The organism is Exiguobacterium sp. s36 (assembly GCF_018618345.1).
GTDB classification, from domain to species: Bacteria; Bacillota; Bacilli; order Exiguobacteriales; family Exiguobacteriaceae; genus Exiguobacterium; species Exiguobacterium chiriqhucha.
On sequence record NZ_JACSLW010000003.1, the window covers coordinates 285,060 to 341,826 of the forward strand.

General features: G+C 52.7%; 59 protein-coding genes, 1 riboswitch and 1 other annotated feature (2 of these 61 only partly in view). Of the genes, 39 read left to right on the top strand and 20 right to left on the bottom strand.

Going from position 1 to position 56,767, the window contains the following annotated elements:
- Positions 1-106, top strand: partial view of a TrkH family potassium uptake protein gene (locus tag KNP95_RS09365; RefSeq protein ID WP_214836777.1) — the final stretch only. It extends 1,274 nt beyond the left edge of the window; 106 of the gene's 1,380 nt are visible here — the last part of the coding sequence; its start codon lies beyond the left edge, outside the window; it ends in the stop codon at positions 104-106.
- A 17-nt stretch (positions 107-123) separates the two neighbouring features.
- Here KNP95_RS09365 and KNP95_RS09370 read toward each other — a convergent pair whose 3' ends face one another.
- Both KNP95_RS09370 and KNP95_RS09375 read right to left on the bottom strand, forming a co-directional pair.
- Entirely contained in the window at positions 124-1,194 is a 1,071-nt protein-coding gene (locus tag KNP95_RS09370; RefSeq protein ID WP_214836780.1) for an SDR family oxidoreductase, read from the bottom strand.
- Positions 1,191-3,365 carry a PAS domain-containing sensor histidine kinase gene (locus tag KNP95_RS09375; protein ID WP_214836783.1) on the bottom strand — a complete coding sequence of 725 codons (2,175 nt, stop codon included), beginning with the start codon at positions 3,363-3,365 and terminating at the stop codon, positions 1,191-1,193. The genes KNP95_RS09370 and KNP95_RS09375 overlap by 4 nt, the downstream gene beginning before the upstream one ends.
- A 134-nt stretch (positions 3,366-3,499) precedes the next feature.
- Between KNP95_RS09375 and KNP95_RS09380 the strand changes: the two genes are divergently transcribed.
- A complete protein-coding gene (locus KNP95_RS09380) occupies positions 3,500-3,985 on the top strand; it encodes a restriction endonuclease (RefSeq protein WP_021068132.1) in 486 nt (161 codons plus the stop codon).
- Positions 3,986-4,201: 216 nt separating this feature from the next.
- Positions 4,202-4,681: an LURP-one-related family protein gene (locus KNP95_RS09385; RefSeq protein WP_021068133.1), complete on the top strand. Its 480-nt coding sequence runs from the start codon at positions 4,202-4,204 to the stop codon at positions 4,679-4,681.
- 69 nt (positions 4,682-4,750) lie between these two features.
- On the opposite strand, the gene KNP95_RS09390 is transcribed toward KNP95_RS09385, so the two are convergent.
- Positions 4,751-5,374: a DUF1836 domain-containing protein gene (locus KNP95_RS09390; protein WP_029596252.1), complete on the bottom strand. Its 624-nt coding sequence runs from the start codon at positions 5,372-5,374 to the stop codon at positions 4,751-4,753.
- A gap of 149 nt (positions 5,375-5,523) precedes the next feature.
- On the opposite strand from KNP95_RS09390, the gene KNP95_RS09395 reads away from it, so the two are divergent.
- A complete protein-coding gene (locus tag KNP95_RS09395) occupies positions 5,524-6,174 on the top strand; it encodes a diacylglycerol/polyprenol kinase family protein (protein WP_021068135.1) in 651 nt (216 codons plus the stop codon).
- Between the two features lie 155 nt (positions 6,175-6,329).
- Entirely contained in the window at positions 6,330-7,250 is a 921-nt protein-coding gene (gene murB, locus KNP95_RS09400) for a UDP-N-acetylmuramate dehydrogenase (RefSeq protein WP_021068136.1), read from the top strand.
- A 93-nt stretch (positions 7,251-7,343) separates the two neighbouring features.
- Here murB and ald read toward each other — a convergent pair whose 3' ends face one another.
- From ald to trhO, 4 genes are all read right to left on the bottom strand, one after another.
- Positions 7,344-8,474, bottom strand: a complete 1,131-nt coding sequence (gene ald / locus KNP95_RS09405) for an alanine dehydrogenase (protein ID WP_214836785.1) — start codon at positions 8,472-8,474, stop codon at positions 7,344-7,346.
- 129 nt (positions 8,475-8,603) lie between these two features.
- The gene (locus KNP95_RS09410) at positions 8,604-9,827 is read right to left on the bottom strand and encodes a PucR family transcriptional regulator (RefSeq protein WP_034804315.1); all 1,224 of its coding nucleotides are present in this window, start codon (positions 9,825-9,827) and stop codon (positions 8,604-8,606) included.
- Between the two features lie 101 nt (positions 9,828-9,928).
- On the bottom strand, positions 9,929-10,354 hold the full coding sequence (locus tag KNP95_RS09415; protein WP_029596250.1) for a divergent PAP2 family protein: 426 nt from the start codon (positions 10,352-10,354) through the stop codon (positions 9,929-9,931).
- A gap of 116 nt (positions 10,355-10,470) precedes the next feature.
- On the bottom strand, positions 10,471-11,412 hold the full coding sequence (gene trhO / locus KNP95_RS09420) for an oxygen-dependent tRNA uridine(34) hydroxylase TrhO (protein ID WP_034804313.1): 942 nt from the start codon (positions 11,410-11,412) through the stop codon (positions 10,471-10,473).
- 224 nt (positions 11,413-11,636) lie between these two features.
- Here trhO and KNP95_RS09425 point away from each other — a divergent pair, with 224 nt between their 5' ends.
- On the top strand, positions 11,637-12,281 hold the full coding sequence (locus tag KNP95_RS09425; protein ID WP_214718447.1) for a TVP38/TMEM64 family protein: 645 nt from the start codon (positions 11,637-11,639) through the stop codon (positions 12,279-12,281).
- A gap of 27 nt (positions 12,282-12,308) precedes the next feature.
- Here KNP95_RS09425 and KNP95_RS09430 read toward each other — a convergent pair whose 3' ends face one another.
- Both KNP95_RS09430 and KNP95_RS09435 read right to left on the bottom strand, forming a co-directional pair.
- A complete protein-coding gene (locus KNP95_RS09430) occupies positions 12,309-13,610 on the bottom strand; it encodes a Na+/H+ antiporter NhaC family protein (RefSeq protein WP_214836788.1) in 1,302 nt (433 codons plus the stop codon).
- 52 nt (positions 13,611-13,662) lie between these two features.
- Positions 13,663-13,758, bottom strand: a riboswitch (SAM riboswitch).
- A gap of 96 nt (positions 13,759-13,854) precedes the next feature.
- Positions 13,855-15,534: a GGDEF domain-containing protein gene (locus KNP95_RS09435; RefSeq protein WP_034804305.1), complete on the bottom strand. Its 1,680-nt coding sequence runs from the start codon at positions 15,532-15,534 to the stop codon at positions 13,855-13,857.
- Positions 15,535-15,688: 154 nt separating this feature from the next.
- Positions 15,689-15,901: a binding site (T-box leader), on the top strand.
- Positions 15,902-15,953: 52 nt separating this feature from the next.
- Between KNP95_RS09435 and argS the strand changes: the two genes are divergently transcribed.
- On the top strand, positions 15,954-17,636 hold the full coding sequence (gene argS / locus KNP95_RS09440) for an arginine--tRNA ligase (RefSeq protein ID WP_214836791.1): 1,683 nt from the start codon (positions 15,954-15,956) through the stop codon (positions 17,634-17,636).
- A gap of 37 nt (positions 17,637-17,673) precedes the next feature.
- Here argS and KNP95_RS09445 read toward each other — a convergent pair whose 3' ends face one another.
- Together KNP95_RS09445 and KNP95_RS09450 are read right to left on the bottom strand one after the other, a co-directional pair.
- A complete protein-coding gene (locus KNP95_RS09445; RefSeq protein ID WP_214836795.1) occupies positions 17,674-18,252 on the bottom strand; it encodes a metallophosphoesterase family protein in 579 nt (192 codons plus the stop codon).
- Positions 18,249-18,740, bottom strand: a complete 492-nt coding sequence (locus KNP95_RS09450; RefSeq protein WP_214836798.1) for a YajQ family cyclic di-GMP-binding protein — start codon at positions 18,738-18,740, stop codon at positions 18,249-18,251. Before KNP95_RS09450 ends, KNP95_RS09445 begins: the two co-directional genes overlap by 4 nt.
- A gap of 70 nt (positions 18,741-18,810) precedes the next feature.
- On the opposite strand from KNP95_RS09450, the gene pulA reads away from it, so the two are divergent.
- Positions 18,811-20,805 carry a type I pullulanase gene (gene pulA / locus KNP95_RS09455; RefSeq protein ID WP_214714998.1) on the top strand — a complete coding sequence of 665 codons (1,995 nt, stop codon included), beginning with the start codon at positions 18,811-18,813 and terminating at the stop codon, positions 20,803-20,805.
- 18 nt (positions 20,806-20,823) lie between these two features.
- On the opposite strand, the gene KNP95_RS09460 is transcribed toward pulA, so the two are convergent.
- Positions 20,824-20,988 (bottom strand): YycC family protein, encoded by a 165-nt coding sequence (locus KNP95_RS09460; RefSeq protein ID WP_021068148.1) that lies wholly within the window; start codon positions 20,986-20,988, stop codon positions 20,824-20,826.
- 139 nt (positions 20,989-21,127) lie between these two features.
- Between KNP95_RS09460 and KNP95_RS09465 the strand changes: the two genes are divergently transcribed.
- The 4 genes from KNP95_RS09465 (at position 21,128) to KNP95_RS09480 (ending at position 25,837) form a co-directional block, all read left to right on the top strand.
- Entirely contained in the window at positions 21,128-21,919 is a 792-nt protein-coding gene (locus KNP95_RS09465) for a hypothetical protein (protein ID WP_021068149.1), read from the top strand.
- Between the two features lie 102 nt (positions 21,920-22,021).
- Complete coding sequence (locus tag KNP95_RS09470; RefSeq protein WP_214836801.1) at positions 22,022-24,145, top strand: MMPL family transporter; 2,124 nt, start codon at positions 22,022-22,024, stop codon at positions 24,143-24,145.
- A 253-nt stretch (positions 24,146-24,398) separates the two neighbouring features.
- Positions 24,399-25,034, top strand: coding sequence for a YitT family protein (locus KNP95_RS09475; RefSeq protein ID WP_034780845.1), 636 nt, complete (start codon positions 24,399-24,401; stop codon positions 25,032-25,034).
- An 80-nt stretch (positions 25,035-25,114) separates the two neighbouring features.
- Positions 25,115-25,837: a YwiC-like family protein gene (locus KNP95_RS09480; RefSeq protein ID WP_058765494.1), complete on the top strand. Its 723-nt coding sequence runs from the start codon at positions 25,115-25,117 to the stop codon at positions 25,835-25,837.
- Between the two features lie 20 nt (positions 25,838-25,857).
- On the opposite strand, the gene KNP95_RS09485 is transcribed toward KNP95_RS09480, so the two are convergent.
- From KNP95_RS09485 to KNP95_RS09495, 3 genes are all read right to left on the bottom strand, one after another.
- Positions 25,858-26,802, bottom strand: coding sequence for a DUF4003 family protein (locus KNP95_RS09485; protein WP_021068153.1), 945 nt, complete (start codon positions 26,800-26,802; stop codon positions 25,858-25,860).
- A gap of 90 nt (positions 26,803-26,892) precedes the next feature.
- Positions 26,893-27,324 (bottom strand): type III secretion system chaperone family protein, encoded by a 432-nt coding sequence (locus KNP95_RS09490; RefSeq protein ID WP_016509669.1) that lies wholly within the window; start codon positions 27,322-27,324, stop codon positions 26,893-26,895.
- 66 nt (positions 27,325-27,390) lie between these two features.
- On the bottom strand, positions 27,391-27,657 hold the full coding sequence (locus KNP95_RS09495) for a metal-sensitive transcriptional regulator (protein ID WP_021068154.1): 267 nt from the start codon (positions 27,655-27,657) through the stop codon (positions 27,391-27,393).
- Between the two features lie 286 nt (positions 27,658-27,943).
- Here KNP95_RS09495 and KNP95_RS09500 point away from each other — a divergent pair, with 286 nt between their 5' ends.
- The 5 genes from KNP95_RS09500 to KNP95_RS09520 all read left to right on the top strand — a co-directional run bounded on the left by KNP95_RS09500 (position 27,944) and on the right by KNP95_RS09520 (position 33,396).
- Positions 27,944-28,249, top strand: coding sequence for a rhodanese-like domain-containing protein (locus KNP95_RS09500; RefSeq protein ID WP_021068155.1), 306 nt, complete (start codon positions 27,944-27,946; stop codon positions 28,247-28,249).
- Positions 28,246-30,714 (top strand): CoA-disulfide reductase, encoded by a 2,469-nt coding sequence (locus KNP95_RS09505; RefSeq protein WP_214836804.1) that lies wholly within the window; start codon positions 28,246-28,248, stop codon positions 30,712-30,714. Before KNP95_RS09500 ends, KNP95_RS09505 begins: the two co-directional genes overlap by 4 nt.
- Before the next feature lie 181 nt (positions 30,715-30,895).
- The gene (locus KNP95_RS09510) at positions 30,896-32,338 is read left to right on the top strand and encodes an alanine/glycine:cation symporter family protein (RefSeq protein WP_021068157.1); all 1,443 of its coding nucleotides are present in this window, start codon (positions 30,896-30,898) and stop codon (positions 32,336-32,338) included.
- Positions 32,339-32,422: 84 nt separating this feature from the next.
- Positions 32,423-32,878 carry a DUF1877 family protein gene (locus tag KNP95_RS09515; protein ID WP_029596237.1) on the top strand — a complete coding sequence of 152 codons (456 nt, stop codon included), beginning with the start codon at positions 32,423-32,425 and terminating at the stop codon, positions 32,876-32,878.
- Positions 32,879-32,943: 65 nt separating this feature from the next.
- Positions 32,944-33,396 (top strand): hypothetical protein, encoded by a 453-nt coding sequence (locus tag KNP95_RS09520; RefSeq protein WP_214801489.1) that lies wholly within the window; start codon positions 32,944-32,946, stop codon positions 33,394-33,396.
- Between the two features lie 42 nt (positions 33,397-33,438).
- Here KNP95_RS09520 and KNP95_RS09525 read toward each other — a convergent pair whose 3' ends face one another.
- The gene (locus KNP95_RS09525; protein WP_214836807.1) at positions 33,439-34,449 is read right to left on the bottom strand and encodes a metal ABC transporter solute-binding protein, Zn/Mn family; all 1,011 of its coding nucleotides are present in this window, start codon (positions 34,447-34,449) and stop codon (positions 33,439-33,441) included.
- 172 nt (positions 34,450-34,621) lie between these two features.
- Between KNP95_RS09525 and KNP95_RS09530 the strand changes: the two genes are divergently transcribed.
- The 3 genes from KNP95_RS09530 (at position 34,622) to KNP95_RS09540 (ending at position 36,710) form a co-directional block, all read left to right on the top strand.
- Positions 34,622-35,557: an alpha/beta hydrolase gene (locus tag KNP95_RS09530; protein WP_214714980.1), complete on the top strand. Its 936-nt coding sequence runs from the start codon at positions 34,622-34,624 to the stop codon at positions 35,555-35,557.
- A 66-nt stretch (positions 35,558-35,623) separates the two neighbouring features.
- On the top strand, positions 35,624-36,223 hold the full coding sequence (locus KNP95_RS09535) for a histidine phosphatase family protein (protein ID WP_214836810.1): 600 nt from the start codon (positions 35,624-35,626) through the stop codon (positions 36,221-36,223).
- A gap of 10 nt (positions 36,224-36,233) precedes the next feature.
- The gene (locus KNP95_RS09540; protein ID WP_021068163.1) at positions 36,234-36,710 is read left to right on the top strand and encodes a DUF456 domain-containing protein; all 477 of its coding nucleotides are present in this window, start codon (positions 36,234-36,236) and stop codon (positions 36,708-36,710) included.
- Positions 36,711-36,784: 74 nt separating this feature from the next.
- On the opposite strand, the gene KNP95_RS09545 is transcribed toward KNP95_RS09540, so the two are convergent.
- On the bottom strand, positions 36,785-37,258 hold the full coding sequence (locus KNP95_RS09545; RefSeq protein ID WP_021068164.1) for a YwpF family protein: 474 nt from the start codon (positions 37,256-37,258) through the stop codon (positions 36,785-36,787).
- 114 nt (positions 37,259-37,372) lie between these two features.
- Between KNP95_RS09545 and KNP95_RS09550 the strand changes: the two genes are divergently transcribed.
- Positions 37,373-37,675: a hypothetical protein gene (locus tag KNP95_RS09550; protein ID WP_021068165.1), complete on the top strand. Its 303-nt coding sequence runs from the start codon at positions 37,373-37,375 to the stop codon at positions 37,673-37,675.
- Positions 37,676-37,714: 39 nt separating this feature from the next.
- Here KNP95_RS09550 and KNP95_RS09555 read toward each other — a convergent pair whose 3' ends face one another.
- Positions 37,715-39,160, bottom strand: a complete 1,446-nt coding sequence (locus tag KNP95_RS09555; RefSeq protein WP_214836812.1) for a nicotinate phosphoribosyltransferase — start codon at positions 39,158-39,160, stop codon at positions 37,715-37,717.
- A 22-nt stretch (positions 39,161-39,182) separates the two neighbouring features.
- The gene (locus tag KNP95_RS09560) at positions 39,183-39,716 is read right to left on the bottom strand and encodes a cysteine hydrolase family protein (RefSeq protein ID WP_021068167.1); all 534 of its coding nucleotides are present in this window, start codon (positions 39,714-39,716) and stop codon (positions 39,183-39,185) included.
- Positions 39,717-39,858: 142 nt separating this feature from the next.
- On the opposite strand from KNP95_RS09560, the gene KNP95_RS09565 reads away from it, so the two are divergent.
- The 10 genes from KNP95_RS09565 (at position 39,859) to argF (ending at position 50,227) form a co-directional block, all read left to right on the top strand.
- Entirely contained in the window at positions 39,859-40,134 is a 276-nt protein-coding gene (locus KNP95_RS09565; RefSeq protein ID WP_214836815.1) for a 4a-hydroxytetrahydrobiopterin dehydratase, read from the top strand.
- Positions 40,127-40,609, top strand: coding sequence for a hypothetical protein (locus KNP95_RS09570; protein ID WP_236355776.1), 483 nt, complete (start codon positions 40,127-40,129; stop codon positions 40,607-40,609). The genes KNP95_RS09565 and KNP95_RS09570 overlap by 8 nt, the downstream gene beginning before the upstream one ends.
- A gap of 33 nt (positions 40,610-40,642) precedes the next feature.
- Complete coding sequence (locus tag KNP95_RS09575) at positions 40,643-40,960, top strand: hypothetical protein (RefSeq protein WP_021068170.1); 318 nt, start codon at positions 40,643-40,645, stop codon at positions 40,958-40,960.
- Positions 40,961-41,107: 147 nt separating this feature from the next.
- A complete protein-coding gene (gene argC / locus KNP95_RS09580) occupies positions 41,108-42,133 on the top strand; it encodes an N-acetyl-gamma-glutamyl-phosphate reductase (RefSeq protein ID WP_214836818.1) in 1,026 nt (341 codons plus the stop codon).
- Positions 42,134-42,146: 13 nt separating this feature from the next.
- Positions 42,147-43,364 carry a bifunctional glutamate N-acetyltransferase/amino-acid acetyltransferase ArgJ gene (argJ, locus tag KNP95_RS09585; protein ID WP_021068172.1) on the top strand — a complete coding sequence of 406 codons (1,218 nt, stop codon included), beginning with the start codon at positions 42,147-42,149 and terminating at the stop codon, positions 43,362-43,364.
- Positions 43,361-44,140 (top strand): acetylglutamate kinase, encoded by a 780-nt coding sequence (gene argB, locus KNP95_RS09590; protein ID WP_214836821.1) that lies wholly within the window; start codon positions 43,361-43,363, stop codon positions 44,138-44,140. Before argJ ends, argB begins: the two co-directional genes overlap by 4 nt.
- Positions 44,100-45,245: an aspartate aminotransferase family protein gene (locus KNP95_RS09595; protein WP_214836824.1), complete on the top strand. Its 1,146-nt coding sequence runs from the start codon at positions 44,100-44,102 to the stop codon at positions 45,243-45,245. The genes argB and KNP95_RS09595 overlap by 41 nt, the downstream gene beginning before the upstream one ends.
- The gene (locus KNP95_RS09600) at positions 45,242-46,291 is read left to right on the top strand and encodes a carbamoyl phosphate synthase small subunit (protein WP_214836825.1); all 1,050 of its coding nucleotides are present in this window, start codon (positions 45,242-45,244) and stop codon (positions 46,289-46,291) included. The genes KNP95_RS09595 and KNP95_RS09600 overlap by 4 nt, the downstream gene beginning before the upstream one ends.
- Positions 46,284-49,304, top strand: a complete 3,021-nt coding sequence (carB, locus tag KNP95_RS09605) for a carbamoyl-phosphate synthase (glutamine-hydrolyzing) large subunit (protein WP_214836828.1) — start codon at positions 46,284-46,286, stop codon at positions 49,302-49,304. The genes KNP95_RS09600 and carB overlap by 8 nt, the downstream gene beginning before the upstream one ends.
- Positions 49,301-50,227, top strand: a complete 927-nt coding sequence (gene argF, locus KNP95_RS09610; RefSeq protein ID WP_214836831.1) for an ornithine carbamoyltransferase — start codon at positions 49,301-49,303, stop codon at positions 50,225-50,227. Before carB ends, argF begins: the two co-directional genes overlap by 4 nt.
- A gap of 47 nt (positions 50,228-50,274) precedes the next feature.
- Here argF and KNP95_RS09615 read toward each other — a convergent pair whose 3' ends face one another.
- Entirely contained in the window at positions 50,275-51,000 is a 726-nt protein-coding gene (locus tag KNP95_RS09615; protein WP_214836834.1) for a rhomboid family intramembrane serine protease, read from the bottom strand.
- Between the two features lie 63 nt (positions 51,001-51,063).
- Between KNP95_RS09615 and acpS the strand changes: the two genes are divergently transcribed.
- The 8 genes from acpS to KNP95_RS09655 all read left to right on the top strand — a co-directional run.
- Complete coding sequence (acpS, locus tag KNP95_RS09620; RefSeq protein WP_214836837.1) at positions 51,064-51,441, top strand: holo-ACP synthase; 378 nt, start codon at positions 51,064-51,066, stop codon at positions 51,439-51,441.
- Entirely contained in the window at positions 51,419-52,495 is a 1,077-nt protein-coding gene (gene alr, locus KNP95_RS09625; protein WP_214836840.1) for an alanine racemase, read from the top strand. Before acpS ends, alr begins: the two co-directional genes overlap by 23 nt.
- A 129-nt stretch (positions 52,496-52,624) precedes the next feature.
- Entirely contained in the window at positions 52,625-52,903 is a 279-nt protein-coding gene (locus tag KNP95_RS09630) for a hypothetical protein (protein ID WP_021068181.1), read from the top strand.
- A 5-nt stretch (positions 52,904-52,908) separates the two neighbouring features.
- A complete protein-coding gene (locus KNP95_RS09635; protein ID WP_029596222.1) occupies positions 52,909-53,259 on the top strand; it encodes a type II toxin-antitoxin system PemK/MazF family toxin in 351 nt (116 codons plus the stop codon).
- 139 nt (positions 53,260-53,398) lie between these two features.
- Positions 53,399-53,725 (top strand): STAS domain-containing protein, encoded by a 327-nt coding sequence (locus KNP95_RS09640; protein WP_021068183.1) that lies wholly within the window; start codon positions 53,399-53,401, stop codon positions 53,723-53,725.
- A complete protein-coding gene (gene rsbW / locus KNP95_RS09645) occupies positions 53,722-54,198 on the top strand; it encodes an anti-sigma B factor RsbW (protein ID WP_021068184.1) in 477 nt (158 codons plus the stop codon). The genes KNP95_RS09640 and rsbW overlap by 4 nt, the downstream gene beginning before the upstream one ends.
- Positions 54,164-54,964 (top strand): RNA polymerase sigma factor SigB, encoded by an 801-nt coding sequence (gene sigB, locus KNP95_RS09650; RefSeq protein ID WP_021068185.1) that lies wholly within the window; start codon positions 54,164-54,166, stop codon positions 54,962-54,964. Before rsbW ends, sigB begins: the two co-directional genes overlap by 35 nt.
- 75 nt (positions 54,965-55,039) lie before the next feature.
- On the top strand, positions 55,040-56,767 hold the 5' portion of the coding sequence (locus tag KNP95_RS09655; protein ID WP_214836855.1) for a Tex family protein. The gene runs 399 nt beyond the window's last position; the window shows 1,728 of its 2,127 coding nt (coding positions 1-1,728); it begins with the start codon at positions 55,040-55,042; its stop codon lies off the right edge, out of view.

Below are 56,767 nucleotides of genomic sequence, written 5' to 3' on the forward strand. Positions count from 1 at the left end.
CATGATGTTACTCGGTCGTGTCGGTTCGTTGACGATCCTCTTCACGGTCGCACGCCAGATGGACCGGAAGATTCGCTATCCAAAAGAGAAGTTGCTAATCGGATGACACACAAAAAGCCCTAATTAGGGCTTTTTGTGTGTCTCGTAATAGGCAACGACTTTTGGCAGATAGTCCTTTAAATCCGGACAGACGATATCAGTGCCGCTGAGTGCGCGGAGCGTCTGTGTCGTATCGAAATGGACTTGATGCTTAAAGTAGGCGAGTAGCTCACGCGGAACGCCGTAACGTTCCGACAGATGTAGCGCCGAGAATCCGGTCTCCGCGACCGCATGCGGGATGGTCCCGCGTGGAGGGCGACCGAACATCTCTTCGTGAATCATACGGTACACTTCGCGGGCCCCGTGTGGAAACGGATCGGTCAAATGAAACGTCCGCTTCAAACCGACCGGAGCGTGAGCGAGATAAGCGGTCGCCTCGACGACGTAATCATAAGGAACGAGGTTTACTTCGATATTCTGTCGTCCAATGTAAGGCAGCGGGGCAGCTTGACGAAGTTGGTCCATTAACTTTAAGACGAAATAGACCCCGTCAAACTTCTTCGTCTCGCCGGTCTCGCTATGGCCAATGACGATGCCCGGACGGATGATGGTCACCGGCATCGAGCCGAGCTCGCGCGAGACGATGGCCTCGGCCTCATACTTCGTCGCCTCGTAATGGTTTTTAAAACGAGCGCGGTGCCATAACTCGTTCTCATAAACGGTCCCTTGACGGCGTCCAGACACATAGGCGGTGCTGAAGTAGACGTACCGCTTTAAATAGGGTGCCCGTTTCGCCAATGAGGTGATGTGTTTCGTCCCGAGCAAGTTGATGCGATATCCGACATCATAAGGGATGCTCAAATCGTAAGCGGCTGCCAAATGGAACACGTAATTCACTTCACGCTCGATGACGGAGCGCATGATTGGATCAAGCACGACTTCAGGTAGCGTGATATCGGCCTCGACGAGCACGAGCTGATTATCTTGTAACGACGTCGCTTCCAACAGCTCCTGTTTTAAAGCATGTGCGCCGGAACGTTCGGTCGGGAGGTGGAGTGCGTAAATCGTCCCAATCTGATTCGGCAATGACGCGAGGTGCGTAATCATCTTTCCGGCTAAAAAGCCGGGGAAACCGGTGAAAGCGTAATGGTTCATAGTGTCTCCTCCGCTAAGTCCAACGTGAACGTGAATGTCGAGCCAACGCCAACGCTCGATTCGACCTCGATACTTCCGCCGTGCGATTCGATGATTTCCTTACAAATGGATAGCCCGAGACCCGTCCCGCCGATTTGGCGTGTATCCGAGTTGTCGACGCGATAAAACTTCTTGAACAGCTCTTCGAACGCATGCTCCGGAATCCCGATGCCAAAGTCTTGAATCGAGACGTGGGCTTGATTTCGTTCTTTGCGCACCCGCACCTCGATTTCGTGATGGTTCGGCGAATATTTGATGGCGTTCGATAGCAGGTTGATGATGACCTGCTCGATGCGGTCCTGATCGGCGATGAGGTGGAGCACTTCATCGGCGTCATCAAAATGGATCGAATGGTTGCTCGTCTCGCGGAAGCGTTCGACGACGTCACGGACGAGTTCGTTCAAGACGAAATGGTCTTTCTTATACTCTTGATTGCCGTCTTCCATGCGCTGAATGTCGAGAAAGTCGTTCAACAGGTCAGTCAAACGCTTCGCTTCTTTCGCCATCGTCTTTAAGTAACGCTCGCGTTTCTCGGGATTCAAGTCGCGGCTAAGCATCAGCTCGATATATCCCGACAGCGACGAGAGCGGGGTGCGAAGTTCGTGTGAGACGGTGCTGACCAGTTCGTTTTTGATTTGGTCCATCCGCTCTTCCTCGGTCCGGTTGCGGAACACGAATAAGAAGCCGCTGTCCATTCCGATTTGGCGTTTTGTATCCATACCGGTCCCGTACATCTCGTAATACTGTTCATCCCGGTCGTTCGGTTGCGGGATGGAGAAACGCATCGACACTTCGCGGGCCGACCCGTCGAGTAATAAGTCGATTTTTTTCAACATCTCAGTGCGGTCGCGCGTACGGAACGTCGACAGGAGCGGAATCCGCTCTTGCATCTTGTTCGGGGCGATTCCTGGCAAATCGAGCAGGCGACGGGCGTGCACGTTCATGAACAGGACGCTTCCATTCGATTCGGTCAAGACGAACGCTTCATTGGAGGCCTGTAAAATCGATTGGATGATATCTCGTTGCCGGGCGATGGCATTCTTCTCCCGCTCGAGCATCCGCTCGACTTTCTTCCGATCGCTAATGTCGCGCATGACGGCGACCCGGAGCGTCTGGCCTTGGAACGTCACTTCTTTCGGATACACTTCCATCTCGAGAAACGTCCCGTCCTCACGACGGCCGATGACCTCGTAAGGTGTCTGGATATGGTTCCGGATCCGGCGCAACACGTCGGCCCGATAGCCTTCAGCGATAAATTCAATCGTTTGGCGACCGACCATCTGTTCGGCCGGAATTCGGAAAATCGATTCGGCCGCCTTGTTCGCGTCTAAGATGGTCCCACCTTCGTGAAACAGCACGGCTTCGATAACTGATTCGGCGAACATGCGATACCGTTGTTCTTTGTGTAGCAATTCGCCTTTCAAGGCGATTTCGGGACTGACATCGAACACGAAAAAGAAGAAGCCGATGACGCGAGCTTGTTCGTACACCGGATGCATGAACAGCTTTCCAACGAAATGGGTCCGGTCTTTTCGTTGGAACTTCCATTCACGGTCGCCGCGGTCTAACGCCACACGCAGCATCTGTTCGAATGACAACAATCGCTCAGTCTCGTCTTGATAATGGGTCCGCTTCTCGCTCAGCTCGCGCGACTCGAATAGACCGAACGGGGTCATTTCGTAAAGTACTTCATGCGGATCGTAACCGAACAGCTCGGTCGCCCCTTTATTGAAGCGATTGATTAACAGATTTGCATCGGTCATAACCATCGCCATGTCGAGTTCGGTGTGCATCATCGCTTCGAACGCGTTATGTTGGACCGTCACGCGCGTATCGAGCGGGAGAGGTTCAATCGATAAGATATAGACGTCACCGTTCGGGATAGCGTGGATGCGGATTGTCGGCATCTCGTACGTCCAAGGCAAGCCTTGCTCCATTCGTCTCGATAGCTCCATCGTAATCGGTGATTGGTTGACCATATGAAAGATGTTTGTTCTCGTTTGTAAGTCTTCAGGGAATTGCTCTAAAAATGGCCGGTTCGCTTGGACGATTGTCCCGTCCGTCATGATTAACGCTACACCGTAAGGCAAGGCGTGCAGCAATTCGTTTTGGAGATGTCCTCGGTTCTCCATTAACGATGATCCCTCCTTCTGTATGTCACACGGGTACATCTTCAATACATTCGACAGCTCCCCCTTTGTTTTCCTGCCTCCAAACGGTAAAGTGAAGACAAGAACAGATAGAGAGGACGATAGATGTGAAGGGAATGGGGCTCAGCTTGTTGATCGCCATCGGATTATGGTGGGGAGATGCGCCGATATGGAGTATCGTCGCGTGTTTAGGAATCGGCCTGCTCTGGCTCATCTGGCGCATGCGTCTGTCGACGATTCACCGCATCGATCGGATGGACGGTCGTGAATTTGAATTGTTTTTAGAAGAAGTGTTCACCGCACTTGGTTACACGGTGACGGTGACGCCGGCGTCGCGTGACTTCGGGGCGGACCTGCTCCTTGAAGCGGAGGACGGATGGTCAATCGCGGTCCAAGCGAAACGTTATGAAAAAGCGGTCGGGCTTGAGGCAGTCCAACAAGTCGCAGCCTCCGTTCCATACTATGGGGTGAACGAAGGTTGGGTCGTGACGAACTCCTCTTATACCGATAGTGCATACGAATTGGCGGAGCCAAATCAAGTTCGTTTGATTGCAAGAACGGAGCTCGAAGAGATGTTGAAACAGGCCGGTTTCAAGCGATAATATCAGGCGTGTTCACAAGTTTGACAGAATGGCGGATTGTGTCGAAGAAAAAGGGGTTGTCTTTTTCACGAATAGGTGCAATAATCATCTTCGTCATATGAAATATGTAGTCGCTGAAACGAGAAAAAGCGACGCACAGTACCAATTTGGGGTTTCATAGAAATACCAACCAAACACACACAAATCAACGGTTGGAACGTATTAGGAGGAAAAGCGGTGCGCAAATTAATTTATGTAAAAGGTTGCGTCTTTACGCAAGGCGAAGCGACCATTTATGACGAGACAAATGATGCGATCGGATCTGTTCACCGCGACGCGGAGGGCAGTGTTCAAGTGCACAACTTGTCAGGCCGTCAAATCGCTCACGGGAAGTATATCCCGAACTGTCAGAAGTGGGTCGTCATGAACCACGACGGACAAGCGATCGGTCAGTTGAAGGACAAATTCTCGTTATTCGGGAAAAAGTGTGAGTACAACGTCTACGAACGCGGTCTCTATACGATTCAATACGATGTCGAGCGTTACAAGTTCAGCGTTCGAGACAAAGCAGGTAAGCTTGTGGCGGAACTCCGCAAACAAGACGATGATTGCTTCTGCCTGACGAAAGAGGCCGACCAACTCTCGATGTTCGAGTTGTTGTCTGTCCTTAAAACGTTGACAGTCAAATCACGGATGCCAATCGCGGTATCGGTGTAACCAATATGACGAACACCAGTCACTGCGACTGGTGTTTTTTTTCTAAAAAAAAGCCTCATTCGACGAAAATCAAATGAAGCGGTTCAAATAGTGTTTTGCCTCGATCTCGAGTGTCGTCACGCGATGGGCGTATAGACAGAGTTTGAGGACGTGCAAGATGTTCGGGTGGGTGACCCCCATCTTTTCAATCGAGCGCTTCGCACGCGTGTCGAGGAGCTCGATCGGGCTCGTCGACTTGGCGTACTCGGCATAGAGACGATAAAAGTCAATGGGCGAGATGAGGTCGTCCTCGTCGCGGTCAGGATTGTTGAAGATGAGTGCGAGGAGAGAACTCGTCTCTTCAAGTGAGAACAAGTGCTTCAAATCATCCAGCAAATAAATGATAGCCGCTTGTTGGAGCGAGTATTTCTTTCCGACCCGGGGGACCCCGATGATTTTGCGGACTTCTCGCTTCGTCCAGTTTTGAATCGTGGTCGCGGATAAATGCTCTCCGGTCAACGTGTTCGCCAAAGCGACGATTTGATTGATTGACAGTCCGTTCTTTTCAATATGAAACAAGTGGATTTTGCGAAGCTCTTTCGGGAAATGCTCGCGCACGTCCTCGGGAAAGAGCGAGATGGCCCGGTCAACGTCGCCAACCCGCATATAGTGAAGGCAATCAGCCAAAGTTTGAATCGAAATTGCGTCGCGCATACAGGCATCCTTTCTATAGCCGCCTTCGTTCGTTGGCTATACAGTCATTTGACCTCATTCTACCAAATGTTTGAAAAGGAAGCTAGGCTATCGCTCGATTAAGGTATAATGAAAACGTACAAAAAAATGTAGATAAAGGTGGTTCATCGATGAATGAATGGGTCAGTTCCATCCTGTCCATCGTCATTGTCCTGGTGTTTCTCGTCGGTCTTGAACAGATTGGCAAACGCCTCGGCTGGACGGATGAGACAATTCGTAAAAGTGTACATATCGCGGTCGGCCATTGGTCGCTGCTTGCAGTTTGGTTAATGGAAACTTGGTACGTCGCCGCCGTGCCGCTCGTCTTTTTCACGTTCGCGAACGCGTTCCTTCTTTATAAGAGTCCGTCACCGGTTCATCAGACGGAACGTAAATCGCTCGGCACCGTCTATTATCCGATCGCCTTGCTTGTCATCCTGTTCTTCTTCTTTGAATCAGAGCCGCTCGCCTTTTTGGCAGGATCGCTCGTCTTGGCTTGGGGCGATGGCCTGGCCGCGCTCATTGGTCGGAAGTACGGGACAGTGACCTATGATTTATACGGACAGAAGCGCTCGTTCCAAGGTAGCATGGCCATGTTCCTCAGCTCGTATGCCGTCCTCTTTTTATTATTTTTGTGGGATGATATTCCACTTTGGCAAGTGGTAACATATGGATTCATTATTTCAATCGTTGCCACACTCACAGAAGCAATTTCGTATCGAGATTGGGATAACTTTACAATTCCTATCGTCGTGGCCGTTGCTACATCATTATTGTTATAAATCAATTCCTTCATTGTAAAGAAAACGTTGCTTGTCACCCCTGTCAAAGATTTGTATACTGTGTTTCGTACTGAAATCATTCAGTGACGTGCCTGCCTCTCTCTTGACGAACCGAGGCATGCTTTAAAATTGAACGTAAAGGATTGAGGCAACGCATGAGCTTTTTAAATCAACTACTCACTATCATTCCGGCCGATCGCGTGAAGCAAGATGAGCCGCTGTCGGCACACACGTATACAAAATTAGGTGGGCAGGCCGATTATTTCGTGGCCCCGCACACGTATGAAGAAGTTCAAGCCGTGCTTGAGCTCGCCCATCGCGAGAGCGTCCCATTCATGATTCTCGGGTTCGGGTCGAACTTGATTGTCCGTGACGGAGGCCTTCGTGGCATCGTCTTAAACTTGAACGAACTGAAAACGATTCGTCGAGACGGGAATCAACTGATCGCCCAAGCCGGTGCGGCCATCATCGACGTCTCACGTCAAGCGTTGACCGAAGAGTTATCTGGCTTAGAATTCGCCTGTGGCATCCCGGGAACGGTCGGTGGCGCGGTGTATATGAACGCAGGCGCCTACGGTGGAGAAACGAAAGACGTCATCACGAGTGCGGTCGTGTTGTCGCCTGAAGGGCAGCTCATGACACTTACGAAAGACGAGCTCGATCTCGACTACCGGACGAGCCGGATTTCGAAAGACGGGTTGATTGTGCTCGAAGCGACGTTTGAACTCGAGCCGCTCGGCTATGAAGCGATCAAAGACGTCATGGACGACTTGACGTACAAGCGCGAGTCGAAGCAACCGCTCGAGTATCCATCATGCGGTAGCGTCTTCAAACGACCACCGGGCTACTTCGCCGGCAAATTGATTCAAGACTGTGGCCTGCAAGGGAAGCGGATCGGTGGAGCGGAAGTCTCACTCAAACATGCCGGATTCATCGTCAATATCGATGAAGCGACAGCGACTGAGTACATCTCGCTCATCCGTCACGTCCAGGCGACGGTAAAGGAGAAGTTCGAGATTGAGCTTGAACCAGAAGTGAAAATCATCGGTGAGGACATCGCCGTCGAGAACGCATAAGCATGAAAACGCTCGAACCGATTGGTTCGAGCGTTTTTGAATGGGACGAGGACAACAAAAAAGCCGCCAGCAACAATGCCGACGGCTTTACGTTTACGCTTGTAGTTGCTTCGTGATGGCTTCGGCTGGAGCGACAAACGTGTAGCCGAGGTCGCGGGCGACGGCTTCATACGTGATCGTCCCGTCGATGACGTTCAATCCTTTAAGCAAGGCTGCGTTCTCGCGGAGTGCTGGGAAAATCCCTTTTTGTGCGCACTCGACGATATACGGCATCGTCGCGTTCGTCAAACCGAGTGTCGACGTGCGTGGGACGGCACCTGGCATGTTGGCGACGGCATAGTGTTGAACCCCGTAACGCTCGTACGTCGGCGCGTCATGCGTCGTGATATGGTCGATGGTTTCGCAGATTCCGCCTTGGTCGATGGCGACATCAACGATGACCGAACCGGGTGACATCTGTTGGACCATTTCTTTCGTGACGAGCTTCGGTGCTTTCGCGCCTGGAATGAGGACGGCACCGATGACAAGGTCACTTTCAGCGACTTGTTTGGCGATGTTATAGCTGTTTGAGATGAGTGTGTTGATTGTGTTGCCGAACTGATCATCGATTTGGCGCAGGCGAGCCGGGCTGATATCCATAATCGTGACGTTGGCACCAAGACCAATCGCGATGCGGGCGGCATTCATCCCGACGACACCGCCCCCGATGACGGTGACGTTCGCACGTGGTACGCCTGGCAGGCCAGACAAGAGAATCCCTTTTCCACCGTGCGGTTTTTCAAGGATTTGGGCGCCGATTTGAGCAGCCATCCGTCCGGCCACTTCGCTCATCGGTGTGAGGAGCGGCAATGTGCGGTCGATCTCGACCGTCTCATAGGCGATAGCCGTCACACCAGAATCGACGAGTGCTTTCGTGAGTTCTGGTTCGGCCGCCAAATGCAAGTAAGTGAAGAGGGTCAAGTCAGGACGGAAATAACGATATTCCGATGGTTGCGGTTCCTTTACTTTCAACGCCAATTCCACGTTTACCCAAACGTCCGCGGCTGTGTCGACGATGGTTGCCCCCGCATCGACATACTCCATATTTGTGAAGCCGCTACCGACGCCCGCTTCCGTCTCGACGAGGACCTCGTGTCCAAGTTCAGTTAATACGGCTGCACCCATCGGCGTCAAGGCGACGCGGTTTTCGTTGTTTTTAATCTCTTTCAATACCCCGATTTTCATGTAAAGTTCCCCTTTCTCTACTGACACAATTTGTTCACACCTTTAGTATAGACCCATCCGAAAACGCTGTCTTTAGCATGGATTCTAAAAGTGATAACGCCCACTTTGTGAAAAAACACAAAGTAGGCGTCAATCGTCTTGGCGGTATTGACCGGCCTTAATGGCGAGATAAACGGCGGCCCGTTCAGGGAGCGAGACTTGTGTGATGTTCGTCAGTTCTTCAATCCGCCGAATCCGGTAGAGCACGGTGTTCGGATGGATGTGAAGATGAGCGGCGACACGCTTGACGTTCCCATCAAAATAGAAATACCATTCGAGCGTCGTGACGAGCTCGGTATGATGCGTGACGTCATACGCCTGTAGGCGCTCGATGGTCGGATGCGTCTCGAGACGAAGCCCGATGCGTCGGGCCAAATCGGGAACGAGCTGATAAATTCCGATCTGTTCGAACGTGCGCGATGTCGCAAGCTCATACGGGAACTTTCGGCGAAGCGACGTAACGCGTCGTGCTTCTTCCATCGCCGCATAGAGCATATCGCTCTCAAAAAAGCGTCGACTGATGCCAAGACGCGGCTCCGCTTCAATGAACTTGTCTCGGAGCTGACTTTCAAAACGGTCAGCCCACTGTAAGAGCGCCGCTTCTTCCTCGGCCAAGTCCGATTTCATATAATGCCAGACGAGTAGTTGCTGGCCATCGATAGCGTGCAGGACGACTTCAATCGCTTGCTGGGTCGCTAATACATAAAACAGTCGTTCCGCCAGTTGTGGGGTGACCGGCTGGGCACATTCAATCACGGTGAGGCGGCTGGCGACGGCAATCGGTGCGAGCTCATTCAAGCGGTCGCGGTGGGGTGGCGATAAGACGGGAGTGGCCAGCACTTCTAAAAAGAAGCGTTCCAATTCGGCATCGATGCGCCGCTCGTGCATCGCGATGGTCATCAGTAGCTTTTTGGCGATGTTCGCTCCTTCTTGTAGGACGGTGAGTTCTTGTTCCGAGAACGGCGTCGTTCGGGCCAGACTCCAAATGTAACCGAGCACGTCACCTTGTTGTTTGATGACGACGGCTGCTCGTTCGCCTAGTCCGACAGCCATTCGAGCAGGGATGACGACCGGTTCGTCACGGTCAATCACTTCTTGAAGGATTCCACTTTCCCATAAGTCCTCGATGACCGCCTCCGGGACACGGCGGCCGATAATCGTCGCGATACGTGCCGGATCGGTCGAGTCGGGATGGGTGCTATAGGCCAGTAACTGATGGTGTCGGTTTTCAATCGTGATGGGGGCCCGAATCGCTTGTCCGATTGCTTCGGCGAGCGTATCGAGCGACTCATAAGATTTCTGCAAAAAAGGCATGTCGATTCCTCCTCTCTTTCACTATACCGTCTCTGTTGTGAAAGTTCACAAAAAGATGGTGAGTTTTTAGAAGGAGGAACGACATGCCTGCATCATTCACATTAAATTGGGAAAAACAGTCCGACCACGAGACCGAGCAAGGCACCGACGATGACTTGGAACGGGGTATGACCGACCAGTTCATTTAAGATGGGCGTCTCGTGCTTGATTCCTTTGAAGTAGTCGTTTAACAAGCGGGCCTGGAATCCGACCGCCTGACGCACACCGGTCGCATCGTACATGACGATTGTCGCAAAAATCAAGGCGAGCGCGAACATGCTGGAATCGAGCCCTTCGATTCGACCGATGACGGTCGCTAAGGCGACGACGGTCGAAGAGTGGGAACTTGGCATCCCACCCGAGGCAAACATGATTTCTAATTCAAAGTCTCGTGTTTTAATGAGTTCGGTTACGAGCTTAGCTGCTTGTGCGATGAACCAAGCGAGCAAGGCGGCGAGTAAAGGTTCGTTAAAGAGCAATCGATTCACTTCCTGTCTGACAATGGTATCTACACTATACCCGATTCTGTCATCGGCTAGACGTAAAGTTTCTGTCAAAAAAGCACCCCGAGCGTAGGCTCGAAGTGCTTTCTGGTCGATTTTTGTTACCCGACGACGCCTTCAGTCTCCTGAAGTTTGTCCGCGATATTCTCGATGATATAGCGGTTGCGTGGATGCTCCTGGCACTCTTTCGAGCATGAACGCATTTGTTTTGGTTCACACTCTTCACAACAGAAGTGTTGGGCATTACACACCGGGTTGGCACAATTAACGTAGCGGACCGTCTTCGTTCCGCAGTGCATGCACTCCGAAACAACGGACGGGTTGACCGTGTTGACCGGGACGTTGATGCGCTCGTCAAAGACGTAAAGCTCACCTTCCCAGTCCTCGCCTTTCGTGGCTTCGTCTTTGCCGTACATGGCGACGCCGCCTTTAAGGTGGAAAATGTTGTCGTGACCTTGGTCACGCATATATGCGGTAAATTTCTCGCAACGGACGCCTCCGGTACAGTACGTGAGTAACGTTTTCCCTTCGTAGAGGTCCTTGTTTTCTTCGAGCCAATCTGGCATGTAACGAGAAGCCTCTACATCGATTTTGATCGCGTTTTTAAAGTGACCAAGATCGTACTCGTAGTTGTTACGAACGTCGAGGATGACGACATCGTCGCGATTCATCATCTCTTTCCATTCTGCCGGTTCGAGGTATGCACCGTGCTGTTTAGGCACGTCGAACTCACCATCAAAGCGCCACGTCACAAGCTCTTTCTTATGACGGACAAAAATTTTCGAGAACGCATGCTCTTCGACTTCATCGATTTTGAACTCGATGTCGCTGAATAGCGGGTTCGCTTTCAAGTCGTTCATGTATTGCTCGGTCTGTTCCCAAGTCCCAGAGCACGTCCCGTTGATTCCTTCGGAAGAAATCAAGATGCGTCCTTTGATGCCGAGATCCTTGCAATACTTGAGGTGCTCTTGTGTGAGCGTTTCTGGGTCTTCGATATTGACGTACTTATAGTACAGCAAGACCCGCATTGGTTTTGTTTCCATGTGTGTTACTCCCCTGTGTTCAGTTTTTTGCAGGAAAACGAACGTTGGGTTGTGTCGTTCGACGAACGGACTTGCCTGCAACCACAAGTCCATATTATATGATAGATATCACAGCTGAATTTCGCAAATACTTTTTATTTTTTTACGGCGGTGGGCAGGGGGATGCGTCTTCCTGAGCGAAATCGGGTAAAAAGGAATAACGAAAGTTGAAGGTGGAAACTGACATGCTGACATCACTCCAACAATATATTTTAAACTTGATTGAATGGCTACAAGGACTTCCGGGCGGACCTTGGGCAGGACTCGGGGCACCGTTCCTGGAGGCGATCTTTCCATTTCTCCCACTCGTCCTCATCATCTCGGCGAACGCAGCGACATATGGATTTTTGCTTGGGACGTTACTGTCTTGGATCGGGAGTTTGCTCGGAACAATTCTTGTGTTTGTAGCTGTTCGCTACGTGTTCCGAAAGCCGATGACGCGGTGGCTCGAGAGACATAAGCAAGGCGTCTATTGGCTCGAACGCATCAAGCACATGAGTCCGGTCTCACTCGGGTTTCTGTACTCGCTCCCGTTTATTCCGGTCAGCTTGATCACATACTTACTCGCGCTCATTCAAATGCCGCTCCGTACGTTCATCATGGCGGCCGGGTTCGGCAAGTTGCTCGTCGTCTTGATTTTCTCTGTCATTGGCGACCAGTGGGAAGAGTTTATCCAAAGCCCGTTCCGATTATCGATGCTCGTCTTATTACTGATTGTCCTATGGGCCATCAGCCGTGGACTCGAAGAACTGCTTAAACGGCGTGCCTTCAGAAAACGGAACGAGCAGCTGAAGCGTGAACTTGAAGCGAAACGACAAACGACCTTGTGAAGCGACTGCTTCACAAGGTCGTTTTCGTTAAGCGCGTTTTTTGAAACGCGGGAAGTTGAAGGCGATGGCCAATCCTCCGCAAATGAACAACAAGAACGGATAGAACATATACGGAACGAGCGCCGGTGACGCTGTGTTCGTCAGTTCGGCCGCAATGAGAAGCTGTGCCCCATAAGGCAACAGACCTTGGACCCCACACGAGAAGATATCGAGTACACTCGCTGACTTTTTACGTTCGATGTCATAATCGTCGGCGATGTTCGCGGCGAGCGGACCAGCCACGAGAATCGAAATCGTGTTGTTCGCCGTCGCGACGTTTGTCGCACTGACGAGCCCGGCGATGCTCCACTCCGCGCCGGCCCGTCTTTTAATTCGGGACGTGAGCGCGTCACGCAAGTACGTGAGTCCGCCGTTATGCGAGATGAGCCCGACGAGCCCACCCATGAGCAATGTCAGGAGTGAAATCTCGGCCATGCCCATCATGCCGTCCGCCATGGCGGTGACGTACGTGGTGACGGCTAGACTGCCGTCCAACAGACCGATGATGCCGGTCAGGGCGATGCCGCCGAGCAAGACGAGGATGACGTTCATTCCCGTCAAGGCGAGCACGATGACCGCAAGGTACGGAATCAGCTTATACCATTCAAACGCTGCTGGCTCGATGGTCGATTCACCGCTCGATAAGACGGCGAGCAAAATCGTTGTGATGACGGCTGCCGGCAAGATGATCCAAAAGTTAGTCCGGAACTTGTCGCGCATGTTCGTCCGTTGGGTGCGGACGGCTGCAATCGTCGTGTCCGAAATGAACGACAAGTTATCACCGAACATGGCACCGCCAACGACGGCCGCTGCTGCGATGGCGATATTGACGCCGCTCTCCTCATGGATGCCGAGGGCGATCGGCGCCAGTGCGGCAATCGTCCCGGTCGATGTGCCCATCGCCATTGAGATGAAGGCCGCGATGACGAACAGGCCGCTCAAGAGGAGCGAAGGCGGTAATAACGTCAATGCCGCATTGACGGTCGCATCAATCGCCCCGATTGCTTCGGCGACGCTTGAAAACGCGCCGGCGAGCAAGAAGATGAACACCATGATCAAGATGCTTGGGTTGCCGGCGCCTTGGGCGACACGTTCGACCGTCTGGGTGACGCTTCCTTTCGTCATCATCGCCGCGACGATGACGGCAATCAAGGCCGCAATCAAGACGGGAAATTTATAAAAATCGTCATAGTAGATGCCTGCCCCGATAAAGAAGACGAGGAAGACGAGTAAGGGCAAGAGCGCCCATTTGTTAGCTGTTGGTTGTTCCAATCGATTCACCTCATTCATAAAAATAAAAAGAGAGCCTTCTGAAAAAAGGCTCTCTCTACAAGAAACACTTTTTTCATCTTTCGAGCAGACCGCTCGCTGGATTTGGCACAGGTTACCCGCTGCCGAGACGTCATCGGGCCAGTCCCTCAGTCTCTCTTGATAAAAAAGTTGTGATATTTAGTTATAAGACACGTTCCCTAACGTACCTGTTTCAAATCTGCTTGTCAATAGCAAACCCCCACGCGATGCACGTGGGGGCGAGTCAGGACGTCAAAAAATTGTAATGGGCGACGCGGTTGCGTCCTGCGTACTTCCCGCCGACGTAAAGCGCTCGGTCGGCGTTGCGAATCGTATCGTCTAGTCGTTTGTCACCGAACGCTTGAATCGTATCGACGCCGATTGAGGCGGTCACTGGGATATCGATTCCGTCAACGTGGAATGGTTTGGTTTCGATTTGTTGACGGATGCGCTCGGCAATCTCGACGGCGGCTTCGACATCGCATCGGTTCAACAGCAAGATGAACTCCTCGCCGCCATAACGGGCTGCGAAATCATCGGTGCGGAGCACTTGGCGGATGCGGCGACCAAACTCTTGGAGCACGCTGTCTCCGACTTGATGACCGTGCGTGTCGTTGATTTTTTTGAAGAAGTCGATATCGAGCATTGCGACGGAAATCGGGTACATCGAGCCGTCCGAGATTTGTTGAATCCCGTATTCATAAAAAGCCCGTGCATTGGCAAGCAACGTCAAGCTGTCCGTCCGGCTCTCGGTATAGAGGCGGTCGCGTTCATGACAACGACTGATCGTTCGATTGAACGATTTGAGCAGTTTGACAATCTCACGTTGAATGATGGGCGGATAGCCATAGACGTGCTCGCCGGTCATGACGAGCCACGTGCGGATGCCTTCGATTTCCTCGGAACGGACCGAGATGAAGCTATGATAGTCTTCATCGAACTCGTTCGATAACGGGGCGTCCCATTCAAAGCGCATCTCATACTCGACCGAGGCTTCGTTCGGATAGGTTGCATCGAGTAAATCAAAGACGACGTGGCGATCGATCGGCTGGCGCGTCTTTAAATCAAAGTAAAGTGTGCGATCGAACAGTTTGAACTCGACGAACCCTTCGTCGTACTCGTTGAGTCGTTCACATTGACTGAGGAACACCTCAATCGCTTGCGCCTCGCTTTGTGACAACGACACGGCTTCTTTTGCCTCATCATATTGTTCAATCAACGATTTGAAGGCGTCTTGCCGACCTTTCTGGATGATGAGCCGCTTAATAAAGAAGGTGAGTGCGGCGGCGATACTGCTGACGACAAGCAAGTTCGTCTCACGGAAGAGCGAGGCTGCTAAAATGAAGACGAGACTGACGATATACGTGTAAAACGCGATGTTTAGAAAGTCGCGGACCGGGATATCGACACGGAACCACCAACCGACTTGATACTTTTGTACGACCGTGTTTAAGATGATGGCCACAATCAAGCCGGCAAGCGGCAGAAACGAATCTTGGGAATAAAAACCGAGACCGGTCACACCACCGAGTGCCAAGTAGACGCTGGCCGGGATGGCGATTTCCAAAAACGACGTGATGGCGTTCCACGGATACGTAAAACGGAACCGTCGAAGCGCGACGCGCGGTTTCAAGTTGACGAACTGGAAGACGAGTAGTCCAATCTGATTGACGAACAGCGCTGTCTCAAAATCAAAGAATAAAAAAATAATTAAGACGATACTTTCTGAAAAGGTAAAGTAGACGCCTTTCCGTTCAATGGAGTCCATTTGAAAAGTAATGACGAGCAACGCAATCAAGATGAACGGTAACGGCTCGATGGCCGGCATGTTTAATACGCCTGTAGCGAACAAGATGAGGGTCAAACTGAATAGCATACTCCAAATACTCCAACCGAGGACGGACATCTTGCGGAAATGGTTCATGGTTCCCTCCTATGTGGGAAAAATTCAATTATGTATGGTAGAAGATTCGGCACAATCACGCCCGAGTCCTGCCTATCCACCATAATGGCGGAATTCTAGCATTGAGTCTATATGAAATATCCTCTATAATGAAATTGCTTTTCAACCACATAGACGAAAGTCGATGAAAAAGAGAGTAACGATCGTTCCGTCAACAAAGCGACCTAGGGATTGGTGAGAGCCTAGGCTGACAAACATCGCGAAACGCACTTTTGAGATGCTATCCGAACTTGAGTAGGCGTAGCCGGGGGACCCCCGTTATCACCGATAAAGCGGTCTGCGTCAAGCAGGCAAGAAGAGTGGTACCGCGGGCCATCCCGTCTCTTTGCATCTGTGCAAAGGGCGTTTTTTTTATGAACAAATGATAAGGAGGAATTAGAATGAGTTATGAACGCAAATATGCGGAAGCCTTGTCCCGTGTCATCGGGGACGAGTTGACGCTCGACCAGATTGAAGCATTGATTGAAAAACCGAAACATGAGGCACACGGGGACCTTGCTTTCCCGTGTTTCCAACTTGCGAAAGCCTATCGTAAAGCACCGGTCATGATCGCGACGGATATCGCAAACGACTTGAACGATGAGTTGTTCACGAAAGTCGAGGCGGCTGGCCCGTATGTGAACGTCTTCTTGAGCCGTGACGTCGTCTCACAAGAAATCATCAACACGGTGCTCGATGAACAAGCGGACTACGCGACACACGCGACGCGCAACGAGACAATTGTCACCGACTTCTCGTCACCAAACATCGCCAAACCGTTCTCGATGGGACACCTTCGTTCAACGGTGATCGGGAATGCCATCAACCAAATCGCCCGTAAAAACGGTTATGACGTCGTCGGCATCAACCACCTCGGAGATTGGGGCACACAGTTCGGTAAACTGATGGTCGCCTATAAAAAATGGGGCGACGAGGAAGCGGTCCGGGCACATCCGATTGCTGAGCTCTTGAAGCTTTACGTCCATTTCCACGAAGAAGCGAAGACACAACCGGAACTTGAAGACGAAGGCCGTGCGTGGTTCAAGAAACTCGAAGACGGCAACAAGGAAGCGACTGAGCTTTGGACGTGGTTCCGCGAAGAATCACTCAAAGAGTTCCAAAAAGTATATGACCTCCTTGGTGTCGAATTCGACAGCTTTAACGGGGAAGCGTTCTATAACGACAAGATGGATCGCGTCGTCGCCATGCTCGAAGAGAAAAACCTTCTCGTCGAAAGTGAAGGGGCGATGGTCGTCTCACTCGAGGACGAGAACTTGCCACCATGCTTGATTAAAAAGAAAGACGGCGCGACGCTTTATGCGACACGCGACTTGGCAGCTGCCGTCTATCGTCATGAGACGTACAACTTCGTCCAGGCGAACTACGTCGTCGGCGGCGAGCAGGCGCTTCACTTCAAACAACTGTTCTCAGTCCTGCGCAAGCTCGGCTATGACTTCGTCGACGGTATGCACCACGTGCCGTTCGGCTTGATTTTGCAAGAAGGGAAAAAGATGTCGACACGTAAAGGTCGCATCGTCTTGCTCGAGGAAGTGCTCAAAGAAGCAATCGAGAAAGCACAAGCGAACATCGCTCAGAAGAATCCGGAACTTGCGAACGCGGACGACGTGGCACGCATGGTCGGTGTCGGCGCGGTCATCTTCCACGATTTGAAGAATGAACGCATCAACAACATCGAGTTCGACCTCGATAGCATGCTCAAATTCGAAGGCGAGACGGGCCCGTACGTGCAGTACACGAACGCGCGTGCGAACTCGCTCCTTCGTAAAGGTAACTACGACGGCTCGACGTTCACTGGCGCAAACGACGACCACACGTGGGGCGTCGTGACGATGCTCAACGCGTTCCCACACGTCATCACACGTGCCCACGAACGTCGCGAACCATCAATCATTAGCCGTTACGTGCTCGATTTGGCGCAAGCGTTCAACAAGTATTACGGTCATGTCCGTGTCCTCGAAGAAGATGCAGGCAAACAATCACGTCTCGCCCTCGTCAAAGCGGTGACGATCGTATTGACAGAAGGACTCCGTTTGATCGGTGTTCAAGCTCCAGAAGAAATGTAAGCACAAATAAGGGACCCTTTTGAGGGGGTCCCTTTTCCTATGCCTTCATGCGTGTGACCGTCCGGGCTTTTGTATCATACAGACACCATTCCCGGTCGAAGATGACGGCGCCGACATTGATGACGTACCGTTTTTTCTTCAAGGTGAACGGCTTCCCGATTTCCCAGGGAATCGAGCGACCTTTCCGGTAAATCCCCGGAATATGGCTGTGTCCGATAAAGACGAGCGGATACTTCCCTTTCTCGACAAGCGGTTCCCAGTCCGGACTCCATTTCACTTGGTGTCCATGCAAGAATAGCGCCTCATCGAGCGTCGTCTGCTCCGGTAATAAGGCGATTCGTGTCTTGACCGGATGCGACACCACGAGCACTTCGTCAATCCGCTCTTCTTGATTGCCGCGCAGGCTAGGGAAGGTGAGGAGCGCCTCGTAGTCAGGGTCGTACGTCACGACATCGGACACTTCATGGAAGCGCTCGTTGCGCCGTTTCTTACCGATATGACACTCGTACAGATCGCCGAGGCAAAGGATGTGCTCCGTCTCGCGGCGGACCGACTCGAGCACGGCTTTCAAATCATCAAACGAACCATGTGGGTCACTGATGATGGCGAGTTTCATCGGTAGTTTGTGAATTGGGCATCGACGGACAATTCGAGCTCACGGACGAGCTGCATGACGGCTTGAAGGTCATCGCGCGACTTGGCCGTCACACGGATTTGATCGTCTTGAATTTGCGACTTCACTTTCAGTTTTGATTCTTTGATGGCGTTATTAATCTTTTTCGCATCGTCTTTATCGATGCCGCTCTTCAATTTGACGCGTTGACGGACCGTGCCGCCGAGCGCACGTTCTACTTTTTGATAATCGAGGTTTTTCGTCGGGACGCCGCGTTTAATCAATTTCGTGATCAAGACGTCTTTCAATTGCTCGAGCTTATAGTCATCATCTGAGACGAGGACGACATCGCCATTATCGAGCGACATCTCGCTTTTCGAACCTTTAAAGTCGTAGCGGTTTAAAATTTCTTTCTCGGCGATTTGAATCGCGTTCTTCACTTCTTCGAGGTTCATTTCTGACACAATATCAAAAGAATTGTCTTTTGCCATGTTTCATCCATCCTTTACAAGGGTTTTGTTATAATGATAGCAGATTTGAAGTAGTGAAGGAGTGAAAGAGATGGAACATACTATCGATCAACAGACAAATGTAGATTTAGACCATATGGCATATCACGGCAAAGACCTCGGGGTGACGTTTAAAAGTGACCTCATCCGGTTGCGGGTCTGGTCACCGGTTGCCGAAGAGATGACGGTAAAACTATACCGGACACCGCGAGCGCGGAAGTTCGAACGGTTGTCGTTAGAACGGGCCGAGAAAGGGACGTGGGTCATCGAACTCGATCGTGCTTTGTTTGAAGGTCAGTTTTATGTGTTCGAGGCGGTCGTAGCTGGGAAGCGTATCGAATCGCTCGACCCGTATGCAAAAGTCGTCGGGATCAATGGGAAGCGCGGGTGTCTGCTCGACCCATCTACGCTCAACCCAGACCATTGGGTCAAAGAACGTCCGCTCTTCCACTCGTCACAAGAAGCGGTCATCTATGAAGCGCACGTCCGTGATTTGACGAGTCATCCGGACAGTGGTGTCATGCATCGCGGGAAATTCCTCGGGATGACCGAAGTCGGAACGAAGACACCGACGGGTTATCCGACGGGTCTCGACTATATTACCGGGCTTGGCGTCACGCATCTCCAACTCATGCCGTTCTTCGATTACGGTTCAGTGAATGAGTCACGCGAGAGTGAGGCGAATTATAATTGGGGCTATGACCCGGTCCACTATTTTGCCGTCGAAGGCTCATACGCTTCCTCAGCGGATGATCCGGCCGCTCGCATCATCGAGTTGAAAGCGATGATTCAAGCACTTCACGATCGTGGCATCCGTGTCATCATGGACGTCGTGTTCAACCATACGTATGATGCATTGACGACGCCGCTCGGACAGTTCGTACCGGATTACTATTACCGCTTGAACGAGGACGGTACGCTCGCCGACGGTTCGGCGTGCGGGAACGATACGGCGTCCGAACGGGCGATGATGCGCAAATTGATCGTCGAATGTGTGTCGTATTGGGCGAAAGAGTTCATGATTGATGGCTTCCGCTTCGATTTGATGGGACTTCATGACGTCAAGACGATGAACCAGGTCCGCAGGGCGCTCGATCGCGTCGACCCATCGATTCTCGTGACCGGAGAAGGCTGGGATCTCGACACACCGCTTCCGGTCCGTAAAAAAGCGAACCAACATAACGCCCACAAGATGCCGCGCATCGCCCAGTTCAACGACGCGATTCGCGACGGTGTCCGTGGGGATGTGTTCATCGAAGACTTGCCAGGTTGGATCAGCGGCAACGCGGATATGACGGCGGACGTCAAACGTGGGATTGCCGGTGCAGTCACGAGCCAAAGCTTTGCTGACGAACCGAACCAAGTCGTGAACTATGTCGAGTGCCATGACAACTTGACGCTTTGGGACAAACTGGCCGTTACGAATCCGGACGACGATGAGACGACACGCCGCCGCCGGCATCGTCTCGCGACATCGATTGTGTTGCTCAGTCAAGGCATCCCGTTCCTGCATAGCGGTCAAGAGTTCTTCCGCACGAAAGACGGGGACGAGAACAGCTTCAATTCGGGGGAGGTCGTCAACCGTTTGGATTGGACGCGGGCCGAGCAAGAGACGCCGAGCGTCGAATATGTGAAGGGCTTGATCAGCCTGCGCAAACAATATCCGTTGTTCCGTCTTGAGAACGCGGAACAGATTCGTAAACATTTACGTTTCTTCGATGAAGACGAGGGCGTCATCGCCTTTGAACTGAGTCGCCACGTCGAAGGTTACGTCGAACGCCATCTCGTATACCATAACGGACTCGAAGAAGCGGTCGAGGTGAAACTACCGTCCGGCAAGTTCGAGGTCCATGTCGAAGATCACACCGTCAATTTGACGGCACCACGTCTCCTCGAGGAGCGGCATGTCACGGTCGCGCCGTTATCGACACTCGTCGTGACGGAACGCCGTCCGGATTACAGCAAATATGCGGTCGCCGGTGGAGCTGCCTTGGCTATCCTCGGTCTCTGGTATGTTGCGAAAAAACGGAAACCGAAACAAAAGTAAGCGCGAAAAAAGGAGACGTCATTCCGTCTCCTTTTCCTCGTTCGTTTCAGTTTTGGCTGCCTCGAGCTCCATCATCTTTTTGACGATGATGTGTTTTGGCATATGCATGAGTTCCTCGAGTGGGACGTTTAGCTTTTTGGCAAGCTCAACCGCCGTCTCGGGAGAGAGTTGAAGTGGGCGCATGAGGGTTCCTCCTTTCCGATTACGGTACGCTACTGCCAGTATACAGGAAAAGCGGACAGATGGAGAATGTGTTCTGTGAACACATTCAAAATCGAAAAATGCGTCGTGCGTTGCTAAGCTGAAACTAGGAAGTGATCAAATGTACAAACAAGTAGCAGACTATCAATTTCATCAAACGGTTGAATGGTTAGAGCGCGTTGGTGGAGGATGGATGTTGTATTTGGCGCAAACCGGGTTTCTGTTTTTTGACGAGACATTCCAAATCCGATGGGAACTCGAGTGGAAATGGGCACCTTGCGCACTATATATTGAACCACATGGTAGAAGAGCCGTCGCGCTATTTCGAGATTTGCAGACATACGGAGTCATGGATTTGACGAACGGGACGATGGAACGTCACCCAATTCCACGGACGTTCCATGACGATTGGTTCAGTAACCTGCATTACTGGTCAGGGGACGATTTGTATTTGTACTCGGCCGAATCAGATATCGTCGCCTTGAACTTGAACGATCACACGTTTCGGTATAGCCGTTACGAGGAGATCCCGGAGTTCGGGAACATCATCGAACTCGCATATCAATCGACCTATGATTTCGAACGATTCACGGCACCTGGCCTCGTGACCTTGTACGATGAACGGAATCAACAGTTCATGGTCGAGGACGTCGAAGCGGGCGCGCGTTGGAAGATTCCATACGGGGGTGACCGTGACTTGGTCATCGTCGATCAAATGGGTGTGACGACTGCCATCACCTCGATGACATCGTTCCAACTGTTTGAGCGCGATTGTGAAGTGTTCTCATCAGAAGTATGTGCCGAGACCGAATTGTTGAAAGTCGTCTTATTGGACGAGCCGGGCGACAGACTTGTCGTCCTATCGACGCCGCGTCGCTTCTGCCATAGTTGGCTGCAAGTGTTCGAGCGTTGACAATCCTGGACCAGGGCATGGTTCAGGATTTTTTTACGAAGGCTTACAGAATCTCGTCTAAAAACGGGAACAGTCTTCTTAGATGGAGAGGAGTGGACAGGGATGGAACGATTAGGACAAGCGTTAGTCCGATGGCGCTACGCTGTCGTGTTGATTTGGACGGTATTGCTCGCGGTATCGGTATATTTCGGATTACAGTTGCCAAGTGAACTGCGCGGCAATGGATTTGCGATTCAAGACGGGCGCTTCGCCCAAGTGGAAGATACGTTGAACGACCGGTTCGACCGGGCCGGGGCCTCGATGATCGTCTTGTTGGAAGGTGGGGACCTTGATACGGTCATCGAGCAGCAACGGGATCGACTGATTGACGTCGATGGAATCGACGGCGTGATCACGCCAGCCGAGAATCCCGATGCCCGCTCAGGGGACGCAGCTTACTTATTGCTCGAGTTCGAGGATTACGATACGGCCGAGGCGTCAATCGATGACGTTCGCAACGCCTTGATTCGAGATACGGATACAGACGTGCGATTGACCGGAGAGCCGGTCTTCGCGGATGACTTGAATGAAGCGTCGAAGAATGACTTGATTCGGGCCGAGTTGATTGGAATCCCGGTCGCGTTGCTCGTCCTCTTGCTCGTCTTCGGGACGCCGCTCGCCGCGGTCATGCCATTATTCGTTGGATTGATTACATTCATCGTGGCTGCCGGCTCGTTGTTCTTCTTTGCCCAGACGATGGAACTATCCATTTTCGTCTTGAATGCGGTCGCGATGATTGCCATCGCGCTCGGCATCGATTTTTCCCTATTGCTCGTCAACCGTTACCGGGAAGAGCTCGCACATGGGAAGTCGCGAGAGGCAGCCATCGTCCGAACGGTCGCGACGGCCGGACGTTCGATTCTGTTCTCAGGGCTTTGTGTGTTCGTCGGACTGGCCGGGTTGTTGTTCATCCAAGTCGACGTGTTCCAAGCCATCGCGCTCGGTGCGCTGATTGCGGTGGCGGGCGCGGTCTTATCGGCGCTCACGCTGTTGCCGTCCGCCTTATATATCGTCGGAGATGCGATCAATAAAGGGCGTCTTATCAAAACGAATGAGACGCGTTCTGAAGTACGGTGGCAGAAGTTGGCCCGTTTCGTCATGAGACGTCCCGTCACGATGACACTCGTCGCGCTCTTGCTGTTACTACCGAGTCTCTGGTTCGTCCGTGACCTCGAATTGAACATCCCGGACGCCGATGCGCTCCCGACTTCATACGAGTCACGGGCCGCCCTTGAGCGGTGGGACGACGTGTTCGGGGAGACGTCGACGGATGCGGTGCTCTTGTTTGAGACGAATGACTTGACCGATTCAATGATTCTCGATGAATTGACGGCACTCACCGATGAGCTATCCGAAGATCCGATTGTCGACAACGTGACGACGTTCTTGACGGCATCCGGTCTCGAACCGGTCGAATTCCAACAACTCGCTGAAGCGGCACCAGAGCAACTCGAGGCGTTCGAACGTCTCGTCACGCTCGAAGGGAATACAGATCTTGCCCTCGTCAATGTTAGTTTCAACGTCCCGCCAAGTGATAAAGACGCGCAGGCGTTCGTCCGAGATTGGCGCGAGAGTGGTTTTGACGTCGGGGGACCAGCCGCGTTCAACGAAGAAATTTATGAAGAGATTTATGCCAGCATCCCGTATGCGGTCGTGACTGTCATCTTGGCGACGATGGTCATTCTCATGTGGGCGTTCCGCTCGGTCTTGATTCCAATCAAGGCGATCATCATGAACGTGCTCGGTCTCGGGGCGACGTTCGGTCTGCTCGTCATCATCTTCGAATCGGGCTACGTGTATGATGCCGAGACGATCAGTATCTTGACCCCGGTGTTCATCTTCTCGCTCGTGTTCGGCCTATCGATGGACTACGAGGTGTTTCTCGTCTCGCGGATTGAGGAATATTATCGGGAGACCGGAGATAACGATTACGCGACGGAGATGGGACTTGCCAAGACGAGTAAAATCATCACGTCGGCCGCAGTCATTATGATTGTCGTCACGGGGGCGTTCGCTTTTACCGGTGTCAGTCCAATCAAACAGCTCGGTGTCGGCATCGCGCTCGCGATCTTTATCGATGCGACAATCATCCGGATTTTACTTGTCCCATCCTTGATGAAACTGCTCGGGGACTGGAACTGGTGGTGGTTTGGTAAGAAAAATTTACCGAAACGTAATCTACACTAAATATACATTTAATGAAACAATCGCGAGAGTATGTTAAAATAGTCTCATGATTACGCGCAATTTGGGAAAGGAAGGTCTTTATGGATACCGAGAGGACATGGCCTCTGTTTCAATTACCGGACTTCTAGCGTTGAGTTTTTACAAGCGACATCAATGTAAAAATCAACAAACGGAAGATCGGAGATGGAACAGATGGAACCGCGGCTACGACTGAGGATCCTCCTCTCCGTTGAAAACGGGGAGGACAATCGGAATGAAACGAGTTGCTACCATAGTGCTCGGAACGCTGATCATGGCGTTCGGTTATTATTATTTGAATGAACAGTTTGGTTTGGCAGAAGGGGGCTTCGTCGGGCTAGCATTGCTCGGCCGCTATTTATTTGATATCGATCCGGCGATCTCGATGATTGTACTCGATATTCCCTTCTTTTTAATCGCCTTGTGGTGGAAAGGCTGGCGCTTCGTCGGGCAAGCCGTGCTTGCCGCGGCGTCACTGTCGCTCAGCTACGCCATGTGGGATCGGTTGGATTTACTCACCTTCGATATCCAAGTGTGGCCGGCGACGTTGTTCGCCGCCATCGCGAGCGGGATTGTGACTGGTTACGGTCTCGGTCTCGTCTTGAAATCGGGCGGGGCGACCGGGGGCGACGATTTATTCGCACTCGGCCTATCAAAATGGACCGGCGTATCGGTCGGGACGATTCTCATCATATTTGATGTCATCGTTTTGGCGATCTCGCTCATCTATTTGCCATTGTCGAATGCGCTTTATACGCTTCTCGCGGTCTCGATTGCAGGTCGTGTCGTCACGAAAATGTTGACGGACGATGTGGTCGAAGTAACCGTGCCAAGTGTGACCAAACTAAAAACAAAAAACGATCTCGCGTGAGATCGTTTTTTGTTTTGTAAAATTTATCACAGTTTTACAGTCATCTTTCTTCTACACTACACATAGAAGGAGGGAGTCACATGAAATGGATGATTCCAAAACAGCACGGCGCGTGGTCGATGCTGATTTTACCGTTCTTACTCGGCGGCATTGTCGGAGGGTGGACGCTCGCGCACATCCCGTTCGCCATCGCCTGGTTGTTCGTTTATATGGGTACATTTTTCTTGTTCCAATACATTAAGCAACGGAAGAAGTCACAAGAGCTGTTGCGCACGGTCGTGACGTATTTGACGATTGCGATTGTAGCCGCCATCCCGGTATTTTTGTCCGAGTGGCGTCTTGTCTGGTTTGTCCTTGCTATGATTCCATTCGGTCTCACCAACGCCTACTTCGCCAAAATTAAGGATGAGCGCAACGTCTGGAACGACGTCAGCGCCGTCACCTCATTTTGCATCGGCGGGATGGCGAGCTATTATCTCGGGTCACATGCTTTGGACGGGACGATAGTGTGGATGTTCGCTTTGCCGTACTTATATTTCCTCGGAAGTATCTTTTTCGTCAAAACGATGATTCGGGAGAAGAAGAGCTTGTTTTATCGGAACGTATCATGGGGATATCACTTTTTGCTCGTCGCCATCTTCATCGCGTTTGGCTATCCGGTCTTGGCACTCGCTTACGTGCCGAGTCTCGTCCGGGCGGTCGCATTCTACGGCAAAACGATCCCCATCATGAAGATTGGGATCGTCGAAATCGCCAACTCGGTGTTCGTGCTCGGTTGTCTCAGTTGGTATTTATTTAGTTGAGAAGGGGAAACCCTTCTTTTTTAGTCGCTCGAAGATGTGCTCGAAATGATAGCCACGGTCGCCGCTGCCGTTGCTGCCTGTTGCATGGCGAGCAGATGGGCGAACGTCCCGTGCAACAGTAAATCGCTTGCATCTTCCTTGATGTTGTTTGCCGCGACGAGTTGCAGGGCGACCGTCAACGCGTGGGTGTGGAACCAGCGATGCTTTTCCTTCTCAGCGTTCGTAATGTCGATCAGGTCGCGCTCGTCGTTGTCGTTCGGAGCCGCGACGATGGCCAAGAGGGCGAGCGCTGGCAGATGCTCATTTTTGACGGCGATTGCTTGTCCTTGGAGCCGCGCGCGCCACTCGAGCAGGCGGTTGATGACCTCGTCTGAAGGCAAGTCGCTAAAAGCAAGCAGATGGGAGACGAGTTGGAGCTCGTTTGAGCGGGGCAACTCGGCTTTCAACGCTTCGTAATACGTCTCAATCCGTTGACTCAACGTATCGTGGTCATCGAACGCTTGAACGAGGACGAGGGCAGACAGAAGGTCTTCTTCGCTCGTCAGCCAAGGATGGTTTCGTTTGAACGTTTGATAGAGTGCGCTCGCCTCGTCAAGCCGGCGCTCGGGCTCATCGACGTTAATCAGTTGGCTCGCGATGAAGGGACGCAACATACTGAAGCGGAAGTGTTTCCGGTCGAGCAACGTATCGAGCCGGAGTGCCTCGTCGATGGCCGGTTCGATGTCTTCATACTTGGCATCGAGAAACGACAGCCAGACGAAATTATTGCTGCCGCGAAACTTGGAGAAGGCTTTCGTTTTCCGTTTGACGGCCGCTTGAGCCTGCTCGAACCGAGTTTCATCGAACGGGGTGTCGTGTATGGCATAATTGATGGCCATCAAGCGTCGGAAATCATCGGTGAACCACTTTGTCGCTCCTCTGATTGCCTCGAGCGCTTCGAGGTAATGCGTATAGCGTGTCATCATCAGCAATTCCTCCTTTTCCTCCTTATACGAGCCCAATCGAAAGAATGATTCAAAAAAAGCCGCCCTGGATTCGTCCGGGGCGGCTGTTTGTTATTGGACTTGCGTATACAACTTCTGCATGTACTCGTTCACTTCGTCGGCCGCTTGGAACATCATGAATGAATGTTGCAAGATGATCTCTGGCGAGAAGCCGAGGTCGAGGTCGAGCGTCGAGGCGAGCGTGACATCACGGTCGCTGTCGAGCACGCAGCGGAAGTATTTGAACTCTTGGTTGAACTCGTTCAAGGCGTTCAGAATCGGTAGGTCTTCGACGTAATCCGGCACGTGTGTGACCGTCGCGGCATACAGTTCCGCATCTGTCGTCTTTTTATTGAAGGCGATAATCATAACGGGCTGAGCCCCGGATTTAGTCGTTTCACGCGTCAAAAATGTGACATGCGTTTCAGTTTCGCTCTCTTTGAACGTCATATTGCGTTCAGCGACGAGCGCTTTAAATGATTCTACTTTTTCTTCGAAGTTCACAAACAAGTCCCCCTTAAAAGTCGTTACTCTAACTTTCGCCCATTTGCGGAGGGAAAGCAAGGGGAACTAGCGTTTCATCAACATTTTGATGGCTTCTTCGACGGTTTCTGACGTATCTTCGCCATCTTGTTGGGCGGTGATGATGCACTGCTCCAAGTTCTTCGCAACGATGATGGTCGAGGCGCGGTCAAGCGCTGATCGAGCCGCACTTAACTGTGTCACGACATCACGGCACTCTTTCCCTTCTTCCATCATGCGGATGATGGCCCGGATTTGTCCTTCGACCCGTTTCATCCGGTTCAACACTTTTGCATCGTATTGATACTGTTCCATTAGATTCACCTCTATATTCAAATCGTTCAGTAACCCAACTATTTATTGTGTAGTCTCATCTTAATACGTGGGGGAGTATGTGTCGAGCAACAACGTTTGATGTGAAAATTTTTCAAACGTTTACCGATTCGACAAACAAATCCCTTGCATTCAAATACCACAGGGGGTATATTAATGACGTGGAAGCGATATGTTCAACGAATCACAAACTTTCGTCGAACGCCCGCTACCAAGCTGACGAATAAATAAGTGAAATATTATAGATCAAAAGGATGGGTAAACAAACATGAAAGCATCTGCCTTGAAACGTCAAATGGATTTTGAAGTACCAGTCAACATCGTCGACGTTCGTGAACGTGACGAGTTCCAAGAAGCGCACATTGCTGGCGCGACAAATTATCCGCTCTCCGAAATGTCGGAATGGATTGAGACGCTCAATCCTGAAGAAGAGTACATCGTCCTTTGTCGCTCAGGTGCTCGCAGCACGCAGGCGACTTGGCAAATGGAAGCGAAAGGTTATAAAGTGGTCAATATAGAAGATGGCTTGATGAGCTGGCCAGGTGAAGTCGTCAAAGGAGGAAATGCGCAATGAGTAAAAAAATCGTAATCGTCGGTGGGGTCGCCGGTGGTGCTTCGGCAGCCGCCCGCCTTCGTCGCTTAAATGAAGAGAATCATATCGTCATGTTCGATCGGGGCGAGTATATCTCGTTCGCGAACTGTGGTCTTCCCTATTACATCGGTGACGTGATTCAAGACCGTCAAAAATTGCTCGTTCAAACCGTCGAAGGGATGAACAAGCGTTTCCAACTCGACATCCGTAACTTGACGGAAGTGACGAAAATCAACCGTGCCGAGAAGACGGTGTCGGTGAAAAACGTCAAGACAGGTGAGACGTACGATGAGTCATATGATGTGCTCGTCTTGTCACCAGGGGCGAAACCGATTCGTCCGAACATCCCTGGGATTGAAGAAGCAGAAGACATCTTCACGCTCCGTAACATCCCAGATACGGATAAAATCCGTAGCTACGTCGATGATAAAGCGCCAAAACACGCGACGGTCATCGGTGGCGGCTTCATTGGAATCGAAATGGCTGAAAACTTACGGGAGCGTGGCGTCGACGTCACGCTCGTCGAGATGGCCGATCAAGTCATGACACCGCTCGACCGCGAGATGGTCTCACCGGTTCACGAGCACATGCGCCTTCACGGCGTCGATCTTCAGCTTTCTGACGGTGTCGACTCGTTCTCTGTGAAAGGGAAACGTGTCCACTTGAAGAGCGGTCGCGTCATCGAGACCGATATGGTCGTCTTATCAATCGGTGTCGTGCCCGAATCGTCGCTTGCAACGGAAGCAGGTCTTGAGACAGGTATTCGTGGCGCCATCCGCGTCAACGAGAAGATGCTCACGTCAGACCCGAACATCTACGCGATTGGTGACGCCGTCGAAGTGCTCGATTATATCTTTAAAGAGCCGACGGTTGTTCCACTTGCATGGCCGGCCAACCGCCAAGGTCGTCTTGTCGCCGATATCATCAACGGTCGTGACGTTAAATACAACGGAACGATGGGGACTGGGATTGCCAAAGTATTCGATATGACCGTCGCCTCGACAGGTTGGAACGAGAAGCGTTTGACAGCGGCCGGTAAAGAGTTCGAAGCCGTCCACGTGCACCCGGGTTCACATGCGGGTTATTACCCAGGATCGACACCCGTATCACTCAAACTCTTGTTCCATCCGACGACAGGTGAAATCTACGGCGCGCAAGGCGTGGGGATGAACGGCGTCGATAAACGGATCGATGTGATTGCGACAGCGATGAAAGGTGGCTTGACGGTCCTTGACCTTCCAGACCTTGAACTCAGCTACGCACCACCGTTCAGCTCAGCGAAAGATCCGGTCAACATGATCGGTTACGTCGCGTCGAACGTCGTCCTCGGCGATAACGAAGTCGTACATTGGAACGAGATTGACGAGTTGGTCCAAAACGGCGCGACATTGCTCGACGTCCGTGACGAGTCAGAACATGAACTTGGCAAAATTCCTGGTTCAATCAACGTTCCGCTCAACTCGCTACGCGATCACTTGGACAACTACAGCAAAGACGAAACGATTTATGTGACATGCCAAGTCGGGCTTCGCGGATATCTCGCATCCCGCATCTTGCGTCAAAACGGATTCAAGGTTAAAAACTTGAGCGGTGGCTACAAGACGTGGTCACAAGTAAAACGCGATTTCGATGCCATCGAGGCAGACGCATCGGCAGCAAATGAGACTGCCGCAACAGCAACGGAGGAGGCACCACCAGTAATGATGAATGAACCAATCGGGGAACCGATTTTCCTAGATACGTGCGGTCTGCAATGCCCGGGACCAATCTTAGAAGTCAATAAAAAAGTAGCCGAACTCGGCGAAGGCGAAACGCTCCGCGTCCTCGCAAGTGATCCTGGCTTCTTTGCGGACATCGAAGCATGGGCGAAGAAAACGGGCAACAAACTCGTCTCGAAACAATTTGTGAACGGTCGCGTCGAAGCGGTCCTTCAAAAAGGCAATGGTCCTGCGGCTGTGCAAGCGGGCGCACCGGCAGGCGACGGCGCGTCGATGGTCGTGTTCAGTGGGGACCTCGACCGTGCACTCGCGTCATTCATCATCGCGCAAGGTGCAGCAGCGATGGGTAAAGACGTCACGATGTTCTTCACGTTCTGGGGACTCAACGTCATCCGTAAACCAGATGCGCCAGAAGTGAAGAAGCAAGGCCTCGAGAAGATGTTCGGCATGATGATGCCATCTCATGCGGGTGAGCTTCCGCTCTCGAACATGAACTTCGGTGGCGTTGGTCAGAAGATGATGAAGAAAGTGATGAGCGACAAAAACGTCCCATCACTTGATCAAATGATTAAATCGGCTCAAGAGGCAGGCGTCAAAATGGTCGCTTGTACGATGTCGATGGACGTCATGGGCATTAAAGAAGAAGAGTTAATCGACGGCATCGACCTCGGTGGTGTGGCAGCATACCTCGGGGCAGCCGAAGGCGGTAACTTGAACCTCTTTATCTAACCAACTGAGATAATCTAGGCGGCCGGTCACGTGACCGGTCGCTTTTTTGTTGTTCGACACCAAAAATGAAAATTGTCGAAAAAGATTGCATTTTTTTAACGTTTTTCCTATAATTCTACTCATGTAAAGAAAGTTGACATAACTTTTTCTTATAACTTACACATACACGGAGGATTTAAAGATGGAGAAATTCGTAGAAGATCTCGTTACAAATGCCAACGACCTGCTCTGGTCGTCAGTGCTAATCGTTGTCCTTGTCGCCTTAGGTTTGTATTTCACCGTTCGCATGGGGTTCGTCCAGTTCCGGATGTTGCCTGAAATGTTCCGCCTCTTGTTCAAAGACGGCATGAAGCGTGAAAAAGGCCAAGTCTCGTCATTCCAAGCGTTCGCCATCGGGACGGCTGCACGCGTCGGGACCGGGAACATTGCCGGTGTCGCGACTGCAATCGCGCTCGGAGGCCCGGGAGCCGTCTTCTGGATGTGGCTGATCGCGCTCATCGGATCGGCTTCGGCATTCGTCGAAAGTACGCTCGCGCAAGTATATAAAATTCGCGACGGTCGCACATGGCGCGGTGGTCCGGCTTACTATATGGAACGTGCGCTCGGTCAGCGCTGGCTCGGGATTTTATTCGCCATCTTGATCACGTTCTCGTTCGGCTTCGCTTTCAACTCGGTTCAATCGAACACGATTTCGTTGTCAGTCAGCAACCAGTTCGGGATTAGCACGACGACAGTCGGTCTCGTCTTGGCTGTCGTGACAGCTATCGTTATCTTCGGCGGGATTCAATCGATCGCCGTGCTCTCGAGTATCATCGTGCCGATTATGGCTGGCGGTTACATCTTGCTCGCCGGGTGGGTCATGATTTCGAACGCCTCATTGTTGCCGGAAGTCTTCGGCTTGATTTTCTCAGAAGGAATCTTCGGACTTCAACAATTGTTCGGTGGTGCCATCGGAGCGATGGTGCTCCAAGGAATCCGACGCGGTCTCTTCTCGAACGAAGCGGGGATGGGTTCAGCCCCGAACGCGGCGGCGACTGCTGAAGTATCGCATCCGGTCAAACAAGGATTGATTCAATCGTTCAGCGTCTTCGTCGACACGCTTCTCGTCTGTACGTCGACAGCGATGATTATCCTGTTGTCAGGTGTCGCCGGTTCAGAGTCGTTCGCAGGTGTCGAATTGACACAAGCAGCGCTCACAGCAGAGATTGGTCCGATGGCGACATCGTTCCTCACGATCGCGATTTTCTTATTCGCGTTCAGCTCGATTCTTGGAAACTACTACTATGGTGAGACGAACATCCAGTTCATCTCGGATAAAAAGATTTACGTCACACTCTACCGTATCGGTGTCGTCGGCATGGTCCTCTTCGGAGCCGTCCGTTCGGCCGGTCTCGTCTGGTCAATCGCGGACGTGTTCATGGGTCTCATGGCACTTGTCAACTTGTATGCGATTTTCCGCCTCGCAAAAGTTGCCCGTCTCGTCCTCGACGATTACTTGGAGCAACGCCGTCAAGGTGAAGATCCGGTCTTCTACGCCGATTCGATTGAAGATCTGCCAGGTCGCGAGTACATCGAAGCTTGGGAATCAGAAGAAGAAGTCAAAACAGGCACGATCCGTTCATAAACGACAAACCGTCTACGAAAGCGCGTAGACGGTTTTTTTGCGCCCAAAAGATGGGTAAACTGAAGAAAAGGGGGGCGTTCAATCATGGAGACGACACACTATATACGCATTTCCCCGGAAGTATGGGTCTCGTTCGGCCAAGACCCGGAAATGATTTTAGATTGGCTGTTGCACGTGCACAGTCAACAACGTGACACGTATGAGACGTTGACGCTCCCGAGGATCGAACGCTTCCAAAAGATTCTTGGACAAATCGAGATTTATATCGATGGGGATGACACGTATAACTTAGAGATGGCCGTCATCGGGGAAGAGTTGATTGTCAATGAGAAGCAGGCGGTCGTTGTCGGGATTTTGACGCCGCAGTTGCTCCATATCGTCAAAGATGCGATGAACGCATTCACGAAAGAGGATGTGGCCGATATGGCGTTCGTCGACCATGACGGGTTCGATGACGTTTGGCTCAAATGGACGCTGTTGAAACGATTCTGTGAAGAGGCGAGTGAGCGGGATGAGCTCGTGTTGATTTACTATGAATGAACAGGCTATGAAAACATCTTGAAAATTGGTAAACTATTACAAATGGTTTCTCAAGGAGTGGACGTATGCTTGATTTCTTTGCCCAAATGACGTTTGTCATCGGTATCTTAAGCCCAATCTTCGCGTATCGGGCAGGTCGTAAACAGTTAGGTCGAATCAATCTCGTCACCGTGTTTGCATTTTTGATTATATGGTTTTACGTCATCTCGACGGGTCCAGCTTATAATCATCCGATTTCGATGCTCTTCTACGCTTTGATTGTAGTGAACTGTGGCTTCGCCATAGGGAATAGTGTGCTCTTCCTACGCGAACGCAATCCATTGCTGAGTTTGAAGAAGCTGCTCGCGACGCTTCTCTGTTTGACGGTGCTCTGTTTCGTGTTCATTGAACTGATGTACCCGACGAACGTGATGAGCGATACGCTTCTTCAAACAGTGATGCTGACGGTGCCGATTTTCGTATGCGGCGTCATTTGGGCGAGGCTTCGACAAATCGACCGGGAACCAGAACACACATAAACAGCTCGACGCCAACGCGCCGAGCTGTTTTTTTTGAGACTCTTATTTCAATGCCGTCTCGAGCGCTTTGACATTCTCGCGCATGAGATCGAAGTAACTCTTGTCCATCTGCACTTTCGTGACCGATTCTAAGTTGTAAATCGTCACCGTCTCCGCACCGATCTCGTTTTGAACGACCTGTGCGACTTTCGGTGTCACCGTATCCTCGAAAGCGATATATTTCAAGTCGTGAAGCTGTGCCTCTTCGATGACGCGCTTCAACGCTTGTTGCGACGGTTCTTCTGAAGGTGTGAGACCCGTGATCGGGAGTTGGTCAAAGCCGTAGCGCTCCGCCAAGTAGCCGTAAGCTGCATGTGTCACGAGCAACTCTGACTTCGAGCCGCCATCGACTGCTGCTTGTAGTTCGCCATCTAACGTCGTAGCTTCTTCTTTGAAGGCGCTCAAACGATCCGCGAACTCATCTTTATAGTCCGGTGCCTGTTCGCTGAAGGCTGCTTCGACAGCTTCCGCCATCGAGACGGCATTCATTGGGTCGAGCCAGACGTGTGGGTCGTATTGGCCGTGGTTATGCCCGTCATCTTCACTATGCCCGGCTTCTTCATCGGCATGAGCGTCCTCCTCGTGTCCGTGCTCGTCTTCTTCACTATGCTCGTCCTCGCCATGGACGTGGACCGTGTCTTCTGCCGAGAGGAGTGTGACGTCCTCGGCCGTCTTCACGAACGTGACGTTCTCATTGGCCAAGCTCTTTTCCATCGACTCGACGTACGGCTCGAGATCGTGGCCGACCGTCAAGAACAAGTCCGCCTCGGCGATGTCGGTCATCTGTTTCGAGGTCGGCTCGTACGTATGGGGATCAGCGCCAGGCGGGATGACCATTTCGACACGGACACGATCGCCCCCGATTTCCTCGGCGAATGATTTCAAGGCGAACGTTGACGCGTAAACGGTCAACTGGTCGCTCGTCTCCTCCGTCGCACCGCTCTCTTCATTACTTGCACATCCACCTAATAGAAGTGTGCCGGCAGCGGCGACACTTAATAACTTTTTATTCATGAACTCTTCCACCTGTCCTCTCTATGTGAACCTTTAAATCGTAACCGTTACGTTCTGTGACTGCGAGTTATATTATAGGTGGCGAATCCGTGCACGTCAAGTCCGACTTCAGATGGATGGTTTTTCGAGAAAAAGGGAATATGATTAAAAAAAGAACGAGGAGTGGATGTATATGAGAAAGGAGACCGCCTGGTTCGTCGGTGGCGCGGCGCTCGCGGCCGCCACGGCAGCCGGGGCCAGCGTGTGGAACCAGTATGGATCGCTCGTGCGTTGGCAAGAGCCCGAGTTGCCGGTGCGCCCCTCGACCCGCAAACGCCGGACTCACACGTACAAGATTGTCAATGACCGTCCGCTCCAATTTGACGTGTATTATCCGCCAGGGGATGGACCGTTCCCGGTCGCGGTCTATGCCCATGGGGGGGCGTTCGTACGAGGGAATCGAGGTATGGTGACATTGTTCCATCCGTTGCTCGACCATTTTCTCGCCAAAGGGTTCGCGGTCATCAGCATCGACTATCGTCTGTTCGAGGACGGGGTCTATTTCCCGGATAACATTATCGACGTCTCCGATGCGCTTTGCTACTTAAAACAGCACGATGGTCTGCTCAACTTGGATATTAACCGACTGATCGTCTGGGGTGACTCGGCAGGTGCGGCCCTCGTCTTAGCGACGGCGCTCGATCGAAGCAAACAGTTCACCGGTGAACTAGGTGATGACGTCCCGCCGATCAAAGGGGTCATCGCCCTCTATCCGCCGACGAACTTCTTATTGTTCAAGTTCATCCAAACGTGGCTCGCGCATTTGAAATTTTATGAGGGGAGCCGGGAGGCGTGGCGAGAGCTGATGGTGAAGTGTTCCCCGGTCACGCATCTTTATGACGACGCCCCGCCCATCCTCATCTTGCACGGAAAGAAAGACCCAATCGTCCCGTTCGGACAGGCGCTCCATTTCGTGGAACATGCGAGCGAAGTCGGTGCGAACGTGCAACTGATTTCCTTCCCGAACGGTACGCATTCGTTAGCGAGCTTTCTCCAATCCGACAACCCGATCAAAGAAACGCAACTCATGGCCCGCATCGATCGTTTCATCGATGACGCGATGATGTGACGTTGCGCTTTTTCGCAAAGATGGTACGATGGGGTAGGATTTAGGAATCATAAAGGAGTGACTCGCGTGACAGAACTTTGCTTGGTCCGACATGGTCAGACCGATTGGAACTTTCAAGAAATCATTCAAGGACGGGAAGACATCCCGCTCAACGCACTCGGACATCGGCAGGCCGAAGAGAGTGCGGCCTTTTTAAGTCAAGAATCATGGGACGTCATCGTGGCGAGCCCGTTGTCACGGGCCGTCGACACGGCGCGTTACATCGCGGAGGCGTGCGGCATCGACGAATCACATATCATCCGGGACGAACGTTTCATCGAGCGTGAATTCGGGGCCGCGTCGGGAAAACCGGTACCGGGCATCTATGAAGCCGTCCAAGCCGATGACCAAGACCGCGTACCTGGTCTCGAGTCAGAAGACGAGATGCGAGCACGTGTCTTGAGCGGTATGCACGATCTCGTTGAGACGCATGCTGGCAAACGTATCATCGTCGTCTGTCATTCACATGCGATTAAAGCCGCGCTATCGGCGATTGACGACACGTATACGTTCCGTCATGCCATGCGTAACGCCTGCTCGAACTATATCGAACATCAAGACGGTCAGTTCGTGGTCAAGGCGGTCAATGTCGCCGACCATATTACGAATGTGATCGTCGCGAAGTGAGGAGAAACTCATGACGACATTGCTCTGGATTTTCATCATCGCATCATTTATTGTCGCGTTCGCGGGATTGATTTATCCGGTCATCCCGAGCGTCTTGTTCTTATTCATCGGTTATGTGATTTACGGCTTCGGCTTCTCGTTCGAGCCGCTCACATGGACATTTTGGCTCTGGCAGATTTTGTTCTTGATCTTCCTGTTCGTGGTCGACTATATCGTCACCCGGGCTACGGTCGATAAACGGGGCGGTTCTGAACGGGCGAAATGGGGGGCGACGATCGGTTTGATTGCAGGACCGTTCATCTTCCCGCTCGTCGGGGTGCTCATCTTCCCGTTCATCTTCGCGTTTTTAGCGGAACTCACGCTCGGGAAGTCGACGCGTGAAGCGTGGAGTATCGGTGTCGGGACCGTACTCGCTTTCCTCGGCAGCACGGTGCTCAAAGTTGTCGGGATGACGATGATGGTCATCTTGTTTTTCATCTACATTTGAGGCGAAGAAATTTCTTCGCCTTTTTGGGTTGAGTTATTTATAAAAACGGGGAAAGAAAAACAAGACCGTTCGACTTATTCGAACGATCCTGTCTTGACGAGCTGTGTGAAGGCGGAACGGCTGAACGACTGCTGCTGTTCGACTTGTTTTTCGAAGAAGGACGGTTTGAGTTCGGCGTTCGCCACGCCTTCGGAAATCAACGAATCGAGTACTTGCTTGGTCGGGTCTTGCTTCGGCATCAGCATGAGCCCTTCCGCGACGAACGTGTGGTGGTCGCTGAGCGACCGTTCGCTCGTGAACGTCAGCGCGAGGGCGGCCGGGCGGTTCGCCGGTGACGTGATGACGGCTTCGGCAAGGAGCAGGATTCGCTTATTCAAATAGTGATGAAGCGTGACGGCAAATTCGGTCGGAACGAGCATCTCGAGGAGCCATTCGTTGTCATGCTCTTTCGAGATAATCAACCCATCGAGTAGTTCGACAGGGAGGTTCAACTCGTTACCATACTCGTCTTGGACGAGGCGAACTTGGACTAGGCGGAACGTTTTCATCGTATCGATCCCTTCCACATTTTCTTTAATCCATCTTAACACAGTCTGGTTCGAAGATTGTGTTACGATAGCGGGGAAGCGACGTAAAAAAATAGAGGACAAGGAGGCATCAAGATGAGTTGGGTTGTTGGCATAATCGGGTATATCGCGATTCTAGCAATCGGTTATTATGGTGTCCTTTTCTTCAAAGTAAAGCAGGAGCGGAGTCGGGCCGGATATCGAATCTTTCTTTTGCTCGCGGGATTGTTTTTCGTGAGCGGGAGTGATTATATCATCGCGTTGTTCCAAGGAGATACGGAAGCGACGTTTTGGCAACGGACCGTTTACTTCATATTGATTTTGATCTCTCTTTCAATCGCACTTTACTTTCGGAGAAAAGAAGATAAAATCCATGCGAATGAGATGACGACGGCATAAAACAAGAGGCTACGGAAAAAAATCCGCAGCCTCTTGTTTTTATTTCGGAATCCGTGTTTGACGAATCATTTCGAGTTTCAAGTCCCAGAGCGGTTTACTGAAGGTGACCGAATACACTTCCGGCAAGCGGAGGCGTTTGTACTCTTCCCATAAACCGTTCATTTGCTCATGATGATACGCGCGAATCTCTGTCGCGTTCGGTAAGTCATAGACGCGTTCGCCGTCTTGGAAAATCGGGACGAGCAAACGTTTGACACTAAAGTTGCGTGTCTTGATGCGGAACGCTGGGTCGCGCACATCAATCAAGTCGATCTCTTTATACGTCTCGACCGGCTCGTCAGCTAGGGCGATATAATCCCCTTTGAATTTCCCGGTCTCGTTATCGATGATGCGATACAATTCTTTCTTGTGTGGTGTCGTCGTCTTCACTTTCGAAGACGAGACTTTGATGACCGGCTTCAGTTTCCCGTCGGCGCCTTCGCGGGCGACGAGCTTGTACACCATGCCGAGCGCGGGTTGTTCGTAGGCCGTGATGCCGCGCGTCCCGACGAGGAATGTGTCGGCTTCAGCGCCCTGCATCCGCAAGTCTTGAATGACGTACTCATCAAGGTCGCCCGAGACGACGATTTTGACGTAGTCGAGTCCGGCCGCATTCAATGCTTTTCGGGCCCGTTTCGACAAGTAGGCCAAGTCACCCGAGTCGAGTCGGACCGACTTCAAGCGATAGCCTTTCGCCTCGAGTTCCTTGGCGACCGTGATCGCGTTCGGAAGACCGGACTTGAGCGTGTCGTACGTGTCAATCAACAGGCTCGTGTTGTCTGGATACATCTCGGCGAACGAGCGGAACGCCTCAAGCTCCTCATCATGGAACTGGATGTCGGCGTGTTCCATCGTTCCGCCGGTCGGGACATCGAAATCGCGTCCGGCCGAAACCAAACTCGTGACGTCGAAACCGGCGATATAGGCGGCCCGAGTCCCGTAATACGCAGCATCGACGCCTTGGGCGCGGCGGGCGCCGCCTTCGAGCAACGTCTCATTCGGCGCGGCTTGACGGATGCGCGCGTATTTCGTTGCGATGAGTGACTCATGGTTGGCGATGTTCAAGAGCGCCGTCTGGAACAGCTTCGCCTCAAAAATCGTCGATTCGATGCGGACGACTTGTTCATTCGGGAAGATGACTTCTCCTTCGCGGACGCTATAGAGCGAGCCGGTGAACTTGAAGTTGCGGAGTACATCCGCAAACTCGTCCTCGAAGTCGAGTTGTTGTTTCAAGTAACGGATGTCCTCTTCCGTGAACGAGACGTTCTCTAAGTAGTGGACGATGTTTTGCAGGCCGGCGAAGACGACATATCCTCCGCTGAACGGGTTCGAGCGATAATAGAGGTCGAACACGACTCGTTCGTTGTGACGGCCTTGTTTCCAATAGATATACATCCAACGTGGGAGGTATAGGTCGGTGTGAAGCGCTAAGTTGCGATGTAACATAATCGTTCCTTTCTGTTTTACGTCACTTCCCGGTCACAGTGGCCCCGAGTGTCGTGACAAAATGTTCGAGCGCCCAATCGTGGCCGACTGGGTTGAAGCTTTGGACGGCGTCGGCGTGGACGACGATTGTATAGCCGAGGTTGTACGCGTCGACTGCCGTATGGAGTACACAAATGTCCGTGCATACACCGACGAGATGGATTTCCGTGATGGCCCGTTCGCGTAAACGCAAATCAAGGTCAGTCCCGGCGAAGGCACTGTAGCGTGTCTTATCAATCCAATGGTCGGCCCGCGCTGCTGCCGCTTTGACGGTTCCATACAGTTCACGGCCTTCCGTGCCGCGGATGTTGTGGGGCGGGAAGAGCGTCGTCTCAGGATGATACGTGTCGCCGGCGTCGTGGACATCGTTCGCGATGACGACATAATCCTCGTCCGCAAACTCCTCGATTAACTGGACGATTCGTTCTTCTATGTCTTGCCCTGGTTTTCCACAAGTCAAACGACCCGTATCTGCGATAAAATCAAACGTGTAGTCGATCACAATCAATGCTCGCATGGCGAGATCTCCTCTCTCATATGAAGAATAGTTGGCTATCCTTCTTATTCTAAATCATTTTGCGTGAAGCGAAAAAGATTATTTTTGATCGCGGTCGGGTACTAGGTGTAAGAAGAACTGTTTGCGAAAGGGGAATCAGCACATGCTGCTGTCATCAACCGAACTGTCAGAGCAACTGTCCCGCTTAAACGGCTGGGACGTTGTCGAAGGGGAATTGCAAAAGACGTATCGTCTCGAGACGTTTCCAGAGGCGATTCAATTCGTCCATCTCGTCGCCGATTTGGCGGAGTCGCTCGATCACCATCCGAACATCTTAATCGAGTATCGGAACGTCACGTTGACCGTGTCGACGCATGACGAAGGTGGAATCACGGAGAAAGACAACATGCTCGCGAAAGGTTGTGAGGAGCTTGTCTAAGCTATTCATGACATTCGCCTCAGGTACGGTCGCTGAACGATTGCGTCAACAACCGGGTGTGCTCGTCGCAAACGGGACGGAAACGATTTTACTCGCCGAAGGGGACAAGTCTCCGTTCCAGAGCGGAAAGACGTTTCAAATCGAAGAAGCAGAAGGACAATTCGCCCCGAAAGGGAATATTGTCTATGCGAACATTCCGGTCGATTCGAACGCCCGGTCGCTCTTGTTCCATCGTTTGTTGAAAGACAAATCACGTCTTGGGTCTGGCCATAGCGGTTTTGCCGCCTATCGGCTCGGTGTCGACCCGGAAGACAACCACGGGGTTGTTTTCATCCAATTCACCGAAGGCGGGAATCGTTTTCGTGATTCGACCGACTACGTCTTGTTCCAAGAATGGCTGAAAGAAGCCGTCGAACAAAAAGGAGCAGGTCCAATCATAAAACACTATGTCGTCGATGGAGCGGATGACCTATAATAAACATAACGTCACGTTAGGGGAGGATTTTTTATGAACAAGAACTATTTCTGGTTAGGTATGGCCGCAGGTGCCGTCATCGGAGCCGGGGCATCGCTTCTCCACAGAGAGACGCGCGAGCAACAAGTCAGCCAGCTCAAGCATATGAAATCACGACTCAAGTCACACGATACGTCTACACAAGCTCATTCGGTCGGCCTTCAAGCCTCTTCGAAAGCGAGTTTGAAAGATCGTGTCATGGATTTGAAGGCACTCTATGAAGAGAACCAAGATACGATTCAAAATCTCGTCGAAGACGTGAAAGACTTGGTCGACGCGCTTCAAGACGCTCGTCATAAAAATCAAATTTAATTCATATCCACGGTCCGGTGCTGTTGCACCGGGCCGTTTTTTCGTGTTCTGGCAGGAACCTCTCTGCCTATTTTGTATAAAAATACAATTGACAGTATAAATATGCGTATGTTTTAATCAATTTATTCTTTTAAGGAGGTTCGGCAGATGATCACTTGTGGAATCGTCGGCGTCACGGGGTACGCCGGGATGGAGCTGTTAAAGCTGATCGGGAAACATCCCGAGTTCACGCTCGTCCGGGCGATGAGCGATTCGAGCGCCGGGTCGACACTCGCGCAACTGTACCCATGGTTAGAGATTGAGGATTTGACACTCGAACCGTTCCATGTGGACGCATTGGACGACATCGACGTCATCTTTTTCGCGACGCCAAGCGGAGTGTCGGCGCAATATGTGACGCAGTTGACGGAATATGAAGGGGTCGTCATCGATTTGAGTGGAGACTTACGCCTGCCGGCATCGAGCTACGAGACGTGGTATGGCAAACCGGCCGTAGCGGCATCGCTTCAAGCACAGGCGGTATATGGATTGACGGAATGGAATCGAGACGCTGTAAGGTCGGCCGATTGGATTGCCAATCCCGGGTGTTACGCCACGGCGGTCGCGCTCGGCTTATTGCCGTTCGTGAACGGAGGCTGGATCGACTCGAACGAAATCATCGTCTCGGCCTGCTCCGGCATCACAGGTGCCGGGAAGGGACTCAGTGCCAAGACGCACCACGCTCGATCCAACGAAAACGTGCAACTGTATAAAGTCCACACACATCAACACATCCCGGAGATTGAACAGACGCTTTATGCAGTGAGCGGGACGCAAGCGACCGTGTCACTCTCGACACACCTGTTGCCCATCAATCGAGGTATCATGGCGACGATGAGCGTCGTCCCGACGCTTGAGCAGAGCGAAGCGGATTGGGTGGACGCATTGCGACAGGCTTACGCGGATGAACCATTTATCCGGGTGCAACAAGGCGAACCCGAGATTCGGACGGCCGTCGGGTCGAACTACTGTCACTTGTGGGTGTATCTCGACCAACGAACGAATCGACTGACCATCATCTCGGTCATCGACAATATGCAAAAAGGTGCGGCCGGACAAGCGATTCAAAACGCCAATGTCCGCTTTGGATTAAACGAAACAGCCGGGTTGAATGAACAACCCCAATACATATAAGGAGGTAGAACGAATGATTGAAACAACGATCAGCCCTGTCGTCCACGTCGTCACGCCGAAAGGGTTTCAAGCGTGCGGGGTTCACGCCGGACTGAAACGAAAGCGTAAGGATTTAGCCCTGCTCGTCTGCGAACAGTTGGCTAGTGCCGCCGCGGTGTATACGACGAACCAATTTCAAGCGGCTCCGATTCAAGTGACGAAAGAAACGCTACATGCGTCGAGCGGGAAGATTCGTGCCGTCTTGATTAACAGTGGAAACGCCAACGCCTGCACCGGTCCGCAAGGGCTCGAGGACGCGTATACGATGCGCGATAAGGCGGCCGAACATATCGGGGTGAAACCGGAAGAAGTGGCGATTGCCTCGACAGGTGTCATCGGTCAACTGTTGCCGATGGAGACGCTCTTGAACGGGATCGATTTGCTTGAACCGATCCATGAGGAGACGGGGGCGGAGTCGTTCGCGGAAGCGATTTTGACGACCGATACGGGAACAAAATGTACGGGCGTCGAGTACACCGAAGGAGGCGCGACCGTGACAATCGCAGGTGTGGCCAAAGGCTCGGGAATGATTCATCCGAACATGGCGACTATGCTCGGCTTCATCACGACCGATGCCGTCATCGCGCCCGACGTGTTACAACGGGCGCTGAAACAGAGCGTGGACGCCTCGTTTAACAGCATCACCGTCGACGGGGACAGTTCGACGAACGATATGGTGCTCGCTTTGGCGAGCGGACTGACCGAGATGGATGAAATCATCGAAGGGACACCAGCCTATGACTGCTTCTGCCAAGCGTTGACGGACGTGTGCACAGATCTCGCCAAGGCGATTGCTCGTGACGGGGAAGGGGCGACGAAATTGATTGAGGTCGAGGTCGTCGGGGCGAAGACGGATGAGGCGGCTCGGATGATTGCGAAACAAGTCGTCGGCTCGTCGCTCGTGAAGACGGCCGTCTATGGACAAGATGCGAACTGGGGACGCATCATCGCCGCCATCGGTGCATCGGAGCAACCGATTGACGTGAACCACGTCGACATCCGCATCGGGTCACAGCATGTGCTGATGGAAAGTGCGCCGGTCTGGTTCGATGAGGCGCTCGCGACAGAAGAGATGGGACAAGACGTCGTCTCGATCCAAATCCGATTGCAGGACGGCACCGGACAAGGTCAGGCGTACGGCTGCGATTTGACTTACGATTACGTCAAAATCAACGCGAGTTACCGGACATGAAACAACGGAAAATCGTCAAACTCGGCGGGAGCGTTTGGGACACGCTCCATCCGGACTATTTCAAAGAATGGCAGGCATGGCTCGAGGCGGGACATGAACTTGTGATCGTTCATGGGGGTGGACCTGCGTTGTCCGCTTATTGCGAGCACCAACAAATCGAACCGGTGTTTCAAGACGGACGTCGTGTCACGACAGCGGACGTGTTGACCGGTGCCGAGCGCGTGCTCGCGGGGGAGATGCAGACCGAAATCGTCGCTGCCCTCGGTCGTCATCAGATTCAAGCGGTCGGTCTCTCGGGTGTGGACGGACAGACGCTGACAGGAAAGCAATTGGTGGAACTCGGGGCGGTCGGTGAAGTCGACCGGGTCGAGACAGACTTGTTCGAGCTGTTGCTCGCGGGTCGCTACGTGCCTGTCGTGACATCATTATTACACGGTACGGAAGGCACGTTGAACTGTAATGGGGACGATTGTGCGATTGCCGTCGCGGTCGCGCTGCAGGCCGACTGCTTCGAAATGATCACTGACGTCCCAGGTATCCGGATTGATGGGACGTTCCGTCAAACGCTGACACGTGAAGACGTCCAAACGGCCATCGCCACAGGGGATATCTATGGGGGGATGATCCCGAAAACCGAGGCGCTCTTAGCAGCTCTAGCAGGAGGGATTGCAGTCGCCGTCATCCGTGACGGCAAGGACCCGGTTCATCCCGGGACAACACTACAGGAGGTGCACCATGCATTCACTACTACCGACATACGGACAACGACATATTGAGATTGAGCAGGCGAGCGGGTCCTACGTGACCGATACGGCGGGGAAGCGGTATCTCGATTTCGTCATGGGCATCGCCGTCTGCGGGACGGGTCATCGTCATCCGCACGTGAGCCAAACGCTAGAGGCGCAGCTTCAAAAAGTGTGGCACACCTCGAACCTTTACAACATCAGCGGGCAAGCGCGCGTCGCCGAGACGCTCATGTCAGGGACGCATTTGACGCATGCGTTCTTCTGTAACAGCGGGACCGAGGCGAACGAAGGGGCATTCAAATTGATTCGGAAATGGACGAACAAGACAAAAATCGTGACGTTCACGAAATCGTTCCACGGTCGCTCGTTCGCCATGCTCGGGGCGACCGGACAAGACAAGGTCAAAGCCGGATTCGGCCCGATGGTGTCTGATTTTGTACACGCGCCGTTCAACGATATGGATGCACTCGGCATGATCGATGACGAGACGGCTGCGGTCTGGCTCGAAATCGTCCAAGGCGAGGGTGGGGTCGTCGTCGCTGACGCGGCATGGCTCGAAGCGCTTCAAGCGAAAGCGACTGAGCATGGTGTCAAAATCGTCGTCGATGAGGTGCAGACCGGGATTGCCCGCACAGGTACCCGTTTCGCGTTCGAACAGACACCGCTTAAACCGGACGTCGTCACGCTCGCGAAAGGGCTCGGTAGTGGTTTTCCTGTCGGAGCGATTTTGACAGCAGCAGGTGCGGAACACGTCTTCACGGCTGGCAGTCACGGTTCGACGTTCGGCGGCAATCCGCTCGCGATGGCCGCGGCGGAAGCGACGCTCGACATTTTGTTCGAGGCGGACGCACTTGCCCACGTCAATGCGATGGGCGCGCGATTACGAGCGGGCTTGGAACAATTTGTCGACGGAGAGACATTCACCGAGGTACGTGGACTCGGTTTGATGCTCGGGCTCGTCGCGACGCAATCGGTCGCGGCATGGATCGAACAGTTGCGAGACGCTGGCCTCTTGGTCGTTGCGGCAGGTCCTGACGTGATTCGCTTCTTGCCGTCTTTGTTGCTTACAGAAGCCGAAGTGGATGAGGCGCTCGCAATCATTGGACATGTGATTACAAAGGAGATGGTGTCATGACGGGGACAGTGACGTTACAAAGCGGTCAACAGTTCAACGGGACGTGGGAGACGAGTGCGCGCTCGGCGAAAGGGGAGGTCGTCTTCTTCACAGGGATGACCGGTTATCAAGAAGTGTTGACCGATCCTTCGTACGCCGGTCAAATCGTCGCGTTCACATATCCGCTCATCGGACAATATGGGTTGACCGACGCAGCATCTGAAAGTGCGGACATTCAAGTGGCGGGCGTGCTCGTCCAGACGTTAGCTGGCAACGGGGCGGCGACCGACTTGAAGGATTGGTTGGAGCAGTCCGGAGTGCCGGTACTGTCTGACGTCGACACGCGCTCGCTCGTCCATGCCCTTCGTGAACATGGGGATCAGTGGGGCGTGATGACGTCTGAATCGGATGTGTCGTTCGATGGGGACCTACATCAGATTACGGAGACCGTTTCGACGCCACGTCATGTGCGTCACGGCAACGGGGCGAGCGGACATATCGTCTGTCTTGATTTCGGCGTGAAGGCGTCGATGGTTCAAGCGATGGTGGAGCGAGGGTACGCGGTGACAGTCGTTCCGTTCGATACGACGGCCGCCCAAGTCCATGCGCTCGCGCCGACCGGGATTCTCGTGTCGAACGGTCCGGGAGACCCACGTGATTTAATCGACTACCTCGATGATGTGCGTGAAGTGTCACTGGCGTATCCGACACTCGGCATTTGTATGGGCCATCAACTGCTCGCGCTCGCCTTCGGGTGTGAGATTGAAAAACAGGCTTACGGACACCGCGGATCCAATCATCCGGTCCGGAACGTCCAGACGGGTGAAGTGTGGATGACGTCGCAAAATCACGGGTACGTCGTCAAACGGGACAGTTTGGAAGCGACGCCGCTCGAACTGCTATTTGAAAACGTTAACGATTTATCAGTCGAAGGGACATTGCACCGGACGGCCCCGATTCTCTCGGCCCAGTTTCATCCGGAGGCCAGTCCGGGACCAAAGGAAGCACAAGCCATCTTTGACCGCTTCGACGAAATGATTCAGCAAGGGGTGAACGTCTATGCATAAGAAAGTACTCGTCATCGGTTCAGGTCCGATTATCATCGGACAGGCGGCCGAGTTTGACTATTCGGGCACACAGGCGTGCCAAGCGCTTCGAGAAGCAGGCTGTGAGGTCGTGCTCTTCAACTCGAACCCGGCCACGATCATGACCGATCCCGGTTTGGCCGATCACACATACATCGAGGCGATGACGTTAGAGAAGGCCGAGTTGATTATCGAGACAGAACGTCCGACCCACTTGCTTGCCACGGTCGGCGGGCAGACCGCCCTCAATTTGGCGCTCGCCTTGGACGAGGCCGGTGTGCTCGAACGATACGGGATCGCCCTCCTTGGGACGTCGCTCGAGACGATTCGCGACGGGGAGGACCGCGAACGGTTCAAACAGAAGATGAACGAACTTGGGGAACCGCTCCCGGTCAGCACGACCATCGAATCGATCGAGGCCCTTGACGGCTTTATCGCCGAGACGGGCGTCCCGCTCATCGTCCGTCCGGCGTTCACGCTCGGCGGTACCGGCGGCGGGATTGCGGAGACGATTGATGCCGCCTACACGCTTGCGCAACGTGGTCTCGAGGCGAGTCCCATCTCGCAGTGTTTAATCGAGCAGAGTATCGCCGGGTATAAAGAGTTCGAATATGAGGTCATGCGCGACGCCAACGGGACGTGTATCATCGTCTGCAACATGGAAAACATCGACCCGGTCGGCGTCCATACGGGCGATTCGGTCGTGTTCGCCCCGGCCCAGACACTATCGGATGTCATGCATCAGACGTTACGGAGCGCCGCGTTCCGAATCGTCTCGGCACTTGGTGTCGTCGGCGGGTGTAACATCCAGTTCGCCGTTCATCCGACGGAAGACGCCTATTACGTGATTGAAGTGAACCCGCGTGTCTCACGTAGCTCGGCGCTCGCCTCGAAGGCGACCGGTTATCCGATTGCGAAGATTGCCACCCGTCTTGCCCTCGGGGAACGACTCGACGATTGCATAAATCCCGTCACGAACGGGACGATGGCGAGCTTCGAGCCGGCCCTCGATTATGTGACGGCGAAAGTGCCGACGTTCCCGTTCGATTTGTTCAATGGGACGGACCGGACGCTCGGACCGCAGATGAAAGCGACCGGGGAGAGCATGGCGATGGGCAAAACACTCGAAGAAGCGCTACAGAAAGCGTGGCACGGTGCCGGTGTCGAGCAGAGTCCGCTCTATCCGAGTTGGATGGCGACAGCTGATCCTGACGCGCTCTACGCTGAAATTTCGGCACCGACCGATCGTCGTCTCCTGGCGTGCCTCGCGTTACTCGATCGGGGAATCGCCACGGCGTCACAGCTTGAAGCGCTGACGGGTATCGCCCCGCACTTCATGATGACGTTCGAGCGACTCGTGACGACAATCCGTCTGGACCTGTCTATGAAAGAAAACTTGTTGCGAGCGAAACGGTTCGGTTTCACTGACGCCCAGATTGCGCAACAGATGAACGTCACGGCCGACGCAGTCGCAGCGATGCGGCTCGAACACGACATCCATCCGGTCTATCAGATGATTGATACGTGTGCCGCCGAGTTCGAGAGCCACACACCGTACTTTTACGGGTCGTGGCACGGGACGTCTGAAGTCGTGCCGAGCGAGCGCCCGAAAGTCGCCATCATCGGGTCAGGGCCGATTCGCATCGGGCAAGGTATCGAGTTCGATTACAGTTCGGTGCACGCTGTCTGGGCCCTTCAAAAGCTCGGGGTCGAGACGATTATGATCAACAACAATCCGGAGACGGTGTCAACCGACTTCACGGTCGCAGACAAACTGTACGTCGAACCGTTGACGTTTGAAGATGTCGTCCACGTATTGGAGGCAGAAGGCTGTCAGGACGTCCTCATCCAGTTCGGCGGCCAGACCGGCATCTCACTCGCCCGTGCGCTAGAAACCAAAGGCTACCACTTGCTCGGGGCGACGGCAGACGTCATCGATCAAATGGAGGACCGGGATCGGTTCTATCAATTCCTTGACGAAATCGGGGTGGCCCACATCCCTGGAGAAGAGGTCGGATCAGTTGACGAGTTGACGTCCGCGATCGATCGTCTCGGGTATCCATGTGTCGTCCGTCCCTCCTACGTCATCGGTGGAAAAGGCATGTATATCATCCGGACTGCGGCGGAGTTGGCTCAAGTCGAACCGCACTTGACTTATCCGCTCCTCGTCGATGCGTATGTCGATGGACGTGAACTCGAAGTCGACTGTGTCACTGACGGGAAAACCGTCTACGTTCCGGCCTTGCTCGAACAGATTGAGGCAGCCGGTGTCCATTCGGGCGATTCGACGATGATTCTGCCGCCGATCAAGACGTCACTCGCGCAACAAGCCGAGATTGAAGCCATCGTTCAAACAATCGGGCGAGCACTCACGTACCGGGGCGCGCTCAATATCCAATTCGTTTTGAAGGGCGACGTCATTTACGTGCTCGAAATCAATCCGCGTGCATCTCGGACGGTCCCAATCGTCAGTAAAGTGACCGGGGAACCACTCATCGAATGGGCGACGCTCGCGGCGTTCGGCCATGAGTTGGCAACCGTCGTCCCAGAGGCACGTCCGGTATGGAGCGGCTATGCCATCAAGACACCGGTGTTCTCGAGTTTGAAATTGCCAGGCGTCGACCCGCTCACCGGACCCGTCATGCGCTCGACCGGAGAGACACTCCAATTCAGCATGATCCCTTACGTGTCCGAACGGTTCTGTTACGATGCGACGACGACGCGCGTCATGAATCGGACTGAGACCGTAGCCGGCCAAGGCTGGTCGTCATATAGTGATCAAACGCTTGATGAGACGACCGAGTTCCAAAACGTGTCGGTCCTATTCTCGAACGCACCAGAAGAGCAAGCGGCACGTGAGACGGCGGTCCGAAATGGCGTCCACGTCATCTCGGAGACACATCTTGCCGAATACTATCAACAAGCGATGCAAGCGGAACCGATGCGGGTCCGTTCACTTCAAACGATGCAGACAGGAGAGGGACTACCATTATGACGACGAAAACCATCAATCATCTACTGACACTCGAGGAACTGACTCCGTCCGCCCTCGACGACTTGCTTGGACTCGCGGCCGAAGTGAAACGACAGCCGGAAGCGTTCCAGTCGGCGCTCGCCGGCAAGAAAGTGGCGCTCTTGTTCGAGAAGGCCTCGACCCGGACCCGGATGTCGTTCGAGGTCGGTGTCGTCGAACTCGGCGGTTATCCGCTGTTCTTGAGCAGCAGTGATTTACAAATCGGGCGTGGGGAACCGCTGACGGATACGATACAAGTCATGAGCCGTTATGTCGATGCGCTCATGATTCGGACGTACGCCCACGCGACGGTCGAGACGCTCGCTTCGGCAGGTTCGATTCCAATCATCAACGGATTGACCGATTCCCATCACCCGTGCCAAGTACTCGCCGACTTGTTGACGGTCGAGGAAGTGTTCGGCACGAGAACAGGGAAGACGTTGACGTACATCGGCGACGGGAACAATATGGCCCACTCGCTCATGATCGGGGGCGCGCTCAGTGGGATGCGCATCCGCATCGCCTCGCCAGAAGCATATACGGTCGAGACCGAGATTTTCGAACGAGCGAATGAACTCGCGGCAACGACAGGGGGGAGCATCACGCTTTGGCAAGACCCGGTTGCTGCCGCCACGGGTGCGGATGTCATTTACACGGATGTGTTCGCGAGCATGGGGCAAGAAGCGGAAGCGGCGGAACGGTTGACGCAGTTTGCGACGTTCCAAGTCGATGCTTCGCTCATGCAGCAAGCGAAGTCAGAGGCGATTTTCCTACACTGCCTCCCGGCCCATCGCGGCGAAGAAGTGACGGCCGACGTCATCGATGGTCCGCAGTCGGTCGTGTTCGATCAAGCCGAGAATCGCTTACACGCGCAAAAGGCGCTCATGCTCACTTTGCTCGCCTAAACAAAAGAGAGGATTCGCCGTTGGGGCGAATCCTCTCTTTATTACTGTCATAAGAAGCGGGCGAACAAACCGAACACGGCCAGTCCGACGATCACGTAGAAAATCCATTTGCCTTCACCCGTATGAATGATTGGGGGCGAATACTTGCGCGGCTTGTACTTTCCGTAGCGGAGCGGGCGCGAGTATGGGACCGCGAACCGGGAGAGCGGGATTGCGAGCACAAATCCGGCGAGGAAACCATACACATGTCCCCACAGTGATACGTTCGCCCCGATGAGCGTGAACACGGCGCTGATGGCGACGAAGATATAGACGAGTCGCGCGTCCTGGCTATAGATGAGCGTTCGGCGGAACCGACCGATGTACACGTAGAAGCCAAGAATCGCTAAAATCGCACCGGACGCACCGGCTTGCAGATAAAACAGTTCACTCACCGTGAAGTACGTCAGCAGGTTGGCAAGCACACCGGCGACGATATAGAACACGGCGAATTTGATATGGCCGACCATGCGTTCCATGGCAGGTCCGAAGATAATCAAAGCGAACGAGTTGAACAGCAAATGACCGAGCCCTAAGTGGATGAAGTTGGCCGTCAAGAGACGGTACCATTCCCCTTGGGCGAGCGCGAGATGGAACGACCCACCGAGTGCGACGATTCGGAGGTCAGGTACCAAAGAATCGATGACAAACACGAGCAGTTGGATTACAATGAACAGCGTTACGAGCGGATACGCTCGGACGAACGTTTGAACATTCTCAGTACGACTAAACATAGCATCACCTCTTTCCTTAATTGTATAAGGAAACGAGTGAAAAAGGAAAGGAGCGAGTGTCCTGTGATTGTGGGAATCGGAATCGATATCGTCGAGCTCGAGCGGATTGCTCGCTCGCTCAAAAATGACCGTTTCGTCGCGCGTCTGTTGACCGAAGCTGAGCGGGCGCTCGCCGACGCCTATCCAGAACAACGCCGCATCGAATTCGTCGCTGGACGGTTCGCGGCGAAGGAAGCGTATGCCAAAGCGGTCGGGACCGGGATTGCCCGGGGCCTGTCGTGGCAACAAATCGAAATCTTACCGGATGAGGCCGGGCGACCACATATGACGGCGCCTTACTCAGGCCGGATTCATGTGAGTATCAGCCACAGCGAGCAATACGCCGTGGCACAAGTCATCATTGAAGAGGGGGATCACGATGTTTCGTCCAAGTTGGATTGAAATTGATCGGGCGGCGATCAAGCATAACGTAATCGAAATCAAAAAACGGATCCCGCAAGCGCTCATGGCCGTCGTCAAAGCGAACGCTTACGGACATGGAGCCGTCGAAGTCGCGAAAATCGCACTCGAGAACGGGGCAACGATGCTCGGCGTGGCCTTGCTTGAAGAAGCCATCGAGCTCCGAGAGGCCGGGATTAAAGCGCCGATTCTCGTCATGGAGGCCCAGTTCCCAGAAACTGCGGGCGTCGCAGCCGAACACGATGTGACGTTGTCCGTCTTTTCGGCCGACTGGTTGCGTGAGGCGTGCACACATCTATCTGACCGTCCACTCACCGTTCATGTGAAAGTCGACACGGGGATGGGTCGTCTCGGTTTGCGGACCCGCGCCGAACTTGATGCCCTTTTAGAAGCGGCAGATGACCGTTTTATCGTCGAAGGGATTTATACGCATTTTGCGACAGCGGATGAGCCGGACAGCCAGCTATATTATGAGCAGCAGGAGCGGTTCGGTCAGTTGATAGATGGACTCCATTCGCAATTCCGCTACATTCATACGTCAAACTCGGCCGGAGCGATCCGCATGGCCGGACAAGATGTGCCGTATAACTTGGTCCGGGTCGGCATCGCGCTCTATGGATTGTATCCGTCGGCTGAGATGGCTTCCTTCTATTCATTCTTACGTCCAGCCTTCGCGTTGAAGAGTAAGCTCATGCAAGTGAAGCAACTCGAGGCCGGACAGACGATCAGCTACGGGGCGACGTATACGACGACTGAAGATGAGTGGATCGGTACCGTGCCGGTCGGATATGCCGACGGCTGGATTCGTAAAGCGAGCGGCTTTAAAGTCGACGTAAACGATCACCGTTGTCCGATTGTCGGTCGTGTCTGTATGGACCGCTTCATGGTGAGGCTTCCCGAGTCAGTTCCGGTCGGGACGGTCGTCACGCTCATCGGCGGACCGGTCGCGATTGATGAACTGGCCACGCATCTCGAGACAATCAATTACGAGGTCGTCTGTCAATTGACGAGCCGCCTCCCACGACGTTATGTGTAAAGCGGAAAACGTGTGAAATTATCTGAATTCTTTCGGGAATCCTCTATATTTTCCCAAACTCGCGTGTTATATTGGTAAAGAACGCGGGAAGATTTCCGCCAGTCATTGAAACGATTCTGGAGGTGTAAGATGTTGAAACAGCGAACTGCGGGTGCTTTAGCGTCCGTTCCAGATCGGTTCTCGCAACATGTGGGTCCGATTTCGATGAAAGATCGTGAATCATTGTCATTGAACGATGTAGTGACGTACTTGTCCAAAGAAATTGCTGATCGACAACAAACACTGCGCGAAGAATTGGCGAGAGGCTATCAAGAGATGGCCGCGTTTAATTTGAATATGGCAGAAGAGATGCTGATGATTGAGACGGAAGCCGAACATGCTCTCTTACGTCAAGTAAGCGGGGTGTGAGCGGAGTGATCGTAAAGCGTGGTGACGTGTTTTATGCGAATCTGTCGCCCGTAGTCGGTTCAGAGCAAGGTGGAGTTCGTCCGGTTCTCGTCATTCAAAACGATATCGGCAATCGCTTTAGCCCGACCGTCATTGTCGCTGCGATTACGGCTCAGATCCAGAAAGCAAAACTGCCGACTCATGTAGAGGTATATCAAGTCAAACATGGTCTCGAACGAGATTCCGTGATTTTGCTTGAACAGATTCGAACGATTGATAAGCGTCGTCTGACAGATAAAGTCACTCATCTCGATGATGAGACGATGCACAAAGTTGACCGAGCGCTAGAGATTAGTCTGGGATTAATCCCTCTCTAGCTTACATATAAAGAAACCGATACATGGGTATCGGTTTTTTTTCAAAAAATCTTCAAAAAATAGTTTAGAATTCTGTAAAACGGGAATTTAGTTTAATCGTACTCAATTTTTCTGTACGCACATTAGGAGGGAATATACGATGGATTTAGCGATTCGCGAGCAAGTCATTGGAGAACAATTACACCTTTACGTATCCGGAGAAGTGGATACATATACCGCACCAAAATTGAAGGAAGTCTTGCACCCGGCTATTACGGAGCAGGATGTTACCGTTCATTTGGATGAAGTGGACTATATGGATTCAACTGGTCTTGGCGTATTTGTCGGTGCCCTTAAAATAGCCAAACGTAACGAGAAAGAGTTGTCGCTCGTCGGCGTCACCGACCGCGTCAACCGTCTCTTTGAATTGACAGGGCTGCACAAGTTGCTTTCGATCAATACAAACGTAAGAGGTGGCACGCAATGAGTAACATCGAACAGACGGTGATGACGTTCCCGGCCAAACCGGAGTATGTCGGTGTGGTCCGTTTAGTCGTCTCAGGAATCGCTAACCGTATGGGATATACGTACGACGAGATCGAGGATATTAAAATCGCGGTCTCGGAAGCCTGTGGCAATGCTGTTCAACATGCTTATGAAGATCAAGAAGGTGAAGTGAAGCTTACGTGTGGCGTCCATCAAGATCGTCTCGAAATGACGATCGAGGACTCGGGCAAAACATTTGCCGACGATGTGAAACGCCAAGCGGCACCAGTCGAAGAGACGGCTGAAATCGAATCGCTTCACGAAGGGGGACTCGGTCTTTTCCTCATTGAAGCCTTAATGGATGACGTCTCGATCAACAAGGACAATGGTGTCAAGGTGACGATGACGAAACTCCTTAACAGGGACGAGGTGGATCAGAGTGCCAGCAAAATCTCAACAACGCCATCACAGTGATGATGAAGTATTAGAGTGGATCGAGCGTTATCAACAGGACGATCAAAATGAAGAAGTCCAAATGCTCCTCATCAACCGATACTCGGACCTCGTTGAGGCGCTTGCACGAAAGTTTTCGCGAGGCCGGGCCATTCATGACGACCTCGTTCAAGTCGGAATGATCGGACTTCTCGCTGCCCTTCGTCGTTTCGACCCTGAGTTTGGACGCAGTTTCGAGTCGTTTGCCGTTCCGACGATTATCGGTGAAATCAAGCGTTTCATCCGTGACAAAACGTGGAGCGTCCACGTTCCACGCCGGATTAAAGAGCTCGGACCGAAAATCAAGAAGACGGTCGAAGAATTAACGACCGAATTGCAACGTTCACCACGCATCGATGAAATCGCCGATCACCTTGGTGTTTCCGATGAAGAGATTCTCGAAACGCTCGAGATGGGTAAGAGCTACCAAGCCCTTTCCGTCGACAGCTCAATCGAAGCGGACAACGAAGGTTCGACCGTCACGCTCCTCGACCTCGTCGGGAGTCAAGAACGTGGTTACGAATCGGTTGACCAGCGCCTCATCCTTGAAAAAGCGTTCAGCGTGTTGAATGAACGGGAACAGGCGATTCTGGAATGTGCTTATTATAAAAACATGAGCCAAAAAGAGACGGGTGAGCTCCTTGGGATTTCACAGATGCACGTATCGCGCTTACAGCGTCGTGCGCTCGAAAAATTACGCGAGGCCATCAAAGTCCCGCTCAATGAAGTATTCTCAAACGATGACTAAACGGTCATCGTTTTTTTGTCGTCCACGCGTGAGTTTGCTACACTTCAAGAGAGAAGAGAAAAGGAAGTGATTCGATTGATTACGAAAATCGCAAAAGATTTGAAGTTGAAGACGTGTCAAGTCGAGACGGTGCAACAACTCGCCGCGGACGGAGCGACGATTCCGTTCATGGCCCGGTACCGTAAAGAAATGACCGGTAATCTCGATGAAGTGGAAATCAAAGCCATTCTCGATGCCTTACAATATGAAGAGAGTTTGCACAAACGTAAGACGGACGTCCTCGCCAAACTCGAGGAACTCGAGAAGGCGACACCAGAGTTGACCCGTGCGCTTGAAACGGCGACGAGCCTGCAGCAAGTCGATGACATCTACCTTCCGTATCGTCCGAAGCGACGGACGAAAGCCGAACAAGGTCGGGAGAAAGGGCTCCAACCGCTCGCTGACTGGTATCGTCAACCAACACCATATTCGGTGACCGAAGCGCAGTCGTTAGCAGGGGACCTCTCGCTTGAAGAAGCACTTCCGTTCGTCCAATCGATTATCGGGGAGGAGTGGGGCGAAGTGGCGACGCTTCGACAATCACTCCGTACACGAGTCCGGAAAGAGGCGCTCCTTCGTTCACAGAAGAAAAAGCAGGCGGAAGATGAGAAAGAAGTGTTCGCCCAGTATTATGAATATGAAGAGAAAATCGCAGGAATCGTCCCACACCGAATCCTCGCCTTGAACCGTGGAGAGCGCACGGATGTGTTGCAAGTGAAGATCGTCTTCGACGAGACGGGTTTCATGCGACAAGCGCTCGGTAAGTTTGACCGCTTGCCAACGGGGAAACGCGAACTCGTTACGCTCGCCGTGAAGGATGCCTTCAAGAAGTCGGTGTTCCCGGCCATCGAACGCGAAGTCCGGAGTGAGTTGACCGAGACGGCTGAAGAACAGGCAATCGATGTGTTCTCAAAAAACTTGAAACAACTCTACATGCAACCACCGCTTCGTGAGGTCGTCGTCCTAGGAATTGACCCAGCCTATCGCACAGGTTGTAAATGGGCCGTCGTCAATGAAATTGGAAAAGTCGAAGAGGTCGGTGTCTTCTATCCGACGGCACCGAAACACGATGTCGCGGGCTCAGAGAAAGTGTTGGCGTCGCTCGTGAAACGTTATCCAATCTCGGTTATCGTCATCGGGAATGGGACCGCATCCCGTGAAACGGAGCAATTCGTATCGAACTGGCTAAAGAAGGCGGAACGCGAGATAGCCTATGCCATCGTCAACGAGGCGGGGGCGAGTGTCTATTCGGCTTCAGAAATTGCTCGATCAGAGTTCCCGGAATTGAAAGTGGAAGAACGTTCGGCCGTCTCGATTGCTCGACGCATTCAAGACGCGATGGCGGAACTCGTCAAAGTCGATCCGCAGTCTGTCGGGGTCGGGCAATATCAGCATGACGTCAGTCAGAACAAGTTGAAAGGGTCGCTCGAGTTCGTTGTCGAGAGTGTCGTCAACATGGTCGGCGTCGATGTGAACCGGGCTTCGGAGTCACTGCTCACGTATGTATCCGGATTGAATAAGACGACGGCTAAAAACATTGTCGCGTATCGTGACGAGTTCGGCCGGTTTGATACACGGAAAGAAATCAAGAAAGTACCACGTCTTGGAGCGAAGGCGTATGAACAAGCAGCCGGCTTTTTACGGATCACGAACGGGAGTGATGTGCTCGACCAGACGGAGATTCATCCAGAGAGCTATAAACTGACACTCTCTCTATTGAAGGAACTCGGTGTTTCAAAGCAAGCGGTAGGCACGGCCGAACTG

Coding starts and splice junctions, on each gene's coding strand:
- KNP95_RS09370 (WP_214836780.1), bottom strand. CDS start 1,194: ATGAACCATTACGCTTTCACCGGTTTCCCCGGCTTTTTAGCCGGAAAG.
- KNP95_RS09375 (WP_214836783.1), bottom strand. CDS start 3,365: ATGGAGAACCGAGGACATCTCCAAAACGAATTGCTGCACGCCTTGCCT.
- KNP95_RS09380 (WP_021068132.1), top strand. CDS start 3,500: ATGGGGCTCAGCTTGTTGATCGCCATCGGATTATGGTGGGGAGATGCG.
- KNP95_RS09390 (WP_029596252.1), bottom strand. CDS start 5,374: ATGCGCGACGCAATTTCGATTCAAACTTTGGCTGATTGCCTTCACTAT.
- KNP95_RS09395 (WP_021068135.1), top strand. CDS start 5,524: ATGAATGAATGGGTCAGTTCCATCCTGTCCATCGTCATTGTCCTGGTG.
- murB (WP_021068136.1), top strand. CDS start 6,330: ATGAGCTTTTTAAATCAACTACTCACTATCATTCCGGCCGATCGCGTG.
- ald (WP_214836785.1), bottom strand. CDS start 8,474: ATGAAAATCGGGGTATTGAAAGAGATTAAAAACAACGAAAACCGCGTC.
- KNP95_RS09410 (WP_034804315.1), bottom strand. CDS start 9,827: ATGCCTTTTTTGCAGAAATCTTATGAGTCGCTCGATACGCTCGCCGAA.
- trhO (WP_034804313.1), bottom strand. CDS start 11,412: ATGGAAACAAAACCAATGCGGGTCTTGCTGTACTATAAGTACGTCAAT.
- KNP95_RS09425 (WP_214718447.1), top strand. CDS start 11,637: ATGCTGACATCACTCCAACAATATATTTTAAACTTGATTGAATGGCTA.
- KNP95_RS09430 (WP_214836788.1), bottom strand. CDS start 13,610: ATGAATGAGGTGAATCGATTGGAACAACCAACAGCTAACAAATGGGCG.
- KNP95_RS09435 (WP_034804305.1), bottom strand. CDS start 15,534: ATGAACCATTTCCGCAAGATGTCCGTCCTCGGTTGGAGTATTTGGAGT.
- argS (WP_214836791.1), top strand. CDS start 15,954: ATGAGTTATGAACGCAAATATGCGGAAGCCTTGTCCCGTGTCATCGGG.
- KNP95_RS09445 (WP_214836795.1), bottom strand. CDS start 18,252: ATGAAACTCGCCATCATCAGTGACCCACATGGTTCGTTTGATGATTTG.
- KNP95_RS09450 (WP_214836798.1), bottom strand. CDS start 18,740: ATGGCAAAAGACAATTCTTTTGATATTGTGTCAGAAATGAACCTCGAA.
- pulA (WP_214714998.1), top strand. CDS start 18,811: ATGGAACATACTATCGATCAACAGACAAATGTAGATTTAGACCATATG.
- KNP95_RS09460 (WP_021068148.1), bottom strand. CDS start 20,988: ATGCGCCCACTTCAACTCTCTCCCGAGACGGCGGTTGAGCTTGCCAAA.
- KNP95_RS09465 (WP_021068149.1), top strand. CDS start 21,128: ATGTACAAACAAGTAGCAGACTATCAATTTCATCAAACGGTTGAATGG.
- KNP95_RS09470 (WP_214836801.1), top strand. CDS start 22,022: ATGGAACGATTAGGACAAGCGTTAGTCCGATGGCGCTACGCTGTCGTG.
- KNP95_RS09475 (WP_034780845.1), top strand. CDS start 24,399: ATGAAACGAGTTGCTACCATAGTGCTCGGAACGCTGATCATGGCGTTC.
- KNP95_RS09480 (WP_058765494.1), top strand. CDS start 25,115: ATGAAATGGATGATTCCAAAACAGCACGGCGCGTGGTCGATGCTGATT.
- KNP95_RS09485 (WP_021068153.1), bottom strand. CDS start 26,802: ATGATGACACGCTATACGCATTACCTCGAAGCGCTCGAGGCAATCAGA.
- KNP95_RS09495 (WP_021068154.1), bottom strand. CDS start 27,657: ATGGAACAGTATCAATACGATGCAAAAGTGTTGAACCGGATGAAACGG.
- KNP95_RS09500 (WP_021068155.1), top strand. CDS start 27,944: ATGAAAGCATCTGCCTTGAAACGTCAAATGGATTTTGAAGTACCAGTC.
- KNP95_RS09505 (WP_214836804.1), top strand. CDS start 28,246: ATGAGTAAAAAAATCGTAATCGTCGGTGGGGTCGCCGGTGGTGCTTCG.
- KNP95_RS09510 (WP_021068157.1), top strand. CDS start 30,896: ATGGAGAAATTCGTAGAAGATCTCGTTACAAATGCCAACGACCTGCTC.
- KNP95_RS09515 (WP_029596237.1), top strand. CDS start 32,423: ATGGAGACGACACACTATATACGCATTTCCCCGGAAGTATGGGTCTCG.
- KNP95_RS09520 (WP_214801489.1), top strand. CDS start 32,944: ATGCTTGATTTCTTTGCCCAAATGACGTTTGTCATCGGTATCTTAAGC.
- KNP95_RS09525 (WP_214836807.1), bottom strand. CDS start 34,449: ATGAATAAAAAGTTATTAAGTGTCGCCGCTGCCGGCACACTTCTATTA.
- KNP95_RS09530 (WP_214714980.1), top strand. CDS start 34,622: ATGAGAAAGGAGACCGCCTGGTTCGTCGGTGGCGCGGCGCTCGCGGCC.
- KNP95_RS09540 (WP_021068163.1), top strand. CDS start 36,234: ATGACGACATTGCTCTGGATTTTCATCATCGCATCATTTATTGTCGCG.
- KNP95_RS09545 (WP_021068164.1), bottom strand. CDS start 37,258: ATGAAAACGTTCCGCCTAGTCCAAGTTCGCCTCGTCCAAGACGAGTAT.
- KNP95_RS09550 (WP_021068165.1), top strand. CDS start 37,373: ATGAGTTGGGTTGTTGGCATAATCGGGTATATCGCGATTCTAGCAATC.
- KNP95_RS09555 (WP_214836812.1), bottom strand. CDS start 39,160: ATGTTACATCGCAACTTAGCGCTTCACACCGACCTATACCTCCCACGT.
- KNP95_RS09560 (WP_021068167.1), bottom strand. CDS start 39,716: ATGCGAGCATTGATTGTGATCGACTACACGTTTGATTTTATCGCAGAT.
- KNP95_RS09565 (WP_214836815.1), top strand. CDS start 39,859: ATGCTGCTGTCATCAACCGAACTGTCAGAGCAACTGTCCCGCTTAAAC.
- KNP95_RS09575 (WP_021068170.1), top strand. CDS start 40,643: ATGAACAAGAACTATTTCTGGTTAGGTATGGCCGCAGGTGCCGTCATC.
- argC (WP_214836818.1), top strand. CDS start 41,108: ATGATCACTTGTGGAATCGTCGGCGTCACGGGGTACGCCGGGATGGAG.
- argJ (WP_021068172.1), top strand. CDS start 42,147: ATGATTGAAACAACGATCAGCCCTGTCGTCCACGTCGTCACGCCGAAA.
- argB (WP_214836821.1), top strand. CDS start 43,361: ATGAAACAACGGAAAATCGTCAAACTCGGCGGGAGCGTTTGGGACACG.
- KNP95_RS09595 (WP_214836824.1), top strand. CDS start 44,100: ATGCATTCACTACTACCGACATACGGACAACGACATATTGAGATTGAG.
- KNP95_RS09600 (WP_214836825.1), top strand. CDS start 45,242: ATGACGGGGACAGTGACGTTACAAAGCGGTCAACAGTTCAACGGGACG.
- carB (WP_214836828.1), top strand. CDS start 46,284: ATGCATAAGAAAGTACTCGTCATCGGTTCAGGTCCGATTATCATCGGA.
- argF (WP_214836831.1), top strand. CDS start 49,301: ATGACGACGAAAACCATCAATCATCTACTGACACTCGAGGAACTGACT.
- KNP95_RS09615 (WP_214836834.1), bottom strand. CDS start 51,000: ATGTTTAGTCGTACTGAGAATGTTCAAACGTTCGTCCGAGCGTATCCG.
- alr (WP_214836840.1), top strand. CDS start 51,419: ATGTTTCGTCCAAGTTGGATTGAAATTGATCGGGCGGCGATCAAGCAT.
- KNP95_RS09630 (WP_021068181.1), top strand. CDS start 52,625: ATGTTGAAACAGCGAACTGCGGGTGCTTTAGCGTCCGTTCCAGATCGG.
- KNP95_RS09640 (WP_021068183.1), top strand. CDS start 53,399: ATGGATTTAGCGATTCGCGAGCAAGTCATTGGAGAACAATTACACCTT.
- rsbW (WP_021068184.1), top strand. CDS start 53,722: ATGAGTAACATCGAACAGACGGTGATGACGTTCCCGGCCAAACCGGAG.